General features: G+C 68.6%; 48 protein-coding genes, 1 tRNA gene and 1 other RNA gene (2 of these 50 running past the window's edge). 36 read left to right on the top strand and 14 right to left on the bottom strand.

The window, feature by feature from the left end:
• Positions 1 to 527, top strand: the 3' portion of a protein-coding gene (locus E3T22_RS17400; RefSeq protein ID WP_240632356.1) for a TrkA family potassium uptake protein. Its footprint begins 187 nt before the window's first position; 527 of the gene's 714 nt are visible here — the last part of the coding sequence; the start codon falls outside the window, past its left edge; its stop codon occupies positions 525 to 527.
• On the top strand, positions 524 to 760 hold the full coding sequence (locus E3T22_RS17395; RefSeq protein ID WP_088455122.1) for a ferrous iron transport protein A: 237 nt from the start codon (positions 524 to 526) through the stop codon (positions 758 to 760). The genes E3T22_RS17400 and E3T22_RS17395 overlap by 4 nt, the downstream gene beginning before the upstream one ends.
• A 96-nt stretch (positions 761 to 856) precedes the next feature.
• On the opposite strand, the gene E3T22_RS17390 is transcribed toward E3T22_RS17395, so the two are convergent.
• From E3T22_RS17390 to E3T22_RS17375, 4 genes are all read right to left on the bottom strand, one after another.
• Positions 857 to 2,200 carry an RNA polymerase sigma factor gene (locus E3T22_RS17390; RefSeq protein WP_134481095.1) on the bottom strand — a complete coding sequence of 448 codons (1,344 nt, stop codon included), beginning with the start codon at positions 2,198 to 2,200 and terminating at the stop codon, positions 857 to 859.
• A complete protein-coding gene (locus tag E3T22_RS17385) occupies positions 2,182 to 2,559 on the bottom strand; it encodes a YciI family protein (protein WP_088455124.1) in 378 nt (125 codons plus the stop codon). Before E3T22_RS17385 ends, E3T22_RS17390 begins: the two co-directional genes overlap by 19 nt.
• 159 nt (positions 2,560 to 2,718) lie before the next feature.
• Entirely contained in the window at positions 2,719 to 4,140 is a 1,422-nt protein-coding gene (locus E3T22_RS17380; RefSeq protein WP_241983720.1) for an MFS transporter, read from the bottom strand.
• A gap of 178 nt (positions 4,141 to 4,318) precedes the next feature.
• A tRNA-Ser gene (locus tag E3T22_RS17375) sits at positions 4,319 to 4,406 on the bottom strand.
• 120 nt (positions 4,407 to 4,526) lie between these two features.
• Here E3T22_RS17375 and ffs point away from each other — a divergent pair.
• The 7 genes from ffs to E3T22_RS17335 all read left to right on the top strand — a co-directional run bounded on the left by ffs (position 4,527) and on the right by E3T22_RS17335 (position 12,624).
• An RNA gene (gene ffs / locus E3T22_RS17370) (signal recognition particle sRNA small type) lies at positions 4,527 to 4,623 on the top strand.
• Between the two features lie 167 nt (positions 4,624 to 4,790).
• On the top strand, positions 4,791 to 7,262 hold the full coding sequence (locus E3T22_RS17365) for a phosphoketolase (RefSeq protein ID WP_134481096.1): 2,472 nt from the start codon (positions 4,791 to 4,793) through the stop codon (positions 7,260 to 7,262).
• Between the two features lie 2 nt (positions 7,263 to 7,264).
• Entirely contained in the window at positions 7,265 to 9,481 is a 2,217-nt protein-coding gene (pta, locus tag E3T22_RS17360) for a phosphate acetyltransferase (protein WP_088455127.1), read from the top strand.
• Positions 9,478 to 10,671 (top strand): acetate/propionate family kinase, encoded by a 1,194-nt coding sequence (locus E3T22_RS17355; RefSeq protein ID WP_134481097.1) that lies wholly within the window; start codon positions 9,478 to 9,480, stop codon positions 10,669 to 10,671. The genes pta and E3T22_RS17355 overlap by 4 nt, the downstream gene beginning before the upstream one ends.
• Before the next feature lie 181 nt (positions 10,672 to 10,852).
• On the top strand, positions 10,853 to 11,269 hold the full coding sequence (locus E3T22_RS17350) for a YccF domain-containing protein (protein WP_134409197.1): 417 nt from the start codon (positions 10,853 to 10,855) through the stop codon (positions 11,267 to 11,269).
• Positions 11,270 to 11,440: 171 nt separating this feature from the next.
• Positions 11,441 to 11,764 carry an ATP-dependent DNA ligase gene (locus tag E3T22_RS17345; protein WP_088457841.1) on the top strand — a complete coding sequence of 108 codons (324 nt, stop codon included), beginning with the start codon at positions 11,441 to 11,443 and terminating at the stop codon, positions 11,762 to 11,764.
• Between the two features lie 140 nt (positions 11,765 to 11,904).
• The gene (locus E3T22_RS17335; protein WP_166788949.1) at positions 11,905 to 12,624 is read left to right on the top strand and encodes a hypothetical protein; all 720 of its coding nucleotides are present in this window, start codon (positions 11,905 to 11,907) and stop codon (positions 12,622 to 12,624) included.
• A 111-nt stretch (positions 12,625 to 12,735) separates the two neighbouring features.
• Here the strand turns inward: E3T22_RS17335 and E3T22_RS17330 are convergent, their stop codons facing one another.
• The 7 genes from E3T22_RS17330 to E3T22_RS17300 form a co-directional block, all read right to left on the bottom strand.
• Positions 12,736 to 13,704 (bottom strand): manganese catalase family protein, encoded by a 969-nt coding sequence (locus tag E3T22_RS17330; RefSeq protein WP_088455131.1) that lies wholly within the window; start codon positions 13,702 to 13,704, stop codon positions 12,736 to 12,738.
• A 56-nt stretch (positions 13,705 to 13,760) separates the two neighbouring features.
• Positions 13,761 to 14,828 (bottom strand): YihY/virulence factor BrkB family protein, encoded by a 1,068-nt coding sequence (locus E3T22_RS17325; RefSeq protein ID WP_241980264.1) that lies wholly within the window; start codon positions 14,826 to 14,828, stop codon positions 13,761 to 13,763.
• A gap of 47 nt (positions 14,829 to 14,875) precedes the next feature.
• Positions 14,876 to 15,454: a DUF3618 domain-containing protein gene (locus E3T22_RS17320; RefSeq protein WP_088455132.1), complete on the bottom strand. Its 579-nt coding sequence runs from the start codon at positions 15,452 to 15,454 to the stop codon at positions 14,876 to 14,878.
• Positions 15,451 to 15,867, bottom strand: a complete 417-nt coding sequence (locus E3T22_RS17315; protein ID WP_103479822.1) for a phage holin family protein — start codon at positions 15,865 to 15,867, stop codon at positions 15,451 to 15,453. The genes E3T22_RS17320 and E3T22_RS17315 overlap by 4 nt, the downstream gene beginning before the upstream one ends.
• A complete protein-coding gene (locus E3T22_RS19550) occupies positions 15,860 to 16,588 on the bottom strand; it encodes a hypothetical protein (RefSeq protein WP_088455134.1) in 729 nt (242 codons plus the stop codon). The genes E3T22_RS17315 and E3T22_RS19550 overlap by 8 nt, the downstream gene beginning before the upstream one ends.
• 233 nt (positions 16,589 to 16,821) lie before the next feature.
• A complete protein-coding gene (locus E3T22_RS17305; RefSeq protein ID WP_088455135.1) occupies positions 16,822 to 17,004 on the bottom strand; it encodes a hypothetical protein in 183 nt (60 codons plus the stop codon).
• 81 nt (positions 17,005 to 17,085) lie between these two features.
• Complete coding sequence (locus E3T22_RS17300) at positions 17,086 to 18,075, bottom strand: LacI family DNA-binding transcriptional regulator (RefSeq protein WP_134481244.1); 990 nt, start codon at positions 18,073 to 18,075, stop codon at positions 17,086 to 17,088.
• A 205-nt stretch (positions 18,076 to 18,280) separates the two neighbouring features.
• Here E3T22_RS17300 and E3T22_RS17295 point away from each other — a divergent pair, with 205 nt between their 5' ends.
• From E3T22_RS17295 to E3T22_RS17215, 17 genes are all read left to right on the top strand, one after another.
• On the top strand, positions 18,281 to 19,231 hold the full coding sequence (locus E3T22_RS17295) for a carbohydrate ABC transporter permease (RefSeq protein ID WP_088455136.1): 951 nt from the start codon (positions 18,281 to 18,283) through the stop codon (positions 19,229 to 19,231).
• A 1-nt stretch (position 19,232) separates the two neighbouring features.
• A complete protein-coding gene (locus E3T22_RS17290) occupies positions 19,233 to 20,180 on the top strand; it encodes a carbohydrate ABC transporter permease (RefSeq protein WP_121678465.1) in 948 nt (315 codons plus the stop codon).
• 80 nt (positions 20,181 to 20,260) lie between these two features.
• Complete coding sequence (locus tag E3T22_RS17285) at positions 20,261 to 21,613, top strand: ABC transporter substrate-binding protein (RefSeq protein ID WP_088455137.1); 1,353 nt, start codon at positions 20,261 to 20,263, stop codon at positions 21,611 to 21,613.
• Positions 21,614 to 21,694: 81 nt separating this feature from the next.
• Entirely contained in the window at positions 21,695 to 23,227 is a 1,533-nt protein-coding gene (locus E3T22_RS17280; RefSeq protein ID WP_241983719.1) for an alpha-N-arabinofuranosidase, read from the top strand.
• Positions 23,224 to 25,377 carry a beta-galactosidase gene (locus E3T22_RS17275; RefSeq protein ID WP_134409201.1) on the top strand — a complete coding sequence of 718 codons (2,154 nt, stop codon included), beginning with the start codon at positions 23,224 to 23,226 and terminating at the stop codon, positions 25,375 to 25,377. Before E3T22_RS17280 ends, E3T22_RS17275 begins: the two co-directional genes overlap by 4 nt.
• Positions 25,378 to 25,379: 2 nt before the next feature.
• Complete coding sequence (locus E3T22_RS17270) at positions 25,380 to 27,140, top strand: glycoside hydrolase family 35 protein (RefSeq protein ID WP_134481099.1); 1,761 nt, start codon at positions 25,380 to 25,382, stop codon at positions 27,138 to 27,140.
• A 210-nt stretch (positions 27,141 to 27,350) separates the two neighbouring features.
• Complete coding sequence (locus E3T22_RS17265; protein ID WP_198414967.1) at positions 27,351 to 28,373, top strand: siderophore ABC transporter substrate-binding protein; 1,023 nt, start codon at positions 27,351 to 27,353, stop codon at positions 28,371 to 28,373.
• A gap of 22 nt (positions 28,374 to 28,395) precedes the next feature.
• Positions 28,396 to 29,415 carry an ABC transporter permease gene (locus tag E3T22_RS17260; RefSeq protein ID WP_198414968.1) on the top strand — a complete coding sequence of 340 codons (1,020 nt, stop codon included), beginning with the start codon at positions 28,396 to 28,398 and terminating at the stop codon, positions 29,413 to 29,415.
• Positions 29,405 to 30,409 carry an iron chelate uptake ABC transporter family permease subunit gene (locus E3T22_RS17255; protein ID WP_134481100.1) on the top strand — a complete coding sequence of 335 codons (1,005 nt, stop codon included), beginning with the start codon at positions 29,405 to 29,407 and terminating at the stop codon, positions 30,407 to 30,409. Before E3T22_RS17260 ends, E3T22_RS17255 begins: the two co-directional genes overlap by 11 nt.
• Positions 30,406 to 31,164, top strand: coding sequence for an ABC transporter ATP-binding protein (locus E3T22_RS17250; protein WP_088455140.1), 759 nt, complete (start codon positions 30,406 to 30,408; stop codon positions 31,162 to 31,164). The genes E3T22_RS17255 and E3T22_RS17250 overlap by 4 nt, the downstream gene beginning before the upstream one ends.
• A gap of 125 nt (positions 31,165 to 31,289) precedes the next feature.
• Positions 31,290 to 34,028: a DNA polymerase III subunit gamma and tau gene (locus tag E3T22_RS17245; RefSeq protein ID WP_134481101.1), complete on the top strand. Its 2,739-nt coding sequence runs from the start codon at positions 31,290 to 31,292 to the stop codon at positions 34,026 to 34,028.
• On the top strand, positions 34,029 to 34,628 hold the full coding sequence (recR, locus tag E3T22_RS17240; RefSeq protein ID WP_088455142.1) for a recombination mediator RecR: 600 nt from the start codon (positions 34,029 to 34,031) through the stop codon (positions 34,626 to 34,628).
• 152 nt (positions 34,629 to 34,780) lie between these two features.
• Entirely contained in the window at positions 34,781 to 36,076 is a 1,296-nt protein-coding gene (locus E3T22_RS17235; protein ID WP_103432718.1) for an aspartate kinase, read from the top strand.
• A gap of 288 nt (positions 36,077 to 36,364) precedes the next feature.
• A complete protein-coding gene (locus tag E3T22_RS17230; protein ID WP_134481102.1) occupies positions 36,365 to 37,468 on the top strand; it encodes an aspartate-semialdehyde dehydrogenase in 1,104 nt (367 codons plus the stop codon).
• An 81-nt stretch (positions 37,469 to 37,549) separates the two neighbouring features.
• The gene (locus E3T22_RS17225) at positions 37,550 to 39,919 is read left to right on the top strand and encodes a bifunctional diguanylate cyclase/phosphodiesterase (RefSeq protein WP_088455145.1); all 2,370 of its coding nucleotides are present in this window, start codon (positions 37,550 to 37,552) and stop codon (positions 39,917 to 39,919) included.
• A 16-nt stretch (positions 39,920 to 39,935) separates the two neighbouring features.
• Positions 39,936 to 41,597 carry a cell wall metabolism sensor histidine kinase WalK gene (locus E3T22_RS17220; RefSeq protein WP_134481103.1) on the top strand — a complete coding sequence of 554 codons (1,662 nt, stop codon included), beginning with the start codon at positions 39,936 to 39,938 and terminating at the stop codon, positions 41,595 to 41,597.
• Between the two features lie 31 nt (positions 41,598 to 41,628).
• Positions 41,629 to 42,807, top strand: coding sequence for a GGDEF domain-containing protein (locus E3T22_RS17215; protein WP_088455147.1), 1,179 nt, complete (start codon positions 41,629 to 41,631; stop codon positions 42,805 to 42,807).
• 22 nt (positions 42,808 to 42,829) lie between these two features.
• Here the strand turns inward: E3T22_RS17215 and E3T22_RS17210 are convergent, their stop codons facing one another.
• The gene (locus tag E3T22_RS17210; protein WP_088457849.1) at positions 42,830 to 43,429 is read right to left on the bottom strand and encodes a hypothetical protein; all 600 of its coding nucleotides are present in this window, start codon (positions 43,427 to 43,429) and stop codon (positions 42,830 to 42,832) included.
• A gap of 119 nt (positions 43,430 to 43,548) precedes the next feature.
• Between E3T22_RS17210 and E3T22_RS17205 the strand changes: the two genes are divergently transcribed.
• Positions 43,549 to 44,982, top strand: coding sequence for a glycosyltransferase (locus tag E3T22_RS17205; RefSeq protein ID WP_240632360.1), 1,434 nt, complete (start codon positions 43,549 to 43,551; stop codon positions 44,980 to 44,982).
• Positions 44,979 to 45,341, top strand: a complete 363-nt coding sequence (locus E3T22_RS17200) for a hypothetical protein (RefSeq protein ID WP_134408096.1) — start codon at positions 44,979 to 44,981, stop codon at positions 45,339 to 45,341. The genes E3T22_RS17205 and E3T22_RS17200 overlap by 4 nt, the downstream gene beginning before the upstream one ends.
• A gap of 110 nt (positions 45,342 to 45,451) precedes the next feature.
• On the opposite strand, the gene E3T22_RS17195 is transcribed toward E3T22_RS17200, so the two are convergent.
• Together E3T22_RS17195 and E3T22_RS17190 are read right to left on the bottom strand one after the other, a co-directional pair.
• The gene (locus tag E3T22_RS17195) at positions 45,452 to 46,438 is read right to left on the bottom strand and encodes a response regulator transcription factor (RefSeq protein ID WP_174776279.1); all 987 of its coding nucleotides are present in this window, start codon (positions 46,436 to 46,438) and stop codon (positions 45,452 to 45,454) included.
• Between the two features lie 62 nt (positions 46,439 to 46,500).
• Positions 46,501 to 47,496, bottom strand: coding sequence for a glycoside hydrolase family 6 protein (locus E3T22_RS17190; RefSeq protein WP_134481104.1), 996 nt, complete (start codon positions 47,494 to 47,496; stop codon positions 46,501 to 46,503).
• A 90-nt stretch (positions 47,497 to 47,586) separates the two neighbouring features.
• Between E3T22_RS17190 and E3T22_RS17185 the strand changes: the two genes are divergently transcribed.
• The 8 genes from E3T22_RS17185 to E3T22_RS17150 form a co-directional block, all read left to right on the top strand.
• Positions 47,587 to 49,062: a malate:quinone oxidoreductase gene (locus E3T22_RS17185; RefSeq protein ID WP_134481105.1), complete on the top strand. Its 1,476-nt coding sequence runs from the start codon at positions 47,587 to 47,589 to the stop codon at positions 49,060 to 49,062.
• Positions 49,063 to 49,281: 219 nt separating this feature from the next.
• Positions 49,282 to 50,358 (top strand): Rv2578c family radical SAM protein, encoded by a 1,077-nt coding sequence (locus tag E3T22_RS17180; RefSeq protein ID WP_134481106.1) that lies wholly within the window; start codon positions 49,282 to 49,284, stop codon positions 50,356 to 50,358.
• Between the two features lie 83 nt (positions 50,359 to 50,441).
• Positions 50,442 to 51,773 carry a sensor histidine kinase gene (locus E3T22_RS17175; RefSeq protein WP_134481107.1) on the top strand — a complete coding sequence of 444 codons (1,332 nt, stop codon included), beginning with the start codon at positions 50,442 to 50,444 and terminating at the stop codon, positions 51,771 to 51,773.
• The gene (locus tag E3T22_RS17170) at positions 51,770 to 53,107 is read left to right on the top strand and encodes a hypothetical protein (RefSeq protein ID WP_134481108.1); all 1,338 of its coding nucleotides are present in this window, start codon (positions 51,770 to 51,772) and stop codon (positions 53,105 to 53,107) included. The genes E3T22_RS17175 and E3T22_RS17170 overlap by 4 nt, the downstream gene beginning before the upstream one ends.
• A gap of 51 nt (positions 53,108 to 53,158) precedes the next feature.
• Positions 53,159 to 53,881 carry a thymidine kinase gene (locus E3T22_RS17165; RefSeq protein WP_088455154.1) on the top strand — a complete coding sequence of 241 codons (723 nt, stop codon included), beginning with the start codon at positions 53,159 to 53,161 and terminating at the stop codon, positions 53,879 to 53,881.
• 70 nt (positions 53,882 to 53,951) lie between these two features.
• The gene (locus E3T22_RS17160; RefSeq protein WP_134408091.1) at positions 53,952 to 54,602 is read left to right on the top strand and encodes a response regulator transcription factor; all 651 of its coding nucleotides are present in this window, start codon (positions 53,952 to 53,954) and stop codon (positions 54,600 to 54,602) included.
• Positions 54,599 to 56,983: an ATP-binding protein gene (locus E3T22_RS17155; protein WP_134481109.1), complete on the top strand. Its 2,385-nt coding sequence runs from the start codon at positions 54,599 to 54,601 to the stop codon at positions 56,981 to 56,983. The genes E3T22_RS17160 and E3T22_RS17155 overlap by 4 nt, the downstream gene beginning before the upstream one ends.
• Before the next feature lie 137 nt (positions 56,984 to 57,120).
• Positions 57,121 to 57,671 carry the 5' end (the start) of a polysaccharide biosynthesis tyrosine autokinase gene (locus E3T22_RS17150; protein WP_088455157.1) on the top strand. 895 nt of this gene lie beyond the right edge of the window, so the window shows 551 of its 1,446 coding nt (coding positions 1-551); it begins with the start codon at positions 57,121 to 57,123; the stop codon falls past the right edge of the window.

Genomic DNA, 57,671 nt, shown 5'->3' with positions numbered 1-57,671 from the left:
ACCGGCTGCTCACCCACGTGGTCCGGGCCGACTCCACGAAGGAGGAGACCCTGCGGCAGCTGTCGGTGCCGGAGTTCAGCAGCGTGGTGGTCGCCATCGGCAGCGACATCCAGGCGAACATCCTCACGGCGTCGCTGCTGATCAAGATGGGCATCCCCAACATCTGGGCGAAGGCGGTGAGCGAACCGCACGGCGAGATCCTGCGCCAGCTGGGGGTCAAACACGTGATCTCCCCGGAGAAAGACATGGGCAAGCGCGTCGCGCACCTGGTGCGCGGGGTGATGCAGGACTACATCGACATCGGTGAGGACTTCGCCCTGGTGAAGACCGCCCCGCCCCAGGAGATCCTCGGCAAACCGCTGAGCGAGACCAGGGTGCGCACGGTGCACGGGATCACCGTCACCGCGTTCCACCGGGCCGGCCAGGGCTGGAGCTACGCCACCATGGAGACCGTGATTCTCGCGGGCGACATCATCCTGGTCGCCGGGCAGACCGAGCGCGTCGAATCGTTCAGCCGGCTGCCGTGACGGGTCCCGTCGAGTTTCTCACCGGCACCGCGCTCGGCACCCGGGTCGTGGTGCGCACCCGCATCGCCGGCGGCTACACGGATGCCCTCGGCTACCTGCGCTCCTGCGACACCACGCACTGCACAGTGGAGACCAAGCGCGGCACGCTGACGCTGGCGCTCGCCGAGGTCGTCGCCGCCAAAGAGGTGCCGCCGCCCCCGCCACCCCGCCCCCGCCGCCACGTCGGCGAGTAGCCCCGCCCGACAACTGTTGCCCGTGCGGAGAAGCCCGCTTCGGCAACAGTTGTTGCCGGGGCGTGAACTGGGCGCGGCCCGCGGACGGGTTGCGGCTCAACCGGGCGGCAGGGCCCCCGCCCGGCGCCGCAATGCCGCGCGCAGCCGCTCATCGCCGGCCAGCTCCACCGCCCGGTCGTACGCGGCGCGGGCATCCGCCACCCGCCCGGCCTCGGCGCACAGGTGCGCCCGGGTGGCCCAGAACGGCTGGAACGACGCCGTGTCCGGGCGGTCCCGGGCCACCGCGTTGAGCACGTCGAGCCCGGCCGTCGGCCCGTCCACCTCGCCGATGACCGCGGCCAGCGCCACCCGGGCGCCCGCGGTGGGGGAGAGGCGCACCAGAGCGGTGTGCAGGGTCTTCAGCGCCGCCCAGTCCGTCACCCCCGAGCGCGCCCGGTCGCAGTGCGCCGACTGGATCGCCGCCTCCAGCTGGAACCGGCCGATCCGGCCCAACGGCTGGGCGCGCCGCAGATAGCGCTCCCCGCGCTCGATGAGGGCGGTGTCCCACAGAGCCGGGTCCTGGTCGTCGAGGGCGACGAGCTCACCCGTGCCGCTCATCCGGGCCGGCAGCCGCGCGATCGAGAGAGCCATCAGGGCGGCCAGGCCGAGCACCTCCGGTTCCTCGGGCAGCAGCGCGGCGAGGGTCTCGGCCAGGTACAGTGCTTCGCCGGCCAACGAGTCCGGCACGGCACGGGCATCCGGCTCGGCGCTGGCCCAGTCGATCGCGTAGGCGCCATAGACAGCCTCGAGCACGGCGGGCAACCGCTGGGGCAGGTCGGTGAGCGACGGCAGCACGAACGGGATGCGCGTGGCGCGGATGCGCCGCTTGGCCCGCACCAGCCGCTGCGCCATGGTCTGCTCCGGCACGGCGTATGCGGCGGCGATGTCGGCCGCGGTCAGGCCGAGCACGGTGTGCAGCATCAACGGGGTGCGCACGGCCGGGTCGATGGCCGGGTGCGCGCACACGCAGAGCAGCTCGATGCGCTTGTCGGGAATCGCCTCGGTGTCGAGGGACTCGAGCGCATCAATCCCCACCGTGCCGGCGCTGCCGACCCAGGCGTCCGGCCGCGTGCGCCCGGGTCCGTTCACTGTCGATCGGGCGCCGTCCCGCGCGGTGCCGTCGAGCGCGCCCTCCGCCAGCGGAGTACTCAGCCGCACCGCCGCGGATTTCCACAGGTCCCTGAGCCGATTGCGGGCCACGGTGAGCAACCATCCCTCCGGATTGTCGGGAACACCATCGCGCGGCCAGGTGATGAGCGCACGCTCGAAGGCGTCCGAGAGCGCGTCTTCGGCGGCCGCGATGTCGCCGGTGGGCGCGGCCAGCACGGCGAGCAGGCGCCCATAGGAGGCGCGGGCGGCCAATTCCGCCCGCGCCAGGGCGGTCACGCTACCTGGTGCCATTCGCCGTCGGTGAACACGATCGCCGACGGGCGCACCTCGATCGCCCCGTACTGGGCGGCGGGGCATTTCCCGGCCCAGTCGAGGGCGGCGTCGAGGTCGGGCACCTCGATCACGAAGGTGCCGTTCAGACGTTCCTTGGTGTCGGCGAACGGGCCGTCCTGAATCTGCAGGGCGCCATCCCGCAGCGACACCGTCGTCGAGGCCGACACGGGCTGCAGGATGTCGGCGGACACGAGCACGCCCGCCGCGTCGAGGGCCTTTCCGTAGGCGTCGAACGCCGCCCGGCCCCATTCCATGTCCTCTTCGGTGATTCCGGCGTCCCCGGACTCCTGGCTGATGACGAGAAGCGAATATTGCATGAGCTGTCCTTTCACGCGTTACGGATACTGACACCCCTATGACGACTGAACCAGTCCCCAATCGACATCGGCCCCGCAACTGTTGCCCGTGCGGACAAGTGCGCCCGGCGCACCGGGACCATTTGTCCGCTTCGGCAACAGTTGCTGCCGGCGCGCGGCTCAGGCGGACGGAACCGCAACGGTCGCGGGCGCCGCGTCACGCCCGACCCGGCCCACCAGCAGCAGGCCGCCCACCGCAAGCAGCGCCGAGAGCGTGAACGAGGCCGTGTAGGTGGCGGTGCCGCCCAGCGGCGCGAAGGCCACGAACACCACGGCCGTGGCCGCCAGGGCCAGCGCCGCGCCGATGGAGTCGGCGATCAGTAGCGCGGAGGAATTGAAGCCCTGCTGCTGGGGCGCCGACAGCCGCAGCACCCGGCCGCTCTGCCGCGGCACAAGGGTGCCCATGCCGGCCCCGGCAACGGCCCAGCCGGCGATGGCGACGGCGGGCGCCAGGCCCAGGGCGCTGGTCAGCGCCGACGCGGCGATCGCCACCAGCAGCAACGCGCTGCCCAGCAGCATGCTGCCCGCATCGCTGAGCACCGTGGCATACCGCCCCTGCAACCAGGACGCCAGCGCCCAGGTGACCCCCGCGCAACTCAACGCCAGCCCGGCCAACACGGGGGAGAGCCGGTACTCGCCGGTGAGCAACGCCGGCAGGTACACCTCGGTGGAGAGGAACGCCCCCGACACCAACCCGCGGATCGTCATCACCACGGGCAGTCCACGCCGGCCGCTGAGCGTCCCGGCCGGCAGCAGCGGACGCAGCGCCACCCCGGCCAGCACGAACGCGGCGCCGGTGCCCACCCACAGCAGCGCGCCGGGCAGCTGCGCCGCCATAGACGCGCAAAGCACCGCCGCCGCCGCACCCAGCGACCACAGCGTTCGCGACAGCCGCCACGGTTCCCGCACACCGACCGGCCGCTCCCGCTCCGCCGCCGCGATCGCAACCAGCCCGGGCCGCAGCATCCCCATCGCCGCCACCACCAGCACCACTACGCCGAGGAACACCCACCGCCAGCTGGTGTACTCGGCCACCAGACCCGCAATGAACGGCCCGATCAGCGACGGCACCACCCAGGCGCCGGCGAAGGCGCCGAAGATCGCCGGATGCATCCGCTGCGGATACACCCGTGCGACGACCACGTACAGCGACACGCTCAGCGCCCCGCCACCGAGGCCGTGCACCAGGCGTCCCACAATGAGGGCGGGCATGGATGCGGCGGTGCCGGCGATCACCAGGCCCACCACGAACAGAACCACGGCGGTCAGCACCACGGGCACCGGCCCCGAGCGGTCCGCCCAGTTGCCCGCGGCCACCATGCCCACTACGCCCACGGCGAGCGGACCGGAGAACGCCAGGGCGTACAACGAGTCGCCGTCCAGCGCCGCACTGATGATGGGCATGACCGTGGTCACGGCCAAGGCCTCGAACGCGGCCAGGAAGATCAGCGCGAGGATCCCGACGGTGACCCAGACGTGCTCCCGGCCGAAGATCGAGGCCGGGCGCAGGGGGACCGAAGGCGGCGAGGAGGGGAGGGGCACGAGAGCGATAGTAAGACCTCAACCGTGGTTGAGGTCAACCCGAGCGGATGCGGCCACAACGACAGCCGGCAGCAGCCCGCCGCACACCCGCCGAACCGTTCCGGCCCGCACTGGCTGTTGCTTCGGCGACAGTTGGGCGTTAAAAACGGAAACGCCCGCTCGAAAGCGGGCGTTTCACTGGCGGAGAATGGGGGATTCGAACCCCCGAGGGCTTTCACCCAACACGCTTTCCAAGCGTGCGCCATAGGCCACTAGGCGAATTCTCCTGAGCCGGCCGAATCGTGAAGACAACGACCAGGGAAAATCTTACCTGCTTCCGGGGGCCCCGAGTGACACGTCACCAAACCGCCGGTTTTGGGCCCGGGGCCCGGACGCCCTAAACTGGCAATGGCTCCTCGCGTGGCGCTATCTCAGCCAACTCCCCCAGGACGGAAACGTAGCAAGGGTAACTGGGCTCTGGTGGGTGCGCGAGGAGTTTTACTTTGCCCGGATGCTGCCCGGATGCGCCCCCGAGTGCGCCCCGGATGCGAACCGGTCAGCCTAGCCCTATCGCCGGCGAGCAAAGGGGACCAACGTCCCCCCGGAGCAGGAATCGTCGCTCCTAGACTTGAACGGCGCCTGTGGCGCCCATAGAGCACTTGGAGTCCGTGATGGTACATTCGTCCAACGCCACCTCATTCACCTGGCCCAGCCGCCTGCCGCACGCGTTGAGCGCCGAAGCTCTCGCCAGCGTCGACGCGTGGTGGCGAGCCTCGAACTACCTCTCGGTCGGGCAGATCTACCTGCTCGACAACCCGCTGCTGCGGGAGCCGCTTCAGAAAGAGCACATCAAACCGCGGCTGCTCGGCCACTGGGGAACCACCCCCGGCCTCAACTTCCTCTACGCGCACCTGAACCGGGTCATCCGCGAACGCGAGATCAGCACCCTCTACATCACCGGCCCCGGCCACGGCGGGCCCGGCATGGTCGCCAACGCCTACCTCGACGGCACCTACTCCGAGGTCTACTCGAGCATCGACCAGTCCGAAGACGGCATCAAGGGCCTGTTCCGCCAGTTCTCCTTCCCCGGCGGCATCCCCAGCCACGCCTCACCCGAGACCCCCGGCTCGATCCACGAGGGCGGTGAGCTCGGCTACGCGCTCAGCCACGCCTACGGCGCCGCGTTCGACAACCCCGACCTGCTCGTGGCCGCCGTCGTCGGTGACGGCGAGGCCGAAACCGGCCCGCTGGCCACCAGCTGGCACTCCAACAAGTTCGTCGACCCGCTGCAGGATGGCGTCGTGCTGCCGATCCTGCACCTCAACGGCTACAAGATCGCCAACCCCACCATCCTGGCCCGCATCCCCGAGAGCGAACTGCTCGAACTCATGCGCGGCTACGGCCACAACCCGCACATCGTCTCCGGCGGTTTCGACGGCGAAGACCCCCTCGCCGTGCACCAGCGCATGGCGCAGACCATGGACGAGGTGCTCAACGAAATCGCCTCGATCAAGCGCGCCGCCCTCGCCGGCGACACCAGCCGGCCGCGCTGGCCGATGATCATCCTGCGCACCCCCAAGGGCTGGACCTGCCCGCCCGTCATCGACGGCGTGCAGGTGGAAGACTCCTGGCGTTCGCACCAGGTGCCGCTCGTCAACGCCCGCGACACCCAGTCGCACACCGACGTGCTCGAATCCTGGCTGCGTTCGTACCGTCCGGAGGAACTCTTCGACGACGCCGGCGCCCCCGCCGCCAACATCACCGCGCTCGCCCCGCACGGCGACCTGCGCATGAGCGCCAACCCCGTCGCCAACGGCGGGCTGCTGCGCCGCGAGCTCAAGCTGCCCAACTTCCGCGACTACGCGGTGGAGGTGCCGACCCCCGGCGCCACCGTCGACGAGGCCACCAAGGTGCTCGGCATCTGGATGGCCGACGTCATCCGCCAGAACCCGGACAACTTCCGTATCTTCGGACCCGACGAGACCGCATCCAACCGGCTCGCACCATCCGTCTACGCCGCCACCGACAAGCAGTGGAACGGCGAATACCTGCCCGAAGACACCAACCTTGCCCGCGCGGGCCGGGTCATGGAGATGCTCAGCGAGCACCAGTGCCAGGGCTGGCTCGAGGGCTACCTGCTCACCGGCCGGCACGGCGTCTTCAACTGCTACGAAGCATTTATCCACATCATCGACTCGATGTTCAACCAGCACGCCAAGTGGCTCAAGGTCACCCGCGAGATCCCGTGGCGCCGCTCCATCTCGAGCCTGAACTACCTGCTTTCCTCGCACGTCTGGCGCCAGGACCACAACGGATTCAGCCACCAGGACCCCGGTTTCATCGACCACGTCGTGAACAAGAGCGCCGACGTCGTGCGGGTGTACCTGCCCTTCGACGCCAACACCCTGCTGTCGATCTACGACCACTGCCTGCGCAGCGTCGACTACGTCAACGTGGTCGTCGCCGGCAAGCAGCCGGCGCCGAACTGGCTCACCATGGATCAGGCCGTCGCGCACTGCGAGCGGGGCCTGGGCATCTTCGAGTGGGCCGGTACCGAGATTCCCGGCACCGAACCCGACGTGGTGCTCGCCGCCGCCGGCGAGGTGCCCACCCTCGAGGTGCTCGCCGCCGCCAAGATCCTGCGCGAGGCCATGCCCGACCTCAGCGTGCGCGTGGTCAACGTGGTCGACCTGATGCGCCTGCAGAGCGAGGACGACCACCCGCACGGCCTGAGCGACCGGGAGTTCGACGCCTACTTCACCGCGAACAAGCCCATCGTGTTCGCCTACCACGGCTACCCGTGGCTGATCCACCGGCTCACCTACAAGCGCCACGGCCATGGCAACCTGCACGCCCGCGGGTACAAGGAGAACGGGACGACGACGACGCCGTTCGACATGGTCATGCTCAACGACCTCGACCGGTACCACCTGGTGATGGATGTCATCGACCGGGTGCCCGGACTCGGAGCCCGTGCCGGACTGCTTCGCCAGCAGATGCAGGATGCCCGCCTGCGTGCCCGGCAGTACACCCGCGATCACGGAGAAGACATTCCCGAGGTCACCGACTGGGTGTGGGCTGGGAACGATGTCGCGGCAGCCGCTGCGCGCGCACTAGATACCACCGGCGGGGATAACGTATAACCGTGGCTCGAAGCATTTACATCACCTCCGCCGAGGGAAATACCGGCAAATCTACTATCGCCCTGGGTGTTCTTGACACCCTGTTGCACTCCATCGAGCGGGTGGGTGTCTTCCGTCCGATCGCTCGCTCCAAGCACAAGCCCGACTATGTGCTGGAACTCCTGCTCAATCACCTGCAGGCCCGCAAGCCCGTCGGTACCCACTCCGTCGCGCAGCCGGCGCTCAGTTACGACGAGTGCGTCGGCGTCACCTACGACGACGTGCACGCCGACCCGGATGCCGCGCTGGCGCGCATCGTGGCCCGTTACAAGGCCGTCGAAGCGCAGTGTGACGCCGTCGTGGTCATCGGCAGCGACTTCACCGACGTCGGAAGCCCGACCGAACTGGCCTACAACGCCCGCATCGCCGCGAACCTCGGCGTGCCGGTGTTGCTCGTGCTGGCCGGCCGGGTGGCCTTCGGTCAGGGCGAGGGGCTCAACCAGAGCGACCAGCTCGGCCAGAGCGAACCGCGCACCAGTGACGACATCCGCCAGCTCACCGATGTGGCCCTGACCGAACTCGCGTCAGAGCACGTCTCGCTGCTGGGCGTCGTGGTCAACCGCGCCGACCCCGCCAACCTCAACGGCCTCATCGCCGCGGTGCGCGAGGGCGTCGACAACACCCCGGCCACCGCGGATGCGCTGCACGCCGCCGTTGTGCCCGTCTGGGCCATCCCCGAGGACGCGTTCCTCGTGGCCCCGAGCATGAAGACCATCCTCGAAGCCACCCACGGCACCCTGGTGCAGGGTGACCCGGAGCTGCTTTCCCGTGAGGCGCTCAGCGTCGTCGTGGCCGCCATGTCGATGGTCAACGTGCTGCCCCGCCTGGCCGAGGGCGCTGTCGTCGTCATCCCCAGCGACCGCCCCGAGGTGCTCCTCGCCGCCCTGATGGCCAACTCGTCCGCGACCTTCCCGTCGCTGGCCGGCGTGGTTCTCGTCGGCGGTTTCGCGCTGCCCGAGTCGATCGAGCAGCTCATGAAGGGCCTCGCCCCGTCGGTGCCGATCATCCGCACCGACCTGGCCTCCTACGAGGCGGCCCTCCGTATCACCCACACCCGCGGCCGCCTGGCCGCCGACTCGCAGCGCAAGCACGACACCGCCCTGGCGTTGTTCGAGCAGCACGTCGACGGTGCCGCCCTGCTCGACCGGCTCAAGGTGAGCCGCGCCGACGTGGTCACCCCGCTGATGTTCGAGTACACCCTGCTCGAGCGTGCCCGGCAGAACCGCATGCGCATCGTGCTGCCCGAGGGCGACGACGACCGCGTGCTGCGCGCCGCCGCCACCCTGCTGGCCCGCGATGTGGCCGACCTGATCATTCTCGGCGAAGAGTTCGAGGTGCGCTCGCGCGCCATCGGCCTGGGCCTGGACATCGCCAAGGCGCAGGTCGTCAGCCCGTTCGACGACGTGCTGCGGATGCGTTTCGCCGAGGAATACGCGCGCCTGCGCTCCCACAAGGGCGTCACCATCGACCAGGCCCGCGACGTCGTCACCGACGTCTCGTACTTCGGCACGATGATGGTGCAGCTCGGCCTGGCCGACGGCATGGTCTCCGGCGCATCGCACACCACCGCGCACACCATCCGGCCCAGCTTCGAGATCATCAAGACCCGCCCCGGTGTGTCCGTGGTCTCCAGCGTGTTCCTGATGGCCCTGGCCGACCGGGTCCTCGTCTACGGCGACTGCGCGGTCAACCCCGACCCCACCGCCGCCCAGCTGGCCGACATCGCCATCTCGGCGTCGGAGACGGCCATCGAGTTCGGCATCGAGCCGCGCATCGCGATGCTGTCGTACTCCACCGGCGTCTCCGGCAACGGAGCGGACGTCGAAAAGGTGCGAGAGGCCACCGCGATCGTTCGCGAACGCCGCCCCGACCTCGCCGTCGAAGGCCCGATCCAGTACGACGCCGCAGCGGATGCCGCCGTGGCCGCCGCCAAGATGCCGGATTCGGACGTGGCCGGCAAGGCCACCGTCTTCATCTTCCCCGACCTCAACACCGGCAACAACACCTACAAGGCGGTGCAGCGCAGCGCTGGCGCCGTGGCGATCGGCCCCGTCCTGCAGGGCCTACGCAAACCCATCAACGACCTTTCCAGAGGAGCCCTCGTGCAGGACATCGTGAACACCGTGGCGATCACCGCCATTCAGGCCGCATCTCTCGCAGCGGTGGTGGCAGCCGTATGACCGCCATCCTCGTCATCAACTCAGGTTCGTCCTCGTTCAAGTACCAGCTGATCGACATCGACACCGAGACCGAACTGGCCGGCGGACTCGTCGAGCGCATCGGTGAGGCCAGCGGACACGCCCGGCACACCAACACCGCCTCGGAGGCCGGCCGCCAGGAAGCGAACCTGCCGATCCCCGACCACACCGCCGGTTTCGACGTCATGATCGCCGCGTTCGCCGAGCATGGCCCGCAGCTGTCCGACGCCAACCTCATCGCCGTGGGCCACCGCGTCGTTCAGGGCGGGGCCATCTTCACCGGCCCCACCGTGATCGACGACGCCGTTCAGCAGCAGATCAGCGACCTCGCCGACCTCGCCCCGCTGCACAACCCCGCCCACGTGCAGGCCATCGTCGCCGCCCGCATCAACTTCCCCGACGTGCCGCACGTGGCCGTCTTCGACACCTCGTTCCACCTCACCATGGCGCCGGCCGCGTACACCTACGCGATCAACACCGAGCTGGCCGCCAAGCACGACATCCGTCGTTACGGTTTCCACGGCACGTCGCACAAGTTCGTCTCAGAGGCCGCTGCCGAGTTCCTCGGCCGTCCCCTGAGCGAGCTGAAGACCATCGTGCTGCACCTCGGCAACGGTGCGTCCGCTACCGCCGTCGACGGCGGCAAGTCGATCGACACCTCGATGGGCCTCACCCCGTTGCAGGGCCTGGTCATGGGCACCCGCTCCGGCGACATCGACCCCGCCGTGCTGTTCCACCTGCACCGCAAGGCCGGCCTGTCGATCGAAGAGCTCGACACCCTGCTCAACAAGAAGAGCGGCATGCTCGGTCTCACCGGCAACGGTGACATGCGCGACGTCGAAGACGCGGCCGTGGCCGGCGACGCCGTGGCCCAGGCCGCGCTCGACGTCTACTACCACCGCATCCGGGGCTACGTGGGCAATTACATGGCCCAGCTCGGCGGCCTCGACGTGATCGTCTTCACCGCCGGTGTCGGCGAGAACTCCGGCATCATCCGCGAGGGCGCCCTGCGCGGCCTCGAGGGCCTCGGCATCGAGATCGACCCGGCGAAGAACGACCCGTTCTCGCGCGTCGCCCGTGTTGTGTCGACGGATGCGTCTCGCGTCACCGTGCTCGTCATCCCCACCAACGAGGAGCTCGAGATCGCCCGCGAAACCCGCGCGGTCATCTAACTCTTCGGCCGCTGGACGAGCTCGGCCGCTGGTCGAGCTCGTCCAGACCTAAAGGCGGAGATTCACCCGACACGCCGCACCGCTACCACGCAGCGCGGCGTGTCCCGAGAATCTCCGCCTTTGCTGTCGGTCTACGCCGAGCAACGGATGCCGACGGGCCGACCGCGAGTAGAATTCCGGCGTGCGCACACTCCTCAACCTGATCTGGCTCGTCCTCTCCGGCTTCTGGCTGTTCCTCGGCTATGTCGCCGCCGGCATTGTGCTCTGCATCCTGATCATCACGATTCCGTGGGGCATCGCGTCGTTCCGCATCGCCGGTTATGCGCTCTGGCCGTTCGGCCGCACCGTCGTCGCCAAGCCGTCGAGCGGAGCCTTCTCGTTCCTCGGCAACGTGATCTGGGTGATCCTGGCCGGCTGGTGGCTCGCCCTGGCCCACATCGTGTCGGGCATCGCACTCTGCATCACCATCATCGGCATCCCGCTGGGCATCGCCGACTTCAAGATGGTGCCGATCTCCCTCGCGCCGCTCGGCAAGGAAATCGTGCCCATCGGCGGCGGCGCGTTCGACCAGGCCCGGGCCCAGCGCACCCCGGCCTAGCCGAACCACCCCGGCGGGCCAGCGCAAGCCGCGCGTCCGGAGGCACCGGACCGCCGTGCCCGGTGGGCGATTTTCCGATTCGGCGTGACGTTTGACGACCCGCCACCGTCCTACCCATAGCGGTGCCCGCCATCCAGGACAGGGCAGCGAGAGCCCTAAGGGGAAATGGACATGGGAAAGCTCATCTCCGGCGCCACCGAGGTCGATTTCGAGGACCGCGCGCTGGTGCACTTGCAGAGCGTCATCGGCTCCAAGCTTCGCCGCGGCGAGAGCTTCGCCCTCTTCTGGAGCGACCCGGCCGCGCCAGACGAGGCGCAGCCCAGTCTGTGGCTGCACCCCGGCATCCCGCTGTATTTCAAGTTCACCGGGACCACGACCCCCGGGCTCAACCGGGCCTGGATAGAGGTGCTCGCGACGTCGGCCGACAGTGCAGACGGGTTGCTGTTGAGCAGCGAACCGCGTGGTCAGGATGCCGACCAGAATCACACCGACTGACCAGGCCGGAGTGAGATTTCTTCACGCTGGAGCATGACAGGTGCGGGGTTCGGACCGTCTTAGAAGCAGCAGAGCATGTCAGGCGGATGCCCGACAGGATCTCCCACCGCACCCCGCACCATCCTTCAGAGGAGAACATCATGACGTCAGCACCCAACGACCCGCGCCCCATGACACCCAACGACCAGCGCCCCACGGCACCCAACGACCAGCGCCCCACGGCCCCCCACGACTCGCGTCCCACGGCACCCGACCCCGTCGAACCCGTCGCATCGCCGGCGACCTCGGGCACCACCATCCGCCAGGAAGTCGTCGCCAAGCAGAAGGCGCAGTTCGGCGGCATGAAGTTCGGCACGGCCTTCTTCGGCTGGCTCACCGCCACCGGCGCAGCCGTGCTCCTCACCGCGCTGGTAGCCGGTGCCGGCGCAGCCGTCGGCCTCGGAAACCAGGCCGACCCCGCTCAGACGGCGGATGCCGCGGCCGAGAACGCCTCGACCGTCGGCCTGATCGGTGCCATCGCCCTGGCCGTCGTCGTCTTCGTGTCCTACTTCTGCGGAGGCTATGTCGCCGGCCGAATGGCGCGGTTCAGTGGCGCAAAGCAGGGCATCGCCGTGTGGCTGTGGGCTCTGATCGTGGCCGTGGTTCTGGCCATTGTGGCCGCTATCGCGGGAAGCCAGTTCAATGTGCTCGCCAACCTCAACAGCTTCCCGCGGATCCCGGTCCAGGAGGGCGACCTGGCCCTGGGCAGTATCCTCACGGCCGTTGCGATCGCCATCGTCAGCCTCGGCGGCGCGATGCTCGGCGGCCTCGCCGGCATGCGGTTCCACCACAGGGTCGACAAGGTCGGCCTCGGCAAGTGAGCGGAACCCGCTCACACTGAGCTGATTCGCCCACCCTGGCGAGAGTGAAGGGCCCCGGTGACACAGTCCCGGGGCCCTTTGGTCTGCCGGCCGGTAAGGCGGCATCGGCTCTTACTTGGTCTTCGGCGCGGCCTTCGCCGGGCCGAACGACACGTCCACCTCGGCCATCTCCATGTCGGCGGTGGCTTGGATCAGCTCCATCAGAGCCGGATCCAACCCGGGGGCGAACTCCTCCATCCTTTCGCCGGCGATCACCGACGGCACACCCTCAGGAGCCTGTTCGTCGGCGACCAGGTTCGTGCCGTCCTTGGAGGGGGACATGCCCTGGAAGATCTTGCCCGCCTCCGACTGGCCGGCGAGGTCGAAGGTGTACTGCTTGCTGTGCAGGTTGAGGTCGAGCAGCTTCTTCACCTCGGGGAACTTCTCCGCGTTGGTCTTCGGGATCGGCAGCAGAGTGTTCCAGTGCACACCCAGGGTCTCGAGCGCCTTGGCGTACGCGTTCTCGTGAGCCTGGTCCCGCACGATGAGGTAAGCGATGGTGGAGCGTGCAGTCTTGTTCGCGGTCATCTCGTAGATGCGGCACTTCTGCAGTCGGCCGGTGGACTCCAACATCAGGTTGTAGAGCAGGTCGAGCACCAGGTTGCCGGAGTTGTACACGTAGCTGCCGCTCCACGGGTTGCCCACGGCGTCCACCGGCAGCGCACCCTGCGCACCCACCAGGTAGTGGTGGATGTTGCCCTGGTCGAGGGCGATCTCCAGCGGGATCGCTCCGCCCGAGCCGGCCTTGTCCAGCGGGTCGGTGACCTTGCCCTGGTAGCGCGGCGAGCCGTCCACCAGACGGGAGATGGTGGTGCCGATCAGTTCCACGTGGCTGATCTCTTCGGTGCCGATGCCCTGAATCAGGTCGCGGTACGGCTTCGCCGCGGGCCCACGGAAGTTCATCGACTGGAACAAGTACTGCATCATGGTGCGCATCTCGCCGAACTGGCCGCCGAGGCCCTCCTGCAGTGCGTTGGCCGCTGCCGGATCCGGCTCGTCCTGCGCGATGTCGTGGATGAGTCGTTGCACGTGGAAATACATAATTGTCCTTTCCTGGGACGTGGTGGATCAACGGTCGGATGCGGATGGTGTCGGGATCAGCTCTTGGTGTCGTGGCGTTCCGCGCTGTCCTCGCGCAGGCGCCGCCCCGCAATGATGTCGGCACGTTCCTTCTCGGCGGTTTTGTCGCTCTTGCGGGTGTCCCGCGGTGGCAGCTGAATGTCTTCCTCCGCCTTGATACCCGCCTGCAGTTGGCGGGTCCGCTCGAGTTCGGCGTCGAACTCGGCGCCGAACAGCAGGGCAAGGTTGGCGATCCAGAGCCAGAGCAGGAACACCACGACACCGGCGAGCGAGCCGTAGGTGCGGTCGTAGTTGGAGAAGTTGGTGACGTAGAGACCGAACAGGAACGACGCGATCACCAGGGCCACCAACGCCAGCAGCGCGCCCAAGCTGATCCAACGGAATTTCGGCTGCTTGGCGTTCGGGGTGGCGTAGTAGAGGATTGCGATGATCAGCACAGCGGCCAGAGCCAGGATCGGCCACTTGAGGATGGACCACACTATCTGCACGGTTTCGCCGAGGCCCAGGGCACTGCTGACGGCATCGGTGACGGGCCCCGACACGATCAGGACCACGACCATGATGAGGATCAGCAGGATGGTGACGATGGTCACCACCAGCTGCATCGGGCGCAGCTTCCAGAACGGCCGGCCCTCCTCGATCTCGTAGATCCGGTTCATGGCCCGGCTGAACGCGCCGACGTAGCCGGATGCCGACCAGATGGCCAGCACGATGCCGAAGACCAGGGCGAACCCGGCGGCCGGTGACGAGCTGAACTGTTCGAGCGGTTCGCGCAGTACGTCGGCCGTGCCGCCGGGGGCGACCTCGTTGACGAGGTCGAGGATGGTGTCGGTGGACCGCTCGCCCTGACCGAACACGCCCAGCAGAGAGATCAACGCGATCAGCGCCGGGAACAACGCCAGCACCGCGTAGTACGTCAGCGACGCGGCGATGTCGGTGCATTGGTCGGCGGTGAATTCGCGCATGGTCTTGCGCATCGCGTACTTCCAGGACGGCTTCTTCACCTCGCCCGGCGAATCCGGCTTGCGTGGATCGTCGGGCGAGGGAGCGCTGTTCCTCTTGCTACGGGCGTCGTTGCGGGCCACCGGTACTACTCCTCGTGATCATCTAGCGGTTGGTGCGGGTGACTCCGTCAGCCGACGGTGCCCTGCCCGGCGTGCTTGGCGGTGTCGCGCACCTCGTCAGCGGACGACCCCGTCTCGGACTTGACGGTGTCGGCGGCATCCGTGGCCGTGCCCTTGACAGCATCGGCGGCGTCGGCGAGGGGCTGCTTGAGGTTCTCGCCCATCTGCTTCGCCGCGTCGGTGACCTCCTGGGTCAGTGGCTCAGCGGCCTCCTTCACGTTCGCCGCGACCTTCTTCTCGACGGTGCTGGCGGGCAGGAGAGACGACGCGAGCCAACCCACGCCGAATGCGATGAGACCCACCGCCAGCGGGTTGCCCTTGACCTGGGAGGCCGCGTCGTGAGCGGCGCCCGATACGTTACCGGTCGCTCCGCTCACCGAACCGCCCAGGTCGGAAGCGGTGCCCATGACCTTGTCCTTGGCCGAGCTGAACACGCCCCGCACCTTGTCCTTCTGGCGGTCCATGATCTTGCTGGGCGTTACCTTGTCGGCAAGGGCGTCGACATCGGCGCCGAGGCCCCGTCGGGTGTCTTCGATTTGGCTCCGAAGAACCTCGGGGTCGGTGCTGGATTCGTCATAGGTGCTCATCGGTTTTCCTCATTTCGTTTTAGTGCGTCAGGAATCTGCTTCAGGGAATCGACTGTCTTGGGCGCTCCCGTGATGGTCTTCATCTCTTTGCGCCCGCGCGAGTAGAGCACGGCGGCCACGATGCCCCAGACGACGGCAACGATCACGGCCGCCCAGGCGATGTCGATGACGTGTCCGAGCCCCCACCAGGCCGCGAACGACAGGAACAACACCGTCAGGTGGGCGGCATAGCCGGCTCCGCCGAGCAGTCCGGCTCCTTTGCCGGCGCGAGTGGCCGACTGCCGTAACTCGGCCTTGGCCAGTTCGACCTCCTGGCGCATGAGAGTAGACACGTCGCGTGTCACCTCACTGAGCAGATCGCCCAGCGAGGTCTCTTCGGCCTTGCGTTCAGAAGGCGTGGGCATGTCAGTCATTGCGGTTCTCCGTGTAATTCGGGTACTCCGCCGTGAGCGGGGTGCCTACGCCGGTGGCGGTGCCGGTGGGCGTGGTGGGGGTGTCGAAGGCCGTGTCGATTCCGGTGGTGGCGCCGGTGCCGAACTCGGTTCCGACGCCGGTGGGCGCGGTGGCCGGGGTACTGCTGCCCGTCGAGGCGGTCTCGGAGGAGTCCTTGGCCTCGGCGATGACCGAGCGGGTCAGGCGACCGGCCACTACACCGGCGACGGCGGCGATGCCGATGAACATGCCGGGGCTGCGCCGGGCGTAGCCCTTGACCTCGTCGAGGAGGGCGCCCGGGTCGCGCTGGTCGAGCCAGTCGGCGATTCCGGCAGCACGCGAGGCGGCCTGGTGGGCGATATCGCTGGCTACACCCTGAGTATCGGACTTATCGGCCATCGCACCCAGCTCGTCGCCCAGGGAACGGAGACCGGCGGCGACCCGCTTCTGTTGTGCGGCCGCCTGGTCGGCGAGTTCGCCCTGCGTCTGGCGATAGAGGTCCTTGGCTTGCTGCTTGGTCTCGCTGCCGACCTTGTGCAACTCGTCCTTGGCGACGCCGGCGACGTGCTGGCCAGCGGCGACCGAGGTGTCCTTCACCTCGGTGGCGCGTTCTTTGGCATCGGGGCCGGCTCCGCTGTCGGACGCCGTGCTGGTGTCCAGGTCGGGGTTTCCCGGGACGGATGCTGGGTATGTATTCGACATGACTCTCCTAGATAGATCGGGGTGTGCACGACGCCCGGCATCGACGTCAGTGTCGTGTTCGGGAATATCCTTTGTCTTGCGAGCCGCGATTACAAGCACTCTGAGAGAACCCGCGAAATTAAGTTTTTTCCGTGACGAATCGCTGATTTTGCCGTCTATTTAAGGGGTGCGGGACTTTACGCAGCAACGTTGGAGGGGGTAGCGGATACCCCACAATGGGGGGTATCCTCCCGTCACTCCAGCGGGCGCTCGTGTCGCCTCTGTTGCTCCCGCTGAGCATCCTCGACGACGCGCTTGATCACGAGGAACGTGGTCTCCCACTCGTCGAGAATGTGGCGCTGCGTGAGCCGCAACACCCGGCGACCGAGCCCCTCGTAGAGGAGGTAGCGGGTGGAGGAATTGCGGACCCGCCGCATCCGCCGGCCCGTGGCGCGGCGTGCCCCGCAAAACTCCGCCTTTGCGGGCGCGCGGCCGCCCGGGACCCCCGGGCCGGGTGCCTAGCGGGGCGGTGGCGCGGTGCTCGCCCGCACGACGAGGTGCGTGGGCACGATTGTCGTACCGGGGCCTACGGCCGCGGGGGAGTCGATCTGGCGCAGCAGCTTCTCGATGCAGAGCCGCCCCACTTGGCCGAAGTCCTGGTGCACGGTGGTCAGCGGCGGCCAGAAGGCATCCGCCTCGCGCATATCGTCGAAGCCGACCACGCTCACGCCAGCCGGAACCGAGCGGCCGGCCTCGTGCATCGCCCGCATCACGCCGAGGGCCATCTGGTCGTTGGAGGCGAAAATCGCCGTCACCGACGGGTCGGCGGCCAGCGCCACCCCGTGCCGGTAGCCGCTCTGCGCGCTCCAGTCGCCCTCGAGCACGGGCGGCACCGGGGCGCCGGCCGCCTTCAACGTGGCCCGCCAGGATGCCGTGCGGCGCCCGGCCGAGAACGACGACTCCGGCCCGGCGATGTGCCAGACCGTGCGGTGCCCGAGGTCGAGCAGGTGCTGGGTGGCCAGCCGAGCACCCTCGGTCTGGTCGGTGTCGACCACCGTGTAGCGTTCGCCGGCATCGGAATCGACGATCACGACGGGCAGCCCGGTCGGCACGGTCACGTCGATCCGGTCCAGGATGTGCGCTTCCATAATGATCACGATGCCGTCCACGGCCTGCTCGGCGAGCCGGTTCACAGCGCCGGCGACGGCGCCCTGGGTGGGCAGCGCCACCGGGATCAGGGCGATCGAGTAGCCGGCCTCGGCGGAGGCCGTGGCAACAGCGTCGAGGGTGCGCATGTTGCCGAAGCTGGACAGGCCGAACATGATCACGCCGATGGTGCTGAACTTGCCCGACTTCAGCGCGCGGGCGGCGCTGTTGGGCCGGTAGCCGATCTCGTCCATGGCGGCGAGCACCCGGTCGCGGGTGTCGGCGTCGACGTTGCTGCGACCGTTCACCACCCGGGAGACGGTCTGGGAGGAGACGCCGGCCAGCGCCGCCACATCCGCCATCGACGGCAGGCGCTGCGCGCGGGCCGTGGGAGCGGCCGAAGAACTGTCTGTCGTGCTCGCCGTTGCCACGTGCCCTCCCCGGTCCCGAAAAAAGATTTCCGTATGTTTACGTAAACATGCTAGCGTGCTTACACGTCATGTTTACGTAAACATGCCGTCAGATTCACCGTCCGTTGCATCACCATACCGAGTCAGAGAAAAAGGCATGACGACGCTGTCAACACTCCCCCCCAGTGGCCAGACACGCAGTGCACGGGCCCAGCCGAACCGCCGCAAGCCCAAGCCCCACGTGCAGAAGCGCGACTGGACCGGCTGGAAGTTCATCGGCCCGTTCATGATCGTTTTCGCCCTCGTGCTGATCGCCCCGGTGCTGTACTCGATTTACCTGTCCTTCTTCAAGGACCAGCTGGTCGGCGGCAACTCCTTCGTCGGCTTCGAGAACTACGGCCAGGCGCTCACCGATCCCAAGTTCTGGGAGTCGATGGGCCGGGTCACCCTGTTCTTCGTCGTGCAGGTGCCGATCATGCTCGGCATCGCACTCTTCGCCGCCCTCGCCATCGACAGTGCCCGCCTGCACCTGTCCAGCTTCTTCCGCATCGCGATCTTCCTGCCGTACGCGGTTCCCGCCGTGGTCGCAACGCTCATGTGGGGCTTCATGTACGGCACCAAGTTCGGCCTGGTCGGCAATCTCAATGAGTTCTTCTCGATCGCCATCCCCAACCCGCTGGGCAACACCTGGGTGCTCGCCGCGATCGGCAACATCGTCACCTGGGAATTCATCGGCTACAACATGATCCTGTTCTACGCCGCCCTCCGAGTGATCCCCACCGATCTCTACGAGGCCGCCTCGCTCGACGGCGCCAACGCGTTCCGCATCATCCGCAGCATCAAGATGCCGGCGCTCCGCCCCGCCATCGTCATCGGCGGCATCTTCAGCGTGATCGGTAGCTTCCAGCTGTTCAACGAGCCCAGCATCCTGCAGTCTCTGGCACCCAACACCATCTCCACCTATTTCTCGCCGAACATGTACGCCTACAACCTGTCGTTCTCGGGTCAGCAGTACAACTACTCGGCCACCATCGCGATCATCGTCGGCCTCATCACCGCCGTGATCGCCTACATCGTGCAGAACTCCGGTTCCAGGAAGGAGGCCTGACATGTCGACGACTGACCAGACCCACGCCCCCGCCGCACGGGCGAAAGCCCCGCGGATGTCCCGCTACACCAGCGAGAAGAAGGCCGGCAAGTCCACCCAGGGCCTGCACACCAAGAAGTCCATCATTCTCACCATCATCATGGGCGCCCTGCTGATCTACAGCCTGCTGCCCCTGTTCTGGCTGTTCGTGAACTCCACCAAGACCCAGGCCGAGCTGCTCAACTCGTTCGGCCTCTGGTTCTCGGGCGACTTCGCCCTCTGGGACAACATCGTCGCCACCCTCACCTACAACGACGGCGTCTTCGTGCGCTGGTTCGGCAACACGGTGCTCTACGTCGTCGTCGGCGCCGGCGGCGCCACCTTCCTCGCGGCGCTCGGCGGCTACGGCCTGGCCAAGTTCAACTTCCCCGGCAAGAAGGCCGTCTTCGCCGTCGTGCTCGGCGCCGTGGCCATCCCCGGCACGGCCCTGGCGGTGCCGACCTTCCTCATGTTCAGCCAGATGGGCCTCACCAACACCCCGTGGGCGGTCATCCTGCCCTCGCTGATCAGCCCGTTCGGCCTCTACCTGATCTGGACCTACGCCATGGACGCGGTGCCCACCGAGGTTCTCGAGGCCGCGCGAATGGATGGTTCGGGTGAGTTCCGCACCTTCTTCACCATCTCGCTCAAGCTGCTGGCCCCCGGCCTCGTCACGGTGCTCCTGTTCACCCTCGTGGCCACCTGGAACAACTACTTCCTGCCCCTGATCATGCTCAGCGAACCCACCTGGTACCCGCTGACCGTGGGCCTGAAGCAGTGGAACATGCAGGCCCAGACCGTGGGCGGCGACGTCATCTACAACCTCGTCATCACCGGGTCGCTGCTCACGATCGTGCCGATCGTCGTGGCGTTCCTGTTCCTCCAGCGCTACTGGCAGTCCGGCCTCGCCGCCGGCTCCGTCAAGTCGTAGCCCCACTACCGTTCCACCCCCGCACCATCCGTCATCCGCAGCACCGAACATCCGTTTACAAGGAAGTGAAAGGCACCCCAATGAAAGCACCACACAGCAACACGCGCCTGCGCCGCACCGCACTCGCCGTCGCCACCGGACTCGCCCTGAGCGTCTCCCTGGCCGCCTGCGCCTCCACCGGCGGAGGCGGAGCCGAGACCGGCACCGCCGCCGACATCGAGGCCGCTCTGCAGGAGGAGACCACCCTCACCGTCTGGGCCTGGGCCCCGGCCGTGGAAGACATCGCCACCGCATTCGAAAAGAAGTACCCCAACGTCACGGTCGACGTGGTCAACGCCGGCACCGGCAACGACCAGTACATCAAGCTGCAGAACGCCATCAAGGCCGGCTCCGGCGCACCCGACGTGGCCCAGATCGAGTACTACGCGCTGCCGCAGTTCGCTCTCTCCGAGGCCCTCGTCGACCTGAGCGACTTCGGTCTGGACTCCCTCGAGGACCAGTACACCGCCAGCACCTGGGGATCGGTGAACCTCGACGGCGGCGTCTACGCCCTGCCACAGGACTCCGGCCCCATGGCCATGTTCTACAACCAGGCCGTGTTCGACCAGTACGGCCTGACCGTGCCCACCACCTGGGACGAGTACATCGCCACCGCCGAGAAACTCCACGCGGCCAACCCGAACGCCTACATCACCAACGACACCGGCGACGCGGGCTTCGCCACCAGCATGATCTGGCAGGCCGGCGGCCAGCCGTTCACCACCACCGACTCCACGAACGTCGAGATCAACCTGCAGGACGAGGGGTCGAAGAAGTTCGCCGACACCTGGAACCAGCTGATTGAGAAGGACCTCATCGCACCGACCACCAGCTGGAGCGACGAGTGGTACCGGGGTCTGGGCGACGGCACCATCGCCACCCTCAACATCGGCGCCTGGATGCCCGGCAACCTGGAATCCGGCGTGCCGGAAGCCTCCGGAAACTGGCGTGTGGCCCCGCTGCCCGTCTATGAGGCCGGCGACACCGCCAGCGCCGAGAACGGTGGCGGCGGCGACGCCGTGCTCGCCCAGAGCAAGAACAAGCTCGCCGCGGCCGGCTTCGTCGAGTTCATGAACTCCGGTGAAGGCACCCAGATCTCCATCGACGCCGGCGGCTTCCCCTCCACCGTCGCCGACCTCGAGTCCGAGGAGTTCCTCGGCGCCGAGAGCGAGTACTTCGGCGGCCAGAAGATCAACGAGGTCCTCGTCCAGTCCGCCAAGGACGTCGTCGAAGGCTGGAGCTACCTGCCGTTCCAGGTCTACTCGAACAGCATCTTCTCCGACACCGTCGGCCAGTCCTACGCCGACAAGTCCGACCTCAACACGGGCCTGACCGACTGGCAGAAGGCCATCGTCGCCTACGGCAACGAGCAGGGCTTCACGGTCACCGAGTAACGCAGCGGCACAGGGTGGGCCCGTCCGGCCGGACGGCCCACCCTTTGCGCACCATCAGCTTCCAACCAGAGGATCTCCTTCGTGTTTCACGCCCGGCTCAGCATCTCCCGCGACGACATCGTGGCCCCCGTCTCACCCCGGCTCTTCGGTTCGTTCGTCGAGCACATGGGCCGTTCGGTGTACACGGGTATCTACGAACCCGGGCACCCCACCGCGACCGCGGATGGCTTCCGCCAAGACGTGCTGGACCTCGTGCGTGAGCTGAACCCCAGCCTGATCCGCTACCCGGGCGGCAACTTCGTATCGGGTTTCCGCTGGGAAGACAGCGTCGGCCCCGACCGCCCCACGCGCCTGGACGTGGCCTGGCACTCCGTGGAGACCAACGAGGTTGGCCTGCACGAATTCGCCGACTGGGCCGAGAGCGCCGGCGTCGAGATCATGCAGGCCGTGAACCTGGGCACCCGGGGCATCACCGAGGCCGCCGCCCTGCTCGAATACTCCAACCACCCGACCGGCACCGCGCTCAGCGGCCAGCGCCAGGCCAACGGCCGCACCGAACCGTTCGGCATCCGCGTCTGGTGCCTGGGCAATGAGATGGACGGCCCCTGGCAGATCGGCCACAAGACCGCAGAGGAATACGGCCGCCTCGCCGCCGAAACCGCCCGCGTGATGAAGTGGGTCGACCCCACCATCGAACTCGTCGTCGCCGGCAGCTCCAACGCCGAGATGCCCACCTTCGGCAGCTGGGAACGCACCGTTCTCGAGCACACCGCGGAGCTCGTCGACCACATCTCCCTGCACGCCTATTACGAGGAAAAGCCCGGCGACCTCGGCAGTTTCCTCGCCTCCGGCGTGGGCCTTGACCGCTTCATCGGCGACGTCGCCCACATCATCGACGAGGTCACCGTGGCGCAGGGCCTCGACAAATCCATCGGCATCAGCGTCGACGAGTGGAACGTCTGGTACCAGACCCGGTTCAACGAGGTCGACAAGGAACCCCTGTTCACCGGCGACTGGAACACGCAGCCGCGCCTGATCGAGGACGAATACAACGTCAGCGACGCCGTGGTGGTGGGGTCCCTGCTGATCTCCCTGCTGCGGAACAGCGATCGGGTCAGCATGGCCAACCTCGCCCAGCTCGTGAACGTCATCGCGCCGATCCGTTCCGAGCCCAACGGTTCGGCCTGGCGCCAGACCACCTTCTTCCCGTTCGCCCTCACCGCAACCGCCGCCCACGGCGACGTGCTGGCTGCCACCATCCACTCCGACACCTACGACACCAGGGAACACGGCACCGTCGACCTATCGGATGCCGCGGTGACCGCTACCGACGAGGAGATCGTCTTGTTCCTTGTCAACCGTTCCAGCTCCGACCCGCTCACCCTCGAGGTAGACCTGGCCGGCGCCCCCGCCGACTCGGTGCTCTCAGCGCAGAGCCTGTTCGCGCCGGAGGGTGGGGACCGGTTCGCCACCAACACTGTTGATCATCAAGACACCGTGCACCCGGTCGACTTGACGGACGTGACACTGGCCGACGACGGCACCGCCGCCACGGTCGTGCTGCCCGCGCTGTCCTGGTCGATCGTGCGTCTGGCCGCCAAGGCTGCAGCATGAGCGCCGTGAGCACGGTCTCGACCAACGAGCATCGCTGGGTGCGCTGGCCCGAGGCGCACACCCTCGCCGACGGCACCGAGAGCCTGCCCGCCGACGCCGCCCGCATCGGCTACGGCGCCGACTACAACCCCGAACAGTGGCCCGAAGAGGTCTGGGCCGAAGACATGCGCCTGATGCGCGAGGCCGGTGTCAACATCGTCAGCGTCGGCATCTTCTCCTGGGCGCTGCTGCAGCCCACCCCGGACAGCTGGGATTTCGGTTGGCTCGACCGCGCCATCGATCTGCTGCACGCCAACGGCATCGCCGTCGACCTGGCCACCGCCACCGCCAGCCCGCCGCCGTGGCTCACCGAGCTGCACCCGGAGGTGCTGCCGGTGAACCGGGTCGGCGAAACCATCTGGCCCGGCGGCCGCCAGCAGTGGCGCCCCACCTCACCGGTGTTCCGCCGCTACGCGCTGGCCCTGGTCGAGAAAATGGCCGAGCGCTACGCCAACCACCCGGCCCTGTCGATGTGGCACATCAGCAACGAGCTCGGCTGCCACAACGTCTACGACTTCTCGGACGACGCGGCAGCGGCGTTCCGCGCCTGGCTCGAGGCCCGCTACGGCACTCTCACCGAACTCAACCGGGCCTGGGGCACCGCCTTCTGGTCGCAGAACTACACCTCCTGGAACCAGATCCTGCCGCCGCGGCTGGCCGCGACGCATCCGAACCCCACCCAGCAGCTCGACTTCGCCCGGTTCTCGAGCGACGCCCTCAAGGGCTACCTCGTCGCCGAGCGGGAGATCCTGCGCCAGATCACGCCCGACGTGCCGATCACCACCAACTTCATGGTGATGGGCGAGTCCCGCGGCATGGACTACGCCGACTGGGCCGGCGAGATCGACCTGGTCTCCAACGACCACTACCTGCTCGTGGCCGACCCCGCCGCGTTCGAGGAGCTGTCGTTCTCGGCCAACCTCACCGGCCAGATATCCGGCCGGGCGCCGTGGTTCCTGATGGAGCACTCCACCAGCGCCGTCAACTGGCAGCCGGTGAACCAGGCCAAAACCCCCGGCCAGCTGCGCCGGGACAGCCTCACCCACCTGGCCCACGGCGCCGACGCGATCTGCTTCTTCCAGTGGCGCCAGTCCTTGGCCGGCGCCGAGAAGTTCCACTCCGCGATGCTCCCGCACGCGGGGGAGAACAGCTCGGTGTTCCGGAGCGTCACCCGCTTCGGCGGCGAACTCGCTTCCCTGGCCGAGGTCGCCGGCAGCCGCACCAAGCAGGCCCGCATCGGAATCCTCTTCGACTGGGACTCCTGGTGGGCCTCCGAACTCGACTCGCACCCCACCGAGCTGCTGCGCTACAAGGCCGAGGCCATGGCCTGGTACACCGCCGCGCTCACCAATGGCCTGCAGGCCGACATTGTGCCGGCCCGGTCGGTGCTGAACGGTCACGGCCTCGCCGGGTACGACCTCGTCATCGCGCCGATGCTCTACATAGTGCCGCAGCCGCTGGCGGATGCCCTGGCCGACTACGCCCGCACCGGCGGCCACCTGGTGGTCGGCGTGTTCTCCGGCATTGCCGACGCCGACGACCACATCCACCCCGGCGGTTACCCCGGCGCGTTCCGCGAGCTGCTCGGCGTGCGCGCCGAGGAGTTCGGCGGCCTGCAGCCGGGCCAGACCGTCGGCCTGTCCGGCGACCTGCCGGCCGGGTCAACCGGGTCGCTGCTCACCCACGACGTCACCGTGGCCTCCGATGTCCAGGTGCTCGCCCGCTTCCAGGACGGCCCGTTCCCCGGTGTGCCGGCGGTGACCAGCCGCGTGGTCTCGACCGAGTCCGGCGGCCGGGCCAGCTTCGTCGCCACGGTCCTCGACCCCGACGCGTTGGTGGCTTTGGTCGGCCGGTTCGCCGCCGCCGCCCACATCGTCTCGCCGCTGCCGAGAGACGCGCACGGCATCGTGCAGCTCGCCGTGCGCCAGTCCGACGACATGGACTATCTCTTCTACATCAACCACTCCGACAAGGCCGTGACCGTGCCGCTGGGCAAGGCCGATGGCACGCTCGTGGCCGTCGACCTCGGCGGCAGCACCCTCGCCGCGGACTCGCTCACCCTCCCGGCCACCGGCGTCGCCGTGCTCGGCCGCGCCCGAACGGCGGCCTGATCATGGGCGCGTTCGAGATCGGCGACGAGCACTTCCTCCTCAACGGTGAGCCGTTCCGGGTGCTCGCCGGGGCCATCCACTATTTCAGGGTGCACCCGGATCACTGGGCCGACCGCATCCACAAGGCCCGCCTGATGGGCCTGAACACCATCGAGACCTACGTGGCCTGGAACGCGCACTCGCCGGCTCGTGGCGGTTTCGACACCGAGGGCCAGCTCGACCTGGCCCGTTTTCTCGACCTGATCGCCGCCGAGGGCATGTACGCCATCGTGCGGCCCGGCCCGTTCATCTGCGCCGAGTGGGACAACGGCGGCCTGCCCGGCTGGCTGTTCACCGACCCGGCCGTGGGGGTGCGGCGGAACGAGCCGCTCTATATGGCGGCCGTGGCCGAGTACTTCGAGCAGCTGCTGCCGATCGTGGCGTCCCGGCAGATCGACCGGGGCGGCCCGGTCATCCTGGTGCAGATCGAGAACGAGTACGGCGCCTACGGCGACGACAAGGATTACCTGCGCGCGCTCGTCGAGCTCAACCGGGCCGGCGGCATCACGGTGCCGCTGACTACCATCGACCAGCCCACCGACCAGATGCTCTCCGACGGCAGCCTGCCCGAGTTGCACAAAACCGGCTCGTTCGGCTCCCGCGCTACCGAGCGCCTGGCCGTGCTCCGCCGCCACCAGAGCACCGGACCGCTGATGTGCGCCGAGTTCTGGAACGGCTGGTTCGACCACTGGGGTGCGCACCACCACACCACTTCCGCGGAGGACTCCGCCCGCGAGCTCGACGACCTGCTCGCCACCGGCGCCAGTGTGTCGCTGTACATGTTCACCGGCGGCACCAACTTCGGCTTCACCAACGGCGCCAACGACAAGGGTGTCTTCCAGCCCACGGTCACTTCTTACGACTACGACGCGCCCCTCTCGGAGAGCGGTGAGGTCACAGCCAAGTACCTCGCCTTCCGCGAGGTGCTCGCCAAGTACGCGCCGGTGACCGGGTCGTTGCCGGCCCCGGCCGCGCCCGCGCCGGCCTTCGAGGTCGCCCTCGACGAGTTCGTTTCGCTGTGGGACGCGTTACCCGAGCTGGCCGACATAAGCGCCGCTCCGACCGCCGGGCTGCCCAGCATGGATGCCCTCGGCCAGTACACCGGGTTCGCCCTGTACCGCAGCCGGTTGACTCCGGGTGCCCGCGTGCTGTCCTTCGGCGAGGTGCGCGACCGCGCCCAGGTTTTCGTCGACGGCAACCCCGTCGGTGTGCTGCAGCGCGACCACCATGACCGCTCGATCGGCCTACCGCCGGGGGAGCACCTCGACCTGCTCGTGGAGGACCAGGGCAGGGTCAACTACGGCCCGCGCATCGGCGAGGACAAGGGCCTGATCGGCCCGGCCACCCTCGACGGTGTCACCCTGGCCGACTGGCAGGTGCTGCCGCTCGACGTCGACGGGTTCGTCGCATCCGGCAGCGCCCGCTTCGCCCTCGACCTCGCCGGTTCCGGCTCGCTCAGCGGTCCCGCGTTCGTGCGCGGCCGGTTCACCGCCGAGCCCGGTAAGGACCTGTTCCTCAGCACCGCCGGCTGGGGCAAGGGCCAGGCCTGGATCAACGGGTTCAACCTCGGCCGGTTCTGGGACCGTGGACCGCAGACCACCCTCTACGTGCCCGGTCCGGTGCTGCGGGCCGACAACGAGCTGGTCATCCTGTGCCTGCACGGCACCGAGAGCACCCTCGCCCACTTCGTCCCCCGCCCCGACCTCGGCCACACCGACTTCTAGCCCGCCCAACTGTTCCCCGAGCGGACAATTGCACCCGGTACGCCGGGCGCAATTGTCCGATTCGGGCACAGTTGAGCCGCCTCGCGTGCTCGGCGGGTCCGGCGGGTCCGGCGCCATGGGTGCGCATTGGACAATACCGGAGAGCTTAGGTTACCCTAACCAAGGTCCAGTAAGGATTGCCTAACCTAAGTGCCTCAGGAGGCCCCGCCGATGTCCCTCACCCGCCCTCTCGCGACCCTCTCGTTCGCCCTGGCCTCCGCGCTGATCCTCGGCGGTTGCGCGTCAACCGAGGCTGACGCCGGCACTGCCGGCACCGCCGCAACCCCCGCGGCCACGACGGTGTCGTTCTCCTGGGACCGCAACATCGCCGGCGAAGACGAAGACCCGCAGTACGAGGCGACCACGGTCGAGGTGCCCACCAACCCCCAGAACATCGTGGTGTTCGACATGGCCAGCCTCGACACCATCGGAGCCCTCGGCGGCGAGATCTCCGGCGCCCCGCTGGACTCGGTGCCCGACTACCTGCAGGAGCACCTGACCAGCGAAGCATTCAACGCGGGCACACTCTTCGAGGCCGACCTCATCGCGATCGAGGCAGAGCAGCCCGACCTCATCGTCATCGGCGGCCGCTCGGCGGCGCTCTACGAAGACCTCAGCGCGATCGCGCCCACCGTCGACCTGAGCATCAGCGGCTCGTTCCTCGAGACTCTCGAGCGCAACACCGAGTTCCTCGGTGAGGTGCTCGGCGCTCAGGACGAGGCCGCGGCCGCCCTGGCCGACCTCGAGGCCGGTATCGACGACGCACAGGCAGTGACGGCGGATGCCGGCACCGGCCTGGGCCTGATGGTCTCCGGCGGCAAGCTCAACGCCATGGCCCCCGCCGGCGCCGACGCCACCGGGCGCAACGCCCGCGGCGGGCTGATCTACGACGTGTTCGGCGTCACGCCCGTCGTCGAAGAGATCGAGGCGGCCACCCACGGTGAGCCGGTCTCGTTCGAGTTCCTGCTCGAGCAGAACCCCGACTACCTCTGGGTCGTGGACCGTGACGCCGCGACCGGCACCGAGGACGCCCAGGCGGCCGCGACCGTTCTCGACAACCCGATCGTCAAGCAGACCACCGCCGCGCAGCAAGACCAGATCGTCTACCTCGACCCCACCGCCTGGTACATCGTGTTCGGCGGCATCACCACCACGCAGCTGATGATCGACGACGTCCTGCAGATCGCCGAGTGACCCCCGGGATCGCCCGCACACTGTGACCGACCTCCTCACCCGTCGCACCCCCACCCCGGTGCCCGCCCGTCCGCGGCGCACCGGGGTGGGGGTGCTCATTGGCACCATCCTCGTGATCCTTGCGAGCGCGAGCCTGTTCATCGGGGTCTCCGATGTCTCGCCGCTTGCGCTGCTCACCGGCGGGCCCGACAGCAGTGCGGCGTTCCTCCTGGTGACCAGCCGCATCCCACGCACCGTCGCCGTTCTCCTGGCCGGCGCGTCCCTGGGCATCGCCGGCCTGATCATGCAGATGCTGGTGCGCAACCGGTTCGTCGAGCCCGGCACCACCGGGGTCACCGAATTTGCCACACTCGGAATGCTGATCAGCACCGTTTTCTGGCCTGGGATGGCGGTGGTCGGCAAGATGGCCGTCGCCGCGGTGTTCGGGCTGCTGGGCACCTGGGTGTTCCTGAGGGTCGTGCGCGCGGTGCCCGTGCGCCAGCTGGTGCTCGTGCCGTTGGTGGGCATCATGCTCGGCGGCATCGTCGGGTCGGTCACGGTGTTCTTCGCGTATCGGCTCGACCTGCTCCAGTCGCTCGGGCAGTGGTCACAGGGCAGTTTCGCCTCGGTGATGCAGGGCCGCTACGAGTTCGTCTGGATCGCCGGGGCCATGGTGGTCGTGGCCTGGTTCGCCGCGGACCGGTTCAGCGTCATCGGCATGGGCGAGGACTTCGCCACCAACCTCGGCCTCGACTACCGCCGCGTCGTGGCCGTGGGCATGGTCATCGTCGCCCTCATCACGGCGTCGGTCCTCGTGACCTCCGGGGTGATCCCGTTCCTCGGCCTGGTGGTGCCCAATGTGGTCAGCCTCATCATCGGCGACAACGCGCGTCGGTCCATCCCGTGGATCGCCGGCCTCGGCGCCGTGTTCGTGATCGCCTGCGACATCGTCGCCCGGGTGGTGCGCTTCCCCTACGAGATCCCGCTGTCGGTCATCGTGGGCATCATCGGCGCCGCCCTGTTCCTCTGGCTGCTACTGCGAAGGAGGGGTCGTGCTCACTGACACCGTCACCGGCCGCACGCCGGCGCCCGCCCGGCTCGGCCCGCTCTGGGCCCGCCCCGGGCTGCGGTTGGCCCTGCTCGCGATCGTAGCGCTCGCCCTGGTCGCGGTGTATTTCTTCACGGATGTGCCCGGCTCGTTGGCCTTCGCGGTCAAGATCCGCAGCCTCACCGTGCTCGCCATGCTGCTCGTCGCCACCGCGGTGGGCGTGTCCACCGTGGTGTTCCACACCATCACACAGAATCGCATCCTCACCCCGTCGATCATGGGGTTCGACGCCTTCTACGTGCTCATCTCCACGGTGATCGTGTTCTTCTTCGGCCCGGCGTCGTTCCTGGGCGCCGACCCACTCACCCTCTGGCTCGTACAGGTCGTGGTGATGGTGGCGTTCAGCGTGTTCCTGTTCACCTGGCTGTTCGGCGGCAAACGCCGCTCGATCCACCTGATGCTGCTGGTCGGCATTGTGCTGGGCACCTTTTTCCGCAGCTTCACCGAGTGGATGCAGCGGATGCTCGACCCGCTGGACTTCCAGGTGCTCTCCGACGCGATGTTCGCGTCGCTGACCCGCCCCGACGAGACCCTGTTGCTGCTCACCGGCGCCGTCGTGCTGCTCGCCTGCGCCGCCGTCCTGCCGCTGCTGCGCATCCTCGATGTGTTGACCCTGGGGGAGCCGGCGGTCGGACTGGGGGTGAACCATCGGCGCACTCTGCTGATGCTGTTCACCATCGTGTCGGTGATGATCGCCGCGTCGACCGCTCTGGTCGGGCCGATCCTGTTCTTCGGCCTCATCGTCGCTAACCTCGCGTACTCCTACGCCGGCACCTTCCGCCACGTGTGGACGCTGCCGACGGCCGTGCTCATCGGGGTGATCTGCCTGCTCGGCGGGCAGATCGTGCTCGAGCAGGTGTTCAACCTCGGCGGCAGCCTCTCGATGATCATCGAGTTCGCCGGCGGGCTCTTCTTCCTCTACCTGGTTCTGCGAAAGGGGGCGCGATGATCGTTCTCGACGGCGTCAGCAAGCGCTACAACGGTCACACCGTGCTCGATGAGGTGAGCATCGCGTTCGGTGCTGAGGGGGTGACCGCGCTCATCGGCCCCAACGGTGCCGGCAAGTCAACCCTCTTCGGTGTCGTGGGGCGCCTCATCCGTCCCGAGGCGGGCAGCGTCGCCGTGGACGGTTCGGACGTGGCCACCGCCCGGTCGAGCGACCTCGCGAAGACCCTCGCCGTGCTCCGTCAGGACAACCACATCGCCGCGCGCCTCACCGTGCACGACCTCGTCGAGTTCGGCCGTTTCCCGCACTCGAAGGGGCGACTCACGGTCACCGACCGCGACCACGTCGACCGGGCCATCGACTACCTCGAGCTTGATGACTTTCGCAACCGGTTCCTCGACGAGCTCTCCGGCGGGCAACGGCAGCGGGCGTTCATCGCGATGGTGCTCGCGCAGGACACCAAGTACATCTTGCTCGACGAGCCGCTGAACAACCTCGACCTGCGCCATATGACCGAGATCATGAAGCTGCTGCGCCGAATGGCCGACGAGCTCGGCAAACGTGTCATCGTGGTGCTGCACGACATCAACTTCGCCGCCACCTACTCCGACCGCATCGTCGCCATCCGCGATGGCCGGGTCGTGGCGGATGCCGCCGCGGCCGAGATCATGCGCCCGGAGGTTCTCGAGGCGGTCTACGACACCAAGGTCGACGTGCGCCAGATCGACGGCCGCCCGGTCGCCCTCTACTACTCCTGATCCGCGCGGGCTCGCCCCAGCCGCGCTCGCCTTTAGGTACCGCCGGCCGAGCCGGGCGGATGCGCCTCCGCCGCCCTGTGCACCATCCACCCGGGGTGTCAGTGGCAGCAAGTACGATTGACCTCGTGGTTACCGCCCTGTATCGCCGTTACCGGCCAGAGACTTTTGCCGAAATGATCGGTCAGTCCCAGGTGACCGATCCGCTCATGACCGCCCTGCGCACCAACAGGGTCAATCATGCCTACCTCTTCAGCGGACCCCGCGGCTGTGGCAAGACCACCTCCGCCCGCATCCTCGCCCGCTGCCTCAACTGCGCAGAGGGCCCCACCGACACCCCCTGCGGCGTCTGCCCCAGCTGCGTTGAGCTCTCCCGCGACGGCAGCGGCTCGCTCGATGTGGTCGAGATCGACGCGGCCAGCCACAACGGTGTCGACGACGCCCGCGACATCCGCGAACGCGCCATCTTCGCGCCGGCCCGCGACCGCTACAAGATCTTCATCCTCGACGAGGCGCACATGGTCACCCCGCAGGGCTTCAACGCGCTGCTGAAGATCGTGGAAGAGCCGCCGGAACACGTGAAGTTCATCTTCGCCACCACCGAGCCCGAGAAGGTCATCGGCACCATCCGTTCGCGCACGCACCACTACCCGTTCCGGCTGGTGCCGCCGGCGCCCATGCTCGACTACGTGCAGCAGCTCTGCGACAGCGAGAACATGACCGTGGCGCCCGGCGTGCTGCCGCTCGTGGTGCGTGCCGGCGGCGGCTCGCCCCGCGACACCCTCTCGCTGCTCGACCAGCTCATGGCCGGCTCCGAGACCGACGCGATCGAGTACGAGCGCGCCGTGGCACTGCTCGGCTACACCCACGCGACCCTGCTCGACGACGCCATCGACTCCATCGCCGCCCGCAACTCCTCGGCCGCGTTCGACGCCGTCGACCGCGTCATCCAGACCGGTCAGGATCCCCGCCGCTTCGTCGAAGACCTGCTCGAGCGCATGCGCGACCTCATCATCGTTGCCGCCACGAGCGCCGCCGCCGCCGCGGCCGTGCTCCGCGGCGTGCCGCAGGACGAACTCGACCGTATGCACGTGCAGGCGTCCAAGTTCGGTCCCGCCGAGCTGAGCCGCACCGCCGACATCCTCAACGCCGCCCTCACCGAGATGACGGGCGCCACCTCGCCGCGCCTGCACCTCGAGCTGATGATCGCGCGCGTGCTCATCCCCGCCGCCGACGACAGCACCCGCGGCGCCCTCGCCCGCGTCGAACGTCTCGAACGCCGCATCGGCGTCGACGGCGGCAGCACGGATGCGCCGGCTGAGCCCGCTCCCGCCGCCACGGCCCCACGCACCCCGGCTGCTGCACCGGCGCCGCGCACCCCGGCCGCGGCATCGGCCCCGCGCCCTCCCGCCGCACAGGTTTCCCCTCCGGTCGCGACCCCGCCGGCTGCGACGACCGTCCCTCCAGCCGCCCCAGGCTGGGCCACCCGGACGCCGGGCACCCCCGCTGCCATGCCGGTCGAGCCCGCCGCGGCGGTCGCCACCAGCCCGGCTGCCGACGTGAGCCCCGATCGCGCCCAAGCCGACCGTCCCGATCCGACCGCCGAGACGCCGCCGCCCGCCGCCCCCGTCGTGCCCGTCGGTCCGGTCACCCTGGCCCAGATCAAGGACGCCTGGCCCCAGATCCTCGAGGCCGTCAAGGAGGTCAAGCTCAGCGCCTGGCTCGTGGTCTACACCGCCCGCGTGCTCGATCTGCGCGGCGAAGACATTCTCGTGCTGTCCTTCCCCAGCGAGCAGGACATGCAGGGCTTCAAAGCTCAGCAGGCTCCAGGCCAGGGCGTCAGCGAGTTCCTCCGCGGCGCCATCGTGAAGGTGCTCGGCCTGCGGGTGAAGTTCATCGCCCGCGCCGACTCCGAAACCTTCGCGCCCACTTCCGCACCCGCGTCCTCTGCCGAGGTGCCCACCTCCGGACCAGCTGCCCCGGTGCGCCAGGGTAACTCGTCCGCAGCAGGGCAAGGCCCGGAGGGGAACTCCCCGGCCGGCGCGACGCCAACCGCCTCGACGACAGGGTCAGCGCCCGCTGCCTCCGCGACGAGCACCACGCCGACCTCGGCCGCTGTCGATCTGCCTTCGTCCGGTCCCGCCGTCTTCGGCGGCCCGTCCGGCGATGCCACCTCCAGCTCCACCTCTGGTACCGGCCCGGCATCGGCCATATCCACCGGCACCGCGACGGCGACCCTCGCACCGCCGGCCACCTCCACAGGCTGGGCCACCGTGGTCATCCCCGGATCCGCTGCCGCCCTGGCCGCTGCCGAGACCGCGGCCGGTGAACCCATCGTTGTCCCGCCCGTCCTCGGGGCACCCGGCAGTGCATCCACCAGTGCACCCACCAGCGCGCCGACCAGCGCCCCCGCCGGCACACCCTCCGCCCCCGCCGGCACACCCTCCGCCCCCGCCGGCACCCCGGACGCCACGAGCGCCCCGGCCGACACCGCACCGTCGTCAGCACCAGCCGCCGCACCCACATCTGCCACGTCGCAGTCTGCGCCGCAGTCCGCGCCGTCCTACGACTACGCGCCCGAGCCCGACTTCGAGCCCCCCTTCGACGAGGAGCCGCCGCCCTACGACGACCTTCCGCCGGACCCGCAGCAGTTCGCCGCACCCCCGGAACCGCCCCGTGGCACCCGGCCGGACACCCAGCAGGCCCCAGGCCAGCAGGCTCCCCGCCAGCAAGCCCCCGGCCGGCGTTCGCCCGCGTTCGCCGAGAAGCAGCGCTACGGCGAGGCCGTGGTGCGCGAGATCCTCGGCGCCACCTTCATCGAGGAACAGCCGCACGACCCGATCTCGCGACAGAGGAACGATAACTAAATGTACGAAGGCATCGTTCAGGAACTCATCGACGAGCTCGGCCGGCTGCCCGGCATCGGCCCCAAGTCGGCGCAGCGCATCGCGTTCCACATCCTGCAGACCAAGAACTTCGACGTGACCCACCTGGCCAACGTGCTGCTCGAGGTGCGCGACAAGGTGAAGTTCTGCGAGATCTGCGGCAACGTGTCCGAGCAGGACACTTGCATGATCTGCCGCGACCCGCGCCGCAACCCCACCTCGATCTGCGTGGTCGAAGAGGCCAAGGACGTCGTCGCCATCGAGCGCACCCGCGAGTTCAAGGGTCTCTACCACGTGCTCGGCGGGGCGATCAGCCCCATCGACGGCATCGGCCCCGACGACCTGCGCATCCGTCAGCTGATGACGCGCCTCGCCGACAACACTGTGCAGGAGGTCATCATCGCCACCGACCCCAACCTCGAGGGCGAGGCCACCGCCACCTACCTCTCCCGCCTGCTGACCACCCTCGACATCAAGGTCAGCCGCCTGGCCTCTGGCCTGCCCGTCGGCGGCGACCTGGAGTACGCCGACGAGGTCACCCTGGGCCGTGCTTTCGAGGGCCGCCGCACCGTCACCAGCTAGCGCTCCGCCCGGTCGCCCGGGCTCCGCCGCGCCCCGGGAGCCCCACGCCACCCCGCCTCGCACACGGCGTCACATGAACGCCCGAGAATACGAACGCATTTAGGATGGGAGCGCGGGATGTCGCCGCGTACCCGGAAGCCAGGAGTGCCCACGTGAGCCTGATCGTGCAGAAGTTCGGCGGATCATCCGTTGCCGACGCCGAGAGCATCAAACGCGTTGCCAAACGCATTGTCGACACCAAGAAAGCCGGCAACGACATCGTCGTGGCCGTCTCCGCGATGGGCGACTCCACCGACGAGCTGCTCGACCTCGCCCACGAGGTCACCCCGATCCCGGCGCCCCGCGAGCTCGACATGCTGCTCACCGCCGGCGAGCGCATCTCCATGGCCCTGCTGGCCATGGCGATCAAGAGCATGGGCTACGACGCCCGCTCGTTCACCGGCAGCCAGGCCGGCATGATCACGGATGCCCAGCACGGCGCCGCCCGCATCGTCGACGTCACCCCCGGACGCCTGCGGGATGCCCTCGACGAGGGCGCCATCGCCATCGTCGCCGGTTTCCAGGGCTTCAACCGCGACACCAAGGACATCACCACCCTCGGCCGCGGCGGCTCCGACACCACCGCCGTCGCCCTCGCCGCCGCACTCGGCGCTGACATCTGCGAGATCTACACGGATGTCGACGGCATCTTCAGCGCCGACCCTCGCGTGGTCCCCAAGGCGCACAAGCTCGAGCGGGTCTCCAGTGAAGAGATGCTCGAGCTCGCCGCCGCCGGCGCCAAGGTGCTCTACATTCGCGCCGTGGAATATGCTCGCCGGCACGGGGTCACGCTGCACGTGCGGTCGTCGTTCAACAACAACACCGGCACCATTGTCTACAACCCGGGCGCCACCAGCCCGTACGCCACCGAAATATTGAATGGAGAGCCCGTGGAAGAGCCCATCATCGCGGGGGTCGCCGCCGACCTCAGTGAGGCCAAGGTCACCGTCGTCGGTGTCCCCGACATCCCCGGCAAGGCCGCGCAGATCTTCAAGATCGTCGCCAAGACCAACGCCAACGTCGACATGATCGTGCAGAACGTGTCGGCCGCATCCACCGGTCTGACCGACATCTCGTTCACCCTGCCCAAGTCGGAGGGCCAGCAGGTACTCACCGCGCTCACCAACGAGCAGGCCAACGTCGGTTTCGCCGGCCTGCAGTACGACGACCAGATCGGCAAGCTCGCCCTGGTCGGCGCCGGGATGCGCACCAACACCGGGGTCTCGGCGAAGCTGTTCGAGTCGCTGTTCGAGGCCGGCATCAACATCGAGATGATCTCCACCAGCGAGATCCGCATCTCCGTTGTCACCCGCGCCGACACCATCAACCAGGCCCTGCGCGTGGTGCACACGGCCTTCGGGCTCGACAGCGACGACGAAGCCGTCGTGCACGGCGGCACCGGCCGCTAAGGCCCCGTCCCGCCCGCACGGCAGCCAACTGTTGCCCATGCGGACTTCTGCGCCCGGTACGCCGGCACCATTTGTCCGCATCGGCAACAGTTGAACCCCGCGGGCACCCACCGGCCCGCCAGCCCACCGGATGCCAAAACCCGCGCACCCCCGGCATAACTCCTGCAATTTCTGCCAAAAACCCATGTTTTGTCCCGTTTGGGCTCCAACCGGGGAGAATTGCAGGAGTTATGCGCATCCCGGCACGAGACCGACCCGCACCAGACTTGACTGAGTAAGGACCACACAGTGACCAGCACCGCAGCCACCAGCACCGCAGCACCCCGCCGCGCCGGGATCAACATCGGCGTCGTCGGCGCCACCGGCCAGGTCGGCGCCGTCGTGCGGCGCCTGCTCGAGGAGCGCGACTTCCCGGTCGCCAGCATCCGCTACTTCGCGTCCGCGCGCTCCGCCGGCACCGTGCTGCCCTACAAGGGTGAGCGGATCGTCGTGGAAGACGCCTCCACCGCCGACCCCACCGGACTCGACGTCGCGATCTTCTCCGCCGGCGCCACCCTGTCCAAGAGCCAGGCGCCCCGGTTCGCCGCGGCCGGCGTCACCGTGGTCGACAACTCGTCGGGCTGGCGGATGGACCCCGACGTGCCGTTGGTGGTCAGCGAGGTCAACCCGGAAGCCATCGACCAGGCCGTCAAGGGCATCATCGCCAACCCGAACTGCACCACCATGGCCGCCATGCCTGTGCTCAAGGTGCTGCACGACGAGGCCGGCCTCGAACGGCTCATCGTGAGCACCTACCAGGCGGTCTCCGGCAGCGGCCTGGCCGGCGCCCAGGAGCTGGCCAGCCAGATCCGCGCCGCGGCCGGCGACGACAACCTCTTCCAGCTGGTACACGACGGCTCCTCGGTGAGCATGCCCGAGCCCACCATCTACAAGCGGCCGATCGCGTTCGACGTCATCCCGCTGGCCGGGTCGATCGTCGACGACGGTCTGTTCGAGACCGATGAGGAGAAGAAGCTCCGCAACGAGAGCCGCAAGATCCTCCAGCTGCCCGAGCTTCTCGTCAGCGGCACCTGCGTGCGGGTGCCGGTCTTCACCGGCCACTCGCTGTCGATCAACGTCGAATTCAGCAAGCCGATCTCCGTCGCCCGCGCCACCGAGCTGCTCAGTGACGCGCCCGGCGTGCAGCTGAGCGACATCCCGACGCCGCTGGAGGCCGCCGGCGCCGACCCGAGCTTCGTGGGCCGCATCCGTCAGGACCCCGGAGTGCCCAACGGCCGCGGCCTGGCGCTGTTCATCAGCAACGACAACCTGCGCAAGGGTGCGGCGCTGAACGCGGTGCAGATCGCCGAGCTCATCGCCGCGAAACTCGCGACCCAAGTCGACATCGGATAGCCCCGCGGGCACGCCGCCGGGTCCGCTCCGCTATTGTCAGAGCTTGTGGAGACGATCAGGGCAGCAGGAACCGGGAGCCGGGTGGCTTTCGCCGTATTCGCGGCGACCGCGCTGGCGCTCATCGGCTCAGCACTCATCCAGCTCGTACTCGGCGGCAACGCCGAACACCTGTTCATCGCCCTGATGGCCGTGGCCGTCACGGGCGTCCTCGAGATCCCCCGGCTCCGGCTGGGCACGGTGCCGCACCGTAGCCCGGTGGTCAGCCTGCCCATCGTGGTCGTCCTGGCTCTCGACCCGGTCTTCGCGCCGCTGATGTCGGTGGGCTTGGTCTGCCTGGGCGTTCTGATCGTGGTCTGGGTCCGCGCCCACCGGCCCGAATTGGCGTTGTACGCGGCCGGGCTCACGGGCCTGGGCGGTGCCGCGTTCGCGGGCGTCCTCGGCCTGCTCAAGTCCCTCGATGTGACCGCCGCCGGCGCAACAGCCGCCGCAGCGGTCGCCTACCTCACCACGGTGGTGGTCCTGGAGGCCCTCCGCCGGCGGTTCGACCGGCCCAGCCTCGACCTTGGCCCAGGACGTCACTACTCGGTGGCCCGCCTGGCCCTGATCGGCGGCGGGTTCGCCGGGTTCTGCTCACTGATCAGCCAGTGGACGCATCCGTTCTTCGACACCCGCACCGATACCCTCGCCACCGCCGTCACCCTGGTGCCCCTCGCGATCGTCGGCGTCGGCACGATCCTGCTCGTACGCGCCAAGGCGATGCGCCGCCGCCTGGCCGGCGTGGTCGACGGAGTCATCGACCTCAACGCCACGAACCACTTCGTCAAGTCCGGCGGGCAGGCCACGCCCATCACCATCAGCCCGGCCAGCAGCAGCGTCGACCTCGCCAGCGTGCTGCGTCGCGCCGCCATCGCCACGGTGGGCGTCGAATCCGCCGGCATCCGGCACGAGCCGGCCGGCCTGGGCGAGATCGACGCCCCGCTGTCGATCGGCGCGCTCGGCCAATACCTGGTGGCCCGCCGCGACGTGATGGACTACCCGTTCACCGGGGATGACCGACGCGCCCTGCAGGCCCTCGCGCACACCGCCGACGTGGTCTACGCCGCCCGGGAGAGCATCGGCGGCCTCACCATCCGCGCCAACACCGACCCGCTCACCGGGCTGCCCAACTATGGTGCCTTCCAGGATGCCCTGGCCAACATCAACGACCACCGCGACTACTCCGAGGCGCTGGCCGTGCTGTTCATCGACCTCGACGACTTCAAACGGATGAACGACCGCTACGGCCACCAGGCCGGCGATGAGATTCTCAGTGAGATCGGTCGTCGACTCAGCGCCGTCATCCGCCCCTACGACGTCGTCGCCCGCGTCGGCGGTGACGAGTTCGTCGTCATCCTCACCCGGCTGTCGTCGCTGGCCGAGGCGAAGCTGCTGGCCGAGAACATCATGGAGGCCACCGGCGAGCCCCTCGCCGTCAGTGGCACCGTGCTCAACCCGATCCTCAGCATCGGTCTGGCCTACTCCGCGCACCGCGAGACGGATGTCAACCAGCTGCTGCGCGACGCCGACCGCAGCATGCTCGCGATCAAGAAGTCCCGCCGCCGCGGCGGCCCGGCCAACGAGAGCAGCATCAACATCTCCGGGCACCGCTCGTCGCAGATGAACGACATCGTCGCTCGCGCCATCGACGAAGACCTGCTCGAACTGGCCTTCCAGCCGATCGTGAGCCTGGTCACCGGCCAGATCTGGGCCTTCGAGGCGCTGGTGCGGTACTCCGACCCCGAGCTCGGCCCGTTGTCACCGCCGTCGCTGGTGGAGAAGGCCAAGAGCCTCGGCCGGCTCGACGCGCTCACCCGCCAGGTGGCCCTGAAGGCGATGGCCGCCGCTGCGGACTTCCGCCTGATCGAACCGCGCATCGTCTGCATGACCATCAACGTCGAGGCCGGCCAGATCCTGCCGCAGCGGGTCGGCAGCTTCGTCGAAGAACTGGCTGACCGCTACCCGGGCATCTCGCTCTGCCTCGAACTCAACGAACGCTCTGTCGCCCGGGTGTCCACCGCGGTGCGCGCCCAGGCCGACCACCTCCGCGACATCGGCATCATGATCGCCCTGGACGACTACGGCTCCCAGGATTCCTCGGTCGACGCGCTGGTGCGGATGCCGATGGACATCCTCAAGATCGACAAGAGCCTCGTCGACGACCTCGACGATGTGCGCCAGCGTGAGGTGCTCACGGCCCTGCAGGGCTTCGGTGACAACCTCGAGTATTCGATGATCGTGGAGGGTGTCGAGAACGAGGCGATGGCCACCCATCTCTCCGCGTTGGGCATCCGCAGCGCCCAGGGTTTCCACTACGGCGTGCCGCGCAGTTTTGAAAAGACCCTCGCCCGCCTCGAAGAGTTCGGGGCTGCCGCGGTACTGCCCGTGCGCGCCGCGTCTGAGCTCCCCCTCTGAACGCTAGGGTCGCAGTATGGTCGAGCAGAGTTTGAGGTTGCCGCACGTCGGCGTGCGGGAGCGCGTTGAGCGGTCCGTTTTCCTCTCCCAGCTGCTCCTGGCCGCGGCCACCCTGCTGCTCGTCGCGGTCACGGTCGCCAAGGACGCGTCAATGTTCGTGGAGCCGCTCTACTTCCTCGGCGTCATGGTCATCTTCGCTACCACCGGACTGGCCGCCGCCGTGCCCTGGCGCCGGCTGCCCAAGATCTGGATCATCGTCCTGCCACTGCTCGACATCGTCGGGCTCACCCTGGCGCGCGAGGCGCAGCCGCAGCTCGGCGTCAGCTTCCTGCTGGTGTTCCCGGTGATCTGGCTGTCGACCCACTTCGGTCAGGCCGGCGCCGCCGGCAGTGTCATCTTCGCCAGCGTGCTGCTCTGGGCCGGCCTGCCGTTGAAGCTCTTCACCGACCCGAACAACGCCACCGGCTATGCCACCTCGCAGGCGCCGCTGCTGGCCGTCGTGACGATCATGCTCGCGTTCGTGGCCTCCGTCACCTACACCACCAACCGGCGAGCGCTGGCCCAGCGGGTGCTGCTCACCCAACAGGCCGGTCTGTTCGAGGCGGCCCTGCAGCGCTCCCGGCGCCAGGAGCAGACCCTCGACGAGATCTTCAACACCGTCGACTTCGGTGTGGTCGGCTACGACAGCGACGGACGGGTCAACTTCGTCAACCGGGCCCAGCGGTCCATGCTGACCCGGTTCGGCGTCAGCGACGGCATCGGCCTGGCCACCATCGTCTACAAGGAGGACGGTGTCACGCCCTTCGACGGTCCCGACCGGCCCACCCAGCGCGCCATCCGCGGTGAAACCGTTGACAGGGTCACGGTGTGGCTGGGTTCCCCCGACCAGCCGCAGGCCGCCGTGCTCGTGTCGGCCCGGCCCATCCACGACCACACCGGCCGGTACGACGGCGGCGTGATCGTGACCCGCGACGTCACCGCCGAGGTGCGGGCCGTGCAGGCCAGGGACGACCTCGTCGCCTCGGTCTCCCACGAGCTGCGCACCCCGCTCACCTCGATCCTGGGCTACCTCGAACTCGCTCTCGACGACGAGACGATCGACCCCGACACCCGTCGGATGCTCGAGATCGCGTCGAAGAACTCCGACCGGCTCCTCGAAATCGTCTCCGGCCTGCTCACCGCGGCCAGCGAGTCCAAAGAGGGTTTGGCGCTCACCGTCGCGCCCTGCGACCTGTCCGCGATCATCACGGAGGCCGTCGAGTCGGCCGAGCCGCTCGCCGCGCAACGCGGCATCCGGTTCGAACTGGCCGAGCTGACGCCGATCACGGTCACCGCGGATGCCTTTCGGCTGCGCCAGGTGATCGACAACATCTTCTCCAACGCGATCAAGTACAACGTGGAGTCCGGCAAGGTCAGCGTCGAGGTGCTGGAGGTGTCCTGCGGCATCGAGGTGCGCGTCGCCGACACCGGCCGGGGCATGAGCGAAGACGAACAGGGCAACCTCTTCGACAGGTTTTACCGGGCCGACTCGGTGCGGGGCTCCAGCGTGCACGGCACGGGACTGGGCCTGAGCATCAGCCGGGACATCATGCGCGAACACGGCGGCGATCTGCGCCTGGAGTCGACCAAAGGCAAGGGGACGACGGCAATCGCCACGCTCCCGGTAAACAGAGGTTGAGCGTGGCACGCCGCGCTCAACGGGGGACAACATGCACCTAGACGGACCCACCCTGCAGATGATCAGTGGGTTGATCACGATCCTGTGCGGGGTCTCATTCATCTTCAACACCGCGCTGAACCGCAACGACCCGCCGGGCCGTTTGTGGAGCCTCGCGTTCGTGGCGGGCATCATGGTGGCCGTCGGTTACGGCGTCTACATCGTCAGCGCCGAGGCATGGTGGTCGATCACGTTCGCCAACGTGTCCCTGGTCATCGCCGTCGGCGCGCTCTGGTCGGGCAGCAGGGTCTACAACGGCCGCGGCTCCGGCTTCGCCGTGGTGGGGGGCCTGGCCCTGGTCGTGGGCGTCATCAGCCTCCTCCCCGGCGCTGACGGCGGCGAGTGGGCCGGGGCTGCCCCGCTCTGGCTCGTCGTGGCGCTGATGGGCGCCTTGGGTGGCACCGAGGCCCTGCGCGGCCGTCTCCGCCGCAACGTCAACGGGCGGATCTTCGCGCTCGTGCTCTTCGTCGTCGCCCTCTTCTACTCCGGCCGCGCCATCGTCTTCACCGTGGACGGCGTCGACAGCGCCACCTTCATCACCTTTTTCAACTCGGGCACCACCTCGATCCTCAACATGGCGCTCATCGTGACGACCTGCGTCGCCACGTCGATCCTGCGCGCGGAGCGGGTTGGCAGCAACGCCGTCGGCGACATCACCGTGGGCATCCATTCGGCCGCGGGCGTGCTGTCCGGCACCGCGTTCCAGCAGGCCGCCACCGACCATCTGCAGCGGGCCGAACGGGCCGAGCTGGGCCTGGCCCTGATCGGCGCGGACATCGACAACCTCCCCGAGATCAACACGGCGTTCGGGCGCGTCACCGGTGACGAGGCCATCGCCCGCTTTGCGGACACCCTCCGCGGCAGCGCGCCACTATTGGCGCAGATCGGACACCCGGCTGCCGGCCGCTTCTACGTGCTGGCCGCCGTCGGATCCGCGACCGAGGCTCTCACCATCGTGCAGCGGATGCAGAACGCCCTCGTCGACGGACCGATGGGGGAGTCCTACAAAATCCGGCTCACCGCGAGCTTCGGCATCGCGGACACCTTCGACCACGGGTACGACCTCGCGGCCCTCACCGCCGCGTCCGGCCGGGCCATCGACGTGGTCAAGCGCCGCGGCGGCAACGACATCGCCGTGACCACCGAAGCCGCCGTCACCCGGGAACCCTAACCTCGAAACAGCCGGCGGCGGCCTAGGGCACGATCGCGACGGTGATCTGGTCGCTGGCGGTCTGCTTCGCGAACGAGGCCGAGGTGGGCGTGGTCTGGATGAGCAGCTCGTAGGTGAACGACAGTGTGACGCTGGTGGCCGTCGGGTCGAGGGCCGACAGCACGTAGGTCTGTCCGTAGCTGTACGGCGCCTTCATGAGGTAGCCGGGCACTATGGTGGTCTGGTCCACGAAGGGTGCGGGCGGCTCCAGCGCGCCCGTGGGCCCGGTGACGGCCGTAATGACGGTCATCTTGGACAGGAACACGTCCTGGCCGTCGTCGGTGCCGAGCGTGGCGCTGAGGGAGAGGCTCACGGGCTTGTTCGCGCCCGCGGTCCACTCGCCCATGTTCAGGCTCGAGGAGTAGTCCACGGTGAGAGCCGCATCCCCGGCCGTGATCTGGTGCCGGGTCGATCCCGTGGCCAAATCGTTCTCGATCGCCGTGATGGTGGCTTTGGCCTTCGGGGTCGCGGATGGGCTCGCCTCGAGGCCGGCCCAGGGGGCCTGACCGCAGGCGGCGAGAGTAATCGTGAGGCCGGCCGCACAGGCCAGCGCCGCAAGGCGGGTACGGGTTGACGTCGTCATGGGATCCCCCGGGGGTGCACTGGTGCGCGCGGCTGGTGCGCTGGTCTTGAGCATATCTTGTGAAAACCTTGCCCCCGACCGGGGGTCAGACCGTGTTTTGCCCTGACACAGTGGGGACTGTGAATGACAGCAACAACGCCACCCAGACCGCGCCCAGCCCGGATGCCCACGCCAACGAGTTCAATTCGATGGTGGCGGGCCTGCCGACGTACCGGTCCACCGTGGGCTGCATCGTTCCCGCGTACAACGAGGCCGACTCCATCGCCGGCGTGCTCGACTCGCTGCTGGCCCAGACCCGGCTGCCCGACGTCATCCACGTGGTGGTCAACAACACCACCGACGACACCGTGAAGATCGCCAGCCAGTACGCCGGCCCGCACGAGGTCGTCACCGACGGGGTGATGCAGTTCACCGAGGTGTTCGTGCACGACATCGGGGTCAACCCCGACAAGAAGGTCGGCGCGCTCAACTACGGCTTCTCACTCATCGAGGGCTGCGATTTCCTGCTCGGCGTCGACGGCGACACCACAGCGGCGCCGAACGCCGTCGAGCAGCTCGAGGCCGAGATCGCCTCGGACACCCGCGTCGGCGGCATCTCCGCGATCTACAGCATCGACGACACCGTGATCCAGGGCCTCGTCCCCAGCTTCCTCATCGCCGGCCAGCGCGCCCAGTTCGCCGCGTTCAACATGCAGAACATGCTGCGCGGCCGCAACATGGCCGTGCTCGGCGGCCAGTTCTCGATCTTCTCCATCAAGGCCCTGCGCGAGGTCATGGTCGACAGCCACCAGGCCACCCCGTGGGTCAAGGACAGCGAGGTGGAGGACTCCCTGCTCTCGCTGCAGATCAAGAGCGCCGGCTACCTCACCAAGATCAGCGCCCAGGCCCGCGCCAACGTGGGCGGCATGACCACGCTGCGCGGCCTGGATGCCCAGCAGGTCAAGTGGAACTTCGGCGCCATCGAGCTCATGTGGCCCGGTCAGCGCGGCGACACCAAGGGGCAGCCGTTCCACCCCAACCTGCGCCTGCGCTGGCTCGAGAACTTCTCGATGATCGTCAACGTCATCACCCGGGTGATGTTCTTCATCCTGCTGTTCGCTTCGCTGTCGATCGACGCGTTCGTGTTCAGCCCGATCTGGCTGATCCCGCCGGTCATCGCCATCCTGCTCAACTTCCGCACCGCCATGTCGATGAAGAGCCGCACCTGGAAGGACATCGTCTTCGCAATCGGGTTCCTCCCCGCCGAGATCTACATGTGGGTGCGGATCGGCCACTTCGTGCGCGCCTGGACCAAATTCGCCAGCAACAAGCAGGTCGACAACTGGGCCGAGCAGGCCAAGGCCGAGCGCGGCTCCGGCAACGCTTACCTGGTACCCCTCCTAGTGGGACTCGCCGCGGCGGCCGCGATGGTGTTCATCTGGTTGCAGCTACCCATCATGGTCCAGTCCACCATCCTGTGGATCGGATGGCCGATCCTTGGAGTGACCACAGTGCTGCAGACTTTGACTATGTTCTTCACACTGATCAAGCGCCACCGCGGCTACCGGGTGTGAGCGCCCACATCGAGGCCCTCGCCCTGCGCAAACTGCTCGCCCAGATGGGCGGCGACCAGAATATGCAGCGCCGCTTTGTGCACGACTTCGTGCACCTGTGGCACAGCCGGTCCAAGCGGCTGGCCGTGGCGCTGACCCAGCGATTCCCGGATGCCGAGGAAGCCCACGTGGTGTTGCTGAGCATCCGCTCGAGCAGCACCATGGTGGGGGCGGTCACGGTGGAGGCCACCGCCGCGATGATGCACGACGCCCTGCGCGACGGCGATATCGCGGGTTCGGTGAGTCACATGACCAGGCTCAACGAGGTCGGCGAGCTGGCCTGCTCCGACCTGGCCGCCATGTTCGCCCTGCAGCGCTAAGCCCCCGCCCGCCTCGTCGGTCGAGCTTGTCGAGACCCCGCGACGCGCCTACAAGACGCGCCCATCCCGTCGGTCGAGCCTGTCGAGACCCCGCGACCCGAAAGCGACCCCTAGTACGAGTCGCGCCCGGCCTGATCCGACGCCGCCAGCCGGTAGCCCACGCCGCGCACGGTCTCCAGCCAGCGCGGGGCGGTGAGGCTGTCACCGAGCTTGCGCCGCAGGTTGCTCAGGTGCGCCTCGACGGCACGCTTGTCGGCCTCGTTCACGTAGTACGACGTCACGTAGCTCTCGCCGCGCAGCAGCAGCGCCAGGTCGGCCTTGCTGCGCACCCGCCGCTTCGACTCGAGCAGTGCGGCCAGCAGGTCGAACTCGGTGCGGGTCAGGTCCAGCTCAGTGGTGCCGAGCATGGCCAGGCGCATGTCGTTACTCAGCCGCAGCCCGTTGTGCTCGATCCAGTCGTCGGCGCGTGCGTCACTGCTGGCGGATTCGGCGGTGCCGGCCTGGGGAAGCGGCACGGTCGCGACGTGCTGCCCGCTCATCGCAACCGGGGCCAGGCTCGGCGGCAGGTCGGCCGCCGGGGGAGCGGGCGCGGTGACCGGCGGAACGTACGCGGGGGTGTACTCGGGTTCCGCGGCGAGCTGTGCGCCGGCGGCCGGTGCGAACGCGGGGGCGGCGGGCTCGGTGATGACCTCGGTACCCTCCGGCGGCAGTGCCAGCCGGGGGCGGCGCAACATGGCGTCGATGCGGGCGCGCAGTTCGCGCGGCCGGAACGGCTTGGTGAGGTAGTCGTCGGCGCCGGACTCCAGGCCCTGCAGCGTGTCGATCTCTTCGTCGCGGGCGGTGAGCATCACGAGGTAGGTGGCGCTGAACGCGCGAATCCGCTTGGCGGTCTCGAACCCGTCCATGCCCGGCATGCTCACGTCGAGCGTGGTGACGATCGGGTCGTACGCGCGAACCGCACGCACCCCGTCGAGCCCGTTGCTCGTGGCGATGGTCTTGAACCCGGCCTGGGTGAGTACGGCTTCAAGCAGATGGCGGATGTCTGCGTCGTCCTCGATAATGACCGCTACCCTGCGTATTTCCCCGGTCGTCGACATACCTGAGTATATTACGCGGGTCGAGCATCCATCAGATAGGCCCGATTCGGCCCGCCGCCCGGCTACCAGCCGGCAGCGGCCGCGAGCTCGAGGGCCCGCTCGTTCCACCATTCGCCGGCGGCCGGACCGCCGTTGCAGGTGCCGTCGCTCTCGCCCGGCTCCTTCACCCACAGATTCGCGTCGCGCAAGGCCCCATCCGTTGTGGCCTCGGGAGTGCCGCCCAGGGCCCGCCCGGCAGGGTTGCACCATTCGCCGTTGCCGCCCCGGCCGTTGCGCGAGGTGTCGACGACGAAGTGGGCCCCGCCGGTGAGCGCGGAGACCGCCTCACCGAAGGCCTGCTCGGCGGCCGAGTCGTTGTAGTTCGAGACGTTGGTCGCGAAACCGCGCACCTGCGCGACGCCGGCGCGGTTGAGCAGATCGGCGGCGGTGGCCGGGGTGAGCCAGTCGGAGTGGCCGGCGTCGAGGTAGACCGTGGCGACCGTGGGCGCGAAAGCGGCCACGCCTTGCTGAATCTGTGCCACCCTCTGCTCCACGTTGCCGCACTCGGTGGCCAGCGCCAGCGCATCCGGTTCGAGAATAACCACGGATGCCTTCAGCGTCAGCGCCGTCGCGATGGAGGCCACCCAGGTGGGATAGTCGGTCTCCGAGAGGCCGCCGGCCGAGAAGTTGCCGCAGTCGCGGTCGGGGATGCCGTAGACCACGAACACCGGCGTCTGCCCGACCTCTTCGGCGGCATCCGCGATGGCGGTGACGTCGGCCTGCACGGTGTTCAGCGGGTACTTCTCCGGCATCAGCCAGATCGCGGTGGGCTGCTCGGCCAGCTTGCCGAGGGTGGCGGCCGCGGCGGAGTCCGGGTCGGCGACCGCGGCGGCGGTGGCAGCCACCTGCGCGGTCGAGTTCGGGTTGGTATAGAAGGAGCGGCCGGCGAGAGGGTTGCCGGCGGCTGCGCTGGTGGCGGTGACCGCGAAGCTGCCGATGAACAGGCCGAGCGCCACGATGGGCGCAGCGAGGGTGATGATGCCCAGGGAAAGGCCGAGACGACTACCGGTCGAGTCCATTTTGCAACCTTATCGCCCGCATCCGGCGTTCGCAGCCGGGGGCTGCTGCGCCCCGGCGGAGCGGCCCGCGCGGCGGGTTAGAGTTAGAGCGTGAATTCAGAAAAGGTCGATGTCGCCCTGATTGGCGGGGGAATCATGAGCGCCACCCTGGCCACCCTGCTCGCCGAACTGCAGCCGGACTGGAACATCCAGGTCTACGAGCGCCTCGGTGAGCTCGCGCAGGAGAGCTCCAACCCGTGGAACAACGCCGGGACCGGCCACGCCGCGCTCTGCGAACTCAACTACATGCCCCAGGCTGCCGACGGCACCGTCACGGCCGAGAAGGCCGTCGCCATCAACGAGCAGTTCCAGATCAGCCGCCAGCTCTGGTCGCACCTGGTGGAGACCGGGGTGCTGCCCGAGCCGGAGAAGTTCATCAACTCCACCCCGCACATGACCTTCGTGCACGGCACCGCCAACGTGGACTACCTGCGCAAGCGCATGGCCGTGCTCGCCGACCAGCCGCTGTTCGCCGGGATGGAATACAGCGAGGACCCCGCCGTCATCGAAAAGTGGACCCCGCTGCTGACCAAGAAGCGCGCCGCCAAGCAGAAGATCGCAGCGACCCGCATCGAGTCCGGCACCGACGTGGACTTCGGCGCCCTCACCCGCTACCTGTTCGCCTCGCTCAAGAAGCGCGGCACCGACGTGCACCTCAACCAGCAGGTCACCGCGCTCAAGCAGCTGGATGACGGCTCCTGGAAGCTCAAACTGCTCAGCCTGGTGGGTCGTTACACGAACACCGTCGAGGCCCGCTTCGTCTTCGTCGGTGCCGGCGGCGGCGCCCTTGCACTGCTGCAGAAGAGCGGCATCCCCGAGATCAAGGGTTTCGGCGGTTTCCCGATCAGCGGCCAGTTCCTGCGCACCGACAACCCCGCCATCGTCAAGCAGCACCAGGCCAAGGTCTACGGCAAGGCCGCCGTGGGCGCGCCGCCGATGTCGGTGCCGCACCTCGACACCCGGGTAGTGGATGGCGAGACCTCACTGCTCTTCGGCCCATTTGCCGGGTTCAGCCCCAAGTTCCTCAAGACCAGCACCTGGTTCGACCTGCCCTTCTCCGTGCGCGCGCACAACCTCGTGCCGATGCTCGCCGTGGCCAAGAACAACTTCGGCCTGATGAAGTACCTGGTCGGCGAGGTCTTTGCCTCCCGCACGGCCAAGCTCAACGCGCTGCGCGAGTTCATGCCCACGGCCAAGGCCGAGGACTGGGAGCTGATCACCGCCGGCCAGCGGGTGCAGGTCATGAAGAAGGACGCCAAGGCCGGCGGCATCCTGCAGTTCGGCACCGAGGTCATCACCTCCGCCGACGGCAGCATCGCCGGGCTCCTCGGCGCTTCGCCCGGAGCCTCCACCGCCGCGCCGATCATGGTCGACCTCCTCAAGCGCTGCTTCCCGAGCGAGTACTCCCGCTGGGAGCCGCAGCTGCGCGAGATGGTCCCGAGCCTGGGCACCAAACTCTCCGACGATCCCGCCGCGGCCGCCGCCTCCCTGGCCGCCACCGCCAAGACCCTGCACCTCACCGCGTAGGCGCGGCCGGCCGGCCTGCGCTGCGCCTGCGTCCCGCATCCGCTGCCCGACCGCGAGCTATGCGGGTCAGGCGCCGCTGTGCGGGTGGCGTGCCCCCCGCATAACGGCGCCTACCCCGCATAACGTCAAGACCGGCGGATGCGGCGCCCCGCCGGTTGAGCCACCCCGCATGACACCCACCACCTTGCATCCCACTCGAACATGTGTTCGACTGGATGCATGCGCTGGAGTGGACAGGAACTAACGACCGAGCAGGCCGGCGCGCTGCCCGGCCTGGCCCGGCTGAACAACCTGGTGCGCAGCGTCCGCACCCCCGAGTTCGACGGGATCACCTTCCACGAGGTGCTCGCCAAGTCCGCCCTCAACCGGGTGCCCGGCCAGAGTGCGATGCCCTTCGGCTGGACCATCAACCCGTACCGCGGCTGCTCTCATGCGTGCACCTATTGCTTCGCGCGCCCCACCCACAACTACCTCGACCTCGACGCGGGCAAGGACTTCGACAACGAGATCATCGTGAAGGTCAACGTGGCCGAGGTGCTCAGTAAGGAACTCGCCAAACCCACTTGGGGCAAGCATCCGGTGGCGCTGGGCACCAACACCGACCCCTACCAGCGGGCTGAGGGCCGCTACCGGCTGATGCCCGGCATCATCGCCGCGCTCGCCGACTCCGGCACCCCCTTCTCGATCCTCACCAAGGGCACCCTCCTGCGCCGGGACCTCGACCTGCTCCACGAGGCCAGCCAACAGGTGCCGGTGGACCTCGCCATGTCCATCGCCATCTACGACGACGCCCTGCAGCAGGCCGTCGAGCCGGGCACCCCGAGCACCAAGGCGCGCCTGGCCACGGTCAGCGCAATCCGCGACAAGGGCATGGACTGCTCGGTTTTCCTGATGCCGATCCTGCCGTTCCTCACCGACACCAAGGCGCACCTCGACGAGGCCATGCGCCAGGCCAAGGCCGCCGGCGCCACCGGGGTGCTCTACAGCGCCCTCTACCTCAAGCCCGGGGTCAAGGAGTGGTACTTCCAGTGGCTCGAGCAGGATCATCCCGAGCTCATGCCCCAGTATCGCGAGCTTTACAAACGCGGGACCTACGCGCCCAAGGAGTACCGCCAGTGGTTGGCCGAGCGCATCCAGCCGCTGATCCGCGCGCACGGCCTGCAGCGACGCCGGGAGGACCCGGCGACCGGCGGCATCCTCTCCAAGCCGCTGACCGCGCCCAGCAACCCCAACTCCCCGCCGCCGTCCCTCATCGCCGCCGAACTCCCGCCCGAATTCTCACCCACTCTGTTTTGACCCTCACCGAGCACACACCACCGTCGAACCGGCTGCCCGCCAACCCCCGCACACCTGAGATAATCAGACGCGGAGAGGGCGTAATGTCACTTGGGTTACCCGACCACCTGGTCAAGGCCACGCTCAGCCGTGCCCTCGCCCGGGCGTCGCACTGGTTCGGCCTGGTCTGCCTGGCCGGCGCCCTGTTCTCGGTCCTGGCGCTGAGCGTGTTCCCGGTCACCGAGCGGCTGCAGATCACCGTCGCCGCGATCCTCGGCATGGGCGCCCTGCTGGCGGTCCTCGCCCGCTGGCGCACGGTGCCGCTGACCATCGCCTACCTGCTGGTCGGCGCCCTGTGCACCTACCTGTTCACCAGCGCGGTGCTGGGCATGCCCGGCGTCTTCCCGTCCTCGGACATGTTTCTGATCTCGCTGCCCAAGATGGCCCTGATCATGGTCGGCGGCGCCGGCACCGGCGCGCTCGTCGGCGTGCTGTGGAGCACCCTGGGCTTCCTCCTCGCCGAGGCCGCCGCCACCCTTGCCATCTCGCAGACCCCCGTGCCCGACCGCCCCGACGTGTTCACCGTCGTCACCTACCTGTTCTTGGTCGGCGTGATGCTGCTCGACGGCCTCGCCCGCCGCACCGGACGCGCCGCCCAGCCCGCCATCCACCGCGCCGTGCAAGACGACGAGTCCCGCATCCTGCGCCACGACTTCGACGTGCGCGCCATCGCCCTCATGCACGACACCACCCTCAACCAGCTGGTGTCGGTGGCCCGCGCCAAACCCGGCCCGCTCAGCCGCGGCCTCGAGGCCGGCCTCCGCGAAACCCTGCAGACCCTCGCCGAGCGAGACTGGCTCACCCACGTCGACGAGCGCACCGCCGCCGCGGCGGGCAACGACGGATGGCTGTCCAGCGCCGTGTTCCGCGCCATCGACCGTATGCGCGACCGTGGCCTCGTCGTGGACATCACCGGCGACAAAGAGGCCCTGGCGCGCCTGGACCCGCAGAGCGACAAGGAGCTGGGCCTGGCGGTTCAGCAATGCCTGGTCAACGTGCTGCTGCACGCCGGCATCGTCACCGCCGAAGTGGTCATCGACGCCGACGGTCAGAACGTCTCGGTGATGGTGCTCGACGCCGGCCGCGGTTTCATGGAGTCCGAGACCGGCAACGACAGGCTCGGGCTGCGCCAGTCGGTACGCAAACGCATCGAACGGCTCGGCGGCTCCGTGGTGATCTGGTCCCGTCCCGGCGCCGGCACCTCGGTGTTACTGACCCTGCCCGCCCCGCCCATCGTGCCGAGCACCATCGCCGCGGCCGCCGAAGTCGCTGCCGAAACCGCCCCCGCCGCGGCTGCGGCCGCCGCCGAAACAGCCCCCGCCTCGACCACCGAGACCGACCCAGCCACCACCCCCACCGACAAGGCCACCCCGTGACCGCCCATCGCGCCACGCAGCAGCGCCTCGACCCGCTGGGCACCCTCGCCGCCTGGCCGCTGTCGCCAGCGATCGCCTCGATCGTGCTCTGCTACTCGGTGATCGCCACGGTCCTGCAACAGGACCAGATCCGAAACCCCCTGATGGCCACCCTCGCCGTGCTGGCCATGGCCGCCGCCGCGGCCACCCTGGTGATCGGCACCCAACCGGCGCGGTCGCCGTTCGGCCGCCGGATCCACCTGATCATGGCCGGCTTCGCCCTGCTCGGGTACGTCTGCGAGCAGCTCAGCCGGTGGGGCGACAACCTACTCGTCCAAGACGACTTCGGCCCGGTCTGCATCGGTTTCCTCCTCCTGGCGCTGGCCCCCTACCGGCCGTGGCGGGAGATCGCCCTCTCCGGCGCCGTCGCCAGCGTCGTCGCCATCCTGATCACCGTGCCGCAAGCCGGCTCCTATGAAGTGCACGTCCCCGTCGCCGTGTACGCGATCGTCTCGGTCACCCAGATCCTCGCGCCCACCGCCGCCGGCGCCGCGTACTCGCGCCGCATCGTGCGCTCGATCCTGGCCTGGCAGACGGATGCCCGCCGCGCCATCGTCGCCCGCACCGAAGAAGCCCGCGGCCAGATGGCCCGGGCCGTGGTGGAGCAGCAGGTCTTCGCCCTGAAGTCCGGCGTCATCCCGTTCCTCGCCGAGCTCCTCGAGCGTGGCACCGTCACCGCCCTGGACGTGGCGCAGGCCGGCCAGCTCGCCGCCGAGGTTCGCCGCACCCTGGTCGCAGAGATCGACCGCACCTGGCTGGACTCCGTGGCCACCCGGGAACGTGCCGCCCTGGCCGAGCGCGGTACCCCGGGCCTGCTCGTCGTGGCCGACCCCGAGCACCGGGCCACAGCGTTCCGCGCCGAACAGCGTGCCGCCACCGCCGCCCTGATCGGGGCCCTCTGCGCCGCGCCCGGCTTCGACCCGCACAGCCTCGTCGTGCAGATCACCGGCTCGAGCACCCCCACGCCGCCCCGGCCCGCCCCGGCCACCCTCACCGCCCCCAGGCCAACCCTCACCAAAACGGCACCGCCGACATCCGTCGCGGTCGACACCATCACCATCCAGGCCGCCCTCGACCTGCCGCCCCGCAAGGTGCGCGCGCTGCTGCGCCCCTACCTCGGTGTCATCAGGGTGGTCTTCGCCAACGTGCGGGTCACCGTGCGGCGCCCCTCGCTCACCATCGAGTTCGACGGCGCCCGCGACCCGCACCAGGTTGGGCCACCCCGGGAGGCCCTGGCGACCCCGGCCACCCCCGCCGGGGTTCGCGCCAAGCAACCGCCCCGCCAAGTACGCTGAACCTCAAGAAACAAGACGTACAAGACGTATAAGAGGGCGGTACCGGCGGTAATGGCGAAACTGTATTTCCGATACGGGGCGATGAACAGCGGCAAGAGCACCTCGATGCTCCAGGCCGCCTACAACTATGAGGAGCGCGGCCACCGGGTGTTGCTGGCCAAGCCGTCGGTCGACACCAAGGGCGACCGCGGCATCCTCTCCCGCCTGGGCGTCACCCGCGGCGTCGACTTTCTGCTCACCCCCGAGACGGATGCCTACGCCCTGTTCCAGCAGCACCGGCACGAGACCGAGGCAACCACAGGGCTCGACGTCAGCGCCCTGCTCGTCGACGAGGCACAGTTCCTCACCGAAACCCAGGTCGACGACCTGCTGCGCATCGCGATCCTCGAGAACATCCCGGTGCTCGCCTACGGCATCCGCACCGACTTCCAGACCGTGGCCTTCCCGGGCAGCCGCCGGCTGCTCGAGGTGTCGCACAGCCTCGAAGAACTCAAAACCATCTGTCGGTGCGGTCGCAAGGCCGTCTTCAACGGGCGCAAGGTCGACGGCGCGTTCGTCTTCGACGGCGACCAGGTAGCAATCGACGGCGTCGAGGTGACCTACGAGTCGCTCTGCGGCTCCTGCTACCTCGAGGAGAGCCACGGCGTGCTCAACAACCGACGCCGGGAACCGGCGGAGCGAGGGCGCTCAATCGGCGTGGATTCGCACGAAGCGAGTCCGGCCACCGAGAGCGCCCCAGCTTGCCCCCCGGCAAGTTCCCCATCATCACCCTAGGGAAGCATCCGCGGCGGCAAAAGCCGTCATTTATCAGGGCACTCGATTCCGCACGGCAGAAGAGGCAGATATGCACAGGTTCCGCGTTGCGCTGATCGACGACCACGAGATCGTGGCGCGCGGGTTCGCCGGCCTGTTCGCCACCCTGCCCGAGATCGAGGTGGTGGCCACCGTCGCCACGGTCGCCGAGCTGCTGGCCGAGGTGGGGGAGACCCCGGTCGACCTGGTGATCCTCGACCTGCGCCTCTCCGACGGCTCCACCGTCACCGGCAACGTCGACCGGCTGCGGGCCACCGGCGCGGCCGTGCTCGCGTTCACCGGCGGTGACGACGCGGGTCTCATGCGCGCCGCCGCCCGCAGCGGTGTGCTCGGCGTGGTGCGCAAATCCGAACCCACCGACGTGCTGCTCGACGCGGTCACCCGGGCAGCGGCCGGCGACACCATCGCCTCCACCGAGTGGGCGGCAGCGCTGGATGGCGACCCCGACCTCTCCGATGCCGGCCTGAGCCCCCGCGAGCGGGAGGTGCTCTCGCTCTACGCCGCCGGTGCCAAGGCCCCGCTGGTGGCCTCGCACACCGGACTGTCCGAGCTCACCGTGGTCGACTACATCCGCCGGGTGCGCTCGAAGTACGAGAGGGTCGGCCGGCCGGCGAACACCAAAATCGACCTGTACAAGCGTGCGCTGGAGGACGGCATCCTGCCGGTGCCCGGCCGCTCATGACCGCGCTGACGGGCAGCCCCGGCACGCTGCAGGCCACCGACCCGACCGTCCCGATTCCCATGGTCGCCGAGCGACCGGCCCACACGGCCACCGCCAACCTCACCCGGCTGCTCTGCATCGCCGTGGCGGCCGCGGCCGGCATCTTCGGCCTGCTCTCACTGCCGTCGTTCCTGGCGCAGGCCTGGCCGAACTCCGCGTTGGCTGCGGCCGCCTGGGCCGCGTCGTTCGGCCTGCCGATCGCCCTGGGCCTGACCGCCCGGTGGGGATCGGCGCGCATCCTGCGGGGCATTGTCGCAGCCGAGGCGCTCAGCTTCGTCGGGATCCTCGGATTCTGGCTCATCGTGCGCAGCACACCGCTGCCCGCCGGCGCCGACATCCCCTGGGTGATCACCTTCACCGGGGTGCCTTGCGTGGCCGTGGCCGTCTTCGCCCAGCCCCGTCTGGTGTGGGCGTTCACGGTGCTCACCTCCACGCTCAGCGGTTTTGTGCGCTTCACCACTTCCGCCGAGGCCGACCCGGCCCTCATCGGCCTGGCCGACGGCCTGTACTCCCTGCTGCTGGTCAGCGTGTTCGTCGCGTTCACCCTGGCCGCCCGACGCGCCTCGGCCCGCGTCGACGAGGCCACCCTGCTCACCCGGCAGGCCGAGGCGCACCGGGCCGCGCGGGTGGCCCGCCGGCAGGAGCGACTGAGCATCGACGCGCTGGTGCACGACAGTGTCATTTCCACCCTGCTGATGGCGGGCCTGGGCCGCACCCCGCCGTCCGTGGTTTCCGGCCACGCGTCCAAGACCCTCACCCAGCTCGATGCGCTGCGCGCCCCGCCGCCGCAGCCGGTGCTGCTGGTCTCCGACGCCGCCGCCCGCATCGGCACGCTCGCCAATCAGATCGCCCCGGCTGCCGTGGTGCAGGTCGACAACCCGGCCCGCGCCGGCCAGGAAGCGGGCATCGAACGCACCGTACCGTCGGCGGCCGTGACGGCCATCCTCGGCGCGGTCGGCGAGGCCCTGCGCAACTCGGTCAACTCGGCAGCGGGGCAGGACCCCGCCCGGACGGTGCACCGCCGTGTCACGGTGCTCTCCACCACCGACGGCTTCCAGGTCACCGTCAGCGACGACGGCGTCGGCTTCGACCCGGCCCAGGTGCCGCCCGAGCGGCTGGGCATCGCCGAGTCCATCCTGGGCCGCATGTCCCGGTTGCCCGACGGCGCCGCCCACGTGCGCTCCACCCCAGGCCGCGGCACCGACGTAGTGGTGGCCTGGGCCCCCGACCGCGAGCCCGCGAATCGCGCGCCAATTTACCCAACGCCACCCCAATCGGTCGAGCCTGTCGAGACCCCATCGATCGAGCCCCATCCGTCGGTCGAGCCTGTCGAGACCCCCACCTTCCTCTCCAGCTCCCTCGACCTCACCACCCCCATGGCCCGCCTCATCCTGGCCCTCTTCGTCTTCGTCCACGGCCTGCTCGCCGTCATCAACATCGTCCCCGGCCGGCCGCTGGCCCTGATGCTCGGCGCCTACGTCGCGATCGTGCTCTCCGCCATTACCCTGATGCGCCCCATGAACCGCCCCTTCCCCCGCACGCAGGTGGCCGTGGCCCTCACCCTCAGCGGCGTCGGCGCCATTTTGATGTTCGGCTACCTGCCCGCCCACGACGAGGCTCCGTTCGCGCACTGGCACCTCGGCGCGATCACCCTGATCCTGGTGGTGCTCGCCGCCCGCGGCCAGATCCGGTCGGCCTGGATGGGCTACGCGGTGCTGGCCCTTCTCACGGTGGGCTGGGCGGTCGAGACCGGCCAGTCGGCCATGGTCGGGGTGGACCTGGTCAGTCGGCACGCCGGTACTCTGCTCGCCGGCAGCCTCTTCGTCGTCGGGCTCGGCCGCTCCGAACGTGACCTGCGGGTGCTCACTCAAGACGACCTGGCCCGCGCCCGGCAAGACGCCACCACCGTGGCGGCCATCCGTGAGCGCAAGGCCCAGCTCCGCCGGGTCAACGCCCTCGCCCGGCCCACCCTGCTGCGCCTCGCCGAGCCACACGCCCTCACCGCGGAGGAGCGCGCCCAGTGCCTGCTCGTCGAGGCCAGCCTCCGCGACGCCATCCGCGGCCGCTGCCTGTTCGTGCCCCCGGTCGTCCACGCCGTCCAGGCGGCCCGGCTGCGCGGCGTGGAGGTCACCGTGCTCGACGACAGCGCCGACACCCCGCCCGAGCACCTCGAGACCCTCGCCCGCACCGTCGCCGACGCGCTCGACACCATCGAACACGGCCGCGTCACCGTACGTGTGCTGCCGGCCGGCCGAGCGGATGTGGCCACCCTCGTGATCGAGTCCGGCACCCACCGCATCCTGGGCGTCGGCCCCGACGGCACCGTGCGGACCCCCGAGTAGCCGGGCCACCCTCCGCAGCACCATGTGCCGCACCTCCCGTTCGAGGGTCATTTTGCGCCACACATGTGCAAGGATAACTCTGGGGATAATGCAATTCGAGCGGTTCCTCTCGACGAGTACATACCGAAGGAACGCGCGTGGAACTAAAGGACTATCTCAGGATCTTCCACAAGAGTTGGATCCTCATTCTGGCTTTGACCCTGTTCGGGGTGGCCGTTGCCGCCACGGCCTCTATCGCCACGACACCCACATACGTGGCCAACACCCAGCTCTACGTCTCCGTGAAGTCCTCCGGGGACGCTGGCAGCGGCGAGCTCGTCGCCGGCACCAGTTTCGCTCGCCAGGCCGTCACGTCCTACGTTGATGTGGTGAACAGCGCGATCGTGCTGGACAAGGTGATCACCGACCTCAAGCTCGATCTCACCGCCGCTGAACTCGCGGAAATGGTCGAGTCCTCCTCACCTCTCAACACGGTCCTCATCGACGTCTCCGTCACGAACCACGACCCGGAGCTCGCTGCAAAGATAGCCAATGCTGTGGGCCAGAACTTCAGTAGCATCGTGGTCGACCAGCTCGAGAAGCCCGACGGTGAAGCCTTGAGCCCGGTGAAGATCGCGACGATTCAGCCGGCTCTGGTGCCAGAAGCTCCCGCCAGCCCAAACATCCCGCTCAACATCGCGCTGGGACT

The organism is Cryobacterium sp. TMB3-10, assembly GCF_004402305.1.
In the GTDB taxonomy this organism is placed as follows: domain Bacteria; phylum Actinomycetota; class Actinomycetes; order Actinomycetales; family Microbacteriaceae; genus Cryobacterium; species Cryobacterium zongtaii.
This window is presented reverse-complemented; position numbering and strand designations above follow the sequence as displayed.

Bases quoted from the DNA above. Each gene is read 5' to 3' on its own strand.
- E3T22_RS19550 (WP_088455134.1), bottom strand. From the start codon at position 16,588: ATGTCGAATACATACCCAGCATCCGTCCCGGGAAACCCCGACCTGGAC.
- E3T22_RS17250 (WP_088455140.1), top strand. From the start codon at position 30,406: ATGATCGTTCTCGACGGCGTCAGCAAGCGCTACAACGGTCACACCGTG.
- E3T22_RS17285 (WP_088455137.1), top strand. From the start codon at position 20,261: ATGAAAGCACCACACAGCAACACGCGCCTGCGCCGCACCGCACTCGCC.
- E3T22_RS17295 (WP_088455136.1), top strand. From the start codon at position 18,281: ATGACGACGCTGTCAACACTCCCCCCCAGTGGCCAGACACGCAGTGCA.
- E3T22_RS17355 (WP_134481097.1), top strand. From the start codon at position 9,478: ATGACCGCCATCCTCGTCATCAACTCAGGTTCGTCCTCGTTCAAGTAC.
- E3T22_RS17265 (WP_198414967.1), top strand. From the start codon at position 27,351: ATGTCCCTCACCCGCCCTCTCGCGACCCTCTCGTTCGCCCTGGCCTCC.
- E3T22_RS17335 (WP_166788949.1), top strand. From the start codon at position 11,905: ATGACGTCAGCACCCAACGACCCGCGCCCCATGACACCCAACGACCAG.
- E3T22_RS17315 (WP_103479822.1), bottom strand. From the start codon at position 15,867: ATGACTGACATGCCCACGCCTTCTGAACGCAAGGCCGAAGAGACCTCG.
- E3T22_RS17160 (WP_134408091.1), top strand. From the start codon at position 53,952: ATGCACAGGTTCCGCGTTGCGCTGATCGACGACCACGAGATCGTGGCG.
- E3T22_RS17320 (WP_088455132.1), bottom strand. From the start codon at position 15,454: ATGAGCACCTATGACGAATCCAGCACCGACCCCGAGGTTCTTCGGAGC.
- E3T22_RS17215 (WP_088455147.1), top strand. From the start codon at position 41,629: ATGCACCTAGACGGACCCACCCTGCAGATGATCAGTGGGTTGATCACG.
- E3T22_RS17210 (WP_088457849.1), bottom strand. From the start codon at position 43,429: ATGACGACGTCAACCCGTACCCGCCTTGCGGCGCTGGCCTGTGCGGCC.
- E3T22_RS17345 (WP_088457841.1), top strand. From the start codon at position 11,441: ATGGGAAAGCTCATCTCCGGCGCCACCGAGGTCGATTTCGAGGACCGC.
- E3T22_RS17180 (WP_134481106.1), top strand. From the start codon at position 49,282: ATGCGCTGGAGTGGACAGGAACTAACGACCGAGCAGGCCGGCGCGCTG.
- E3T22_RS17390 (WP_134481095.1), bottom strand. From the start codon at position 2,200: ATGGCACCAGGTAGCGTGACCGCCCTGGCGCGGGCGGAATTGGCCGCC.
- E3T22_RS17155 (WP_134481109.1), top strand. From the start codon at position 54,599: ATGACCGCGCTGACGGGCAGCCCCGGCACGCTGCAGGCCACCGACCCG.
- E3T22_RS17290 (WP_121678465.1), top strand. From the start codon at position 19,233: ATGTCGACGACTGACCAGACCCACGCCCCCGCCGCACGGGCGAAAGCC.
- E3T22_RS17300 (WP_134481244.1), bottom strand. From the start codon at position 18,075: ATGGCGGATGTGGCGGCGCTGGCCGGCGTCTCCTCCCAGACCGTCTCC.
- E3T22_RS17190 (WP_134481104.1), bottom strand. From the start codon at position 47,496: ATGGACTCGACCGGTAGTCGTCTCGGCCTTTCCCTGGGCATCATCACC.
- E3T22_RS17365 (WP_134481096.1), top strand. From the start codon at position 4,791: ATGGTACATTCGTCCAACGCCACCTCATTCACCTGGCCCAGCCGCCTG.
- E3T22_RS17275 (WP_134409201.1), top strand. From the start codon at position 23,224: ATGAGCGCCGTGAGCACGGTCTCGACCAACGAGCATCGCTGGGTGCGC.
- E3T22_RS17195 (WP_174776279.1), bottom strand. From the start codon at position 46,438: ATGTCGACGACCGGGGAAATACGCAGGGTAGCGGTCATTATCGAGGAC.
- E3T22_RS17270 (WP_134481099.1), top strand. From the start codon at position 25,380: ATGGGCGCGTTCGAGATCGGCGACGAGCACTTCCTCCTCAACGGTGAG.
- E3T22_RS17175 (WP_134481107.1), top strand. From the start codon at position 50,442: ATGTCACTTGGGTTACCCGACCACCTGGTCAAGGCCACGCTCAGCCGT.
- E3T22_RS17220 (WP_134481103.1), top strand. From the start codon at position 39,936: ATGGTCGAGCAGAGTTTGAGGTTGCCGCACGTCGGCGTGCGGGAGCGC.
- E3T22_RS17165 (WP_088455154.1), top strand. From the start codon at position 53,159: ATGGCGAAACTGTATTTCCGATACGGGGCGATGAACAGCGGCAAGAGC.
- E3T22_RS17385 (WP_088455124.1), bottom strand. From the start codon at position 2,559: ATGCAATATTCGCTTCTCGTCATCAGCCAGGAGTCCGGGGACGCCGGA.
- E3T22_RS17330 (WP_088455131.1), bottom strand. From the start codon at position 13,704: ATGTATTTCCACGTGCAACGACTCATCCACGACATCGCGCAGGACGAG.
- E3T22_RS17305 (WP_088455135.1), bottom strand. From the start codon at position 17,004: ATGCGGCGGGTCCGCAATTCCTCCACCCGCTACCTCCTCTACGAGGGG.
- recR (WP_088455142.1), top strand. From the start codon at position 34,029: ATGTACGAAGGCATCGTTCAGGAACTCATCGACGAGCTCGGCCGGCTG.